The organism is Marinobacter sp. (genome assembly GCF_041687235.1).
In the GTDB taxonomy this organism is placed as follows: Bacteria; Pseudomonadota; Gammaproteobacteria; order Pseudomonadales; family Oleiphilaceae; genus Marinobacter.
In genome coordinates this window covers 56,578-112,090 of record NZ_JAWLCH010000008.1, presented here as the reverse complement: position 1 = coordinate 112,090, position 55,513 = coordinate 56,578, and the positions used below count along the sequence as shown (strand labels likewise).

Sequence of the window (55,513 nt, the reverse complement as noted above, 5' to 3'; positions counted from 1 at the left end):
GCCGGAAGCCGCCAGGGTGAACCCGGCGACCGAGGCCTTGACGCCGTACCCGAGACCCGTGCTGTCAATGGTTGTCGAGCCATTTTCAGCGGACTGGTAGCGACCGTTCACCCAGCCTGTCAGAGCGACATCGTTCAGGTTGGCGTTGTAGGTCACCTCGGACTCGAAACGGGGCGCGGCGTTTTCGTCATTGGCGCCGGTCACCGTGTCGGCAGGATCCAGCACACCGGCCGCCACCTTGAGGCCACTCATATCCGGCGAGCGGTAGGTAATCTGGGCAGACGGTGTCGGGTACGGGTAGCCCGCGCGGATATTGCCGAAGGAAACGCCACCGGCTACGCCGGGGGATCCGAACCCCATCAGGATCTCGTCGAGGAAGATGTTGGAGCGTGCGTACAGGCCGAAATCCTTACCGATCAGCACCTGGCCGAAGTCGCCGTCCACCGTGGCATAGAACTGCCGCACGTCAATGGCTGTGTCTGTGGGTGAATCCAGGCTGTCATTGATGGTGGTCCAGAACGAGGAACGTCCACCGAGCGTCAGATCACCCATCTCCTTGCTGAAATTGAAGCCGATGGTATTCGGAAGGAAGCCCATCTTGATTCGGGAATCGCGGACATCGTTCTGCTTGTCATCACGGTTTACATAGAACGCATTGAAATAGCCATCGACGGAAAAGCTGGTGCCGTCCTGGTTATACAGCTCAACAGCGGCATTGGCTCCTGTGCTGGCACCCATGGCTGCGGCCATGGCGATGGCTAACCCTGACTTTCTGACGTTATTGTTTTTCATAGTTCCCCCGGTTGTTTTTGGAAATCTGGGATCGGAGGTCCGGGTCATCCGGACTCTCCAGGCGTGGTCTGTCGCCCGAATTCCATGGTCGGTGATGCGAGGGAGGGGGAAAATGCTTCCAGGGAGCAGGTTTTCTGCTCATTTGGGAGGCACTTGAAATGAAACTTTGGGAGTAAGACCCGGCGGATCAGTCTCCGGGGAACTGGGCGAGTTCCTGCAGGCAGTCGTTGAGAAAGTCTTCGGGATCGGCCATCACCGCCTCATCGGCAACGACGCCAAACTGTACCTGGCCGGCGTAGCTGACAATGCTGATACCCAGACCGATATCCCCGGCCTGGGGTACCCAGAACATCTGCTCGGTGATACGGCAACCGGCAATGTAGCGAGGCTCCGGGGTGCCCGGCACGTTGGACACCACGGCACTGGCCTTGCGATAGAACACATCGGCCAGAGGCTCCCGCCAGGGCTCCGGAACGACCGTGGCACTGGCCGCAAGCCCCCAGGCAATGCCGGGTTGCCAGCTTTTCTTCAGGCGGCGGGTTTCATGCTTGATGCGGTACAGGCGCTCGAGGGGGCTTTCGCCGTCCACCGGCAAAGGTACAAACACGGTGCCGAAATAGTTACCCAGGGCGCCGGAGGCCGGTTTCAGCTCGTCGGGCAAACGGCTGCGAATATCAACGGGCACGGCGGCATGCAACACCGCCTCATCCAGGTCCGCCCCGTCAATTCCAAGTCGGGTGCGCACCGCAGCCGCAACACAGCTCAGCAACACATCGTTGATCGTCACGTTGGTGACCCGGGCGATGTTCCGGAAGCGCTCCAGGGGCACCGGTTCAGACCAGCGACAGTGCCGTCGCCCCAGCAGCGGCCGCCGGAGATCCGTGTCTGAATCCTGCGGCTCCACCAGGAATTCCGAAAACTCATGGACCAGCTTGAGACTTTTCTGGGCAACCCGCTCCAGCAAGCGTCCGGCATCCTGCCACTGGTTGCCATCGGATTCGTCTACGCCTGCAACGCCCTGCGCTTCTTCTGCGGACTCTTCAGAGGCCAACAGTTGCCCGAGCCAGCCTTTTGCTGCAGCGGTCCAGCGTGACAGCTCCGCGGTTTCAGGTGCACCGTATATGGCCGGATGCTGCTGGGGCGACGGTGGGCAGAGGCGTTCAAAAATGCCCAGCAGAGACAGACCATCGGCGTAACAATGGTGAATGCGCAGCAACAGGACCGCCCCGCCCTCGGCATTGGGCGCCAACCAGAACTTCCAACGCGGGCGATACATGGGCAGAGGCTGGTTCAGCCGCACCGACACCCACTCCTGCAGGCTTTCCGGAGTGAAGCGATCCACCACCACATCCAGGTGGTGGCGGACATCAAACATCGGGTCCTGCTCCCACCACCAGGCGGGCGAGCGCTTGACCGGCATGTACCGGAAACGCTCCCAGGCCATCCAGTAAACCCGGAGGAATTCCCGGAAACGGGGCGCGGTCAGGCCATCAACCCGCAGCATCACGGTGATGGTCATGGGGTTTTCCGGGCGCTCCAGGGCCAGCCAGGCCGAATCCGCAGGTAGCAGGAGATGCGATTGTTCGTGACTCAAACCCGAACGTCCCTGGAAAAGTGATGAAGGTAAGTAAAAACCGAACTCCGCATTGTGCCAGACAAGCCTCGCAGGCTCCATATGCGGCACCAGTGCACGCCGTTACAAAAAATTACACGTGAGTAACTGTTCAGTCCTATACTGGTTATAAGCCTTGATGCAATGGTTATTAAACACTCAGCCAGGTCATCGATTGGCCCCGGGAGATCGTAAATCGGGTACTCAGCGCCAATAACTCAATGGCCTGAACGGGGTACAAAAGGCTTACCAGCGCAATCGAATTCCAACAACAGGTCATTGCCGTGCTGGGCGGGAGAGCAGTTATGAAAGCGAGCCATGTTCGCAAGCTGATAAAACCGATTGAAAGCGCTTACTCGGAGATGTTCTCCGGGCAGGTCTATCGCGTTGGCAAGGGCGCAGTCTCCGTTCGCAACCACAGCGGCAAGGCGGAGCAGACCGTCGTTGGCGTGCATGGTTTTCTGGAAAACCACTGCTACTTTACCCAGGCCTATGAAGCGCCCACTACCGAACTGATCCTGCTCACCTGCAGCAATTACCATATCCCGGTGAACGGCGTGACTCCGGAAACCCCGAATTGGGAAGTGCCTATCAAACACCTGGAAGGCACCATCGAATACGACGCCTGCATACTGAACCAGGCGCTTTCCAACCTGCCCACCACGGAGAACATCCGGGTACATGGCCACTCCCGCGGCGGGGCGGTGATCCTGGAGGCCATCAAACAATGGCCAGAACTGTATGACGATGTAGAAGTGGTACTGGAAGCGCCGGTGCTTCCCGGCGGCAGACTTTCAGCCCTGGTGACCACCATTCTGGAACCTGTAAGCCACGGCATGTGGCCCTGGCTGATCCGCCTGATCAACAGTGCTCCTTCCTCGGCCTACGGCCAGACGTTTTTCGGAAAGATGAACCCGCGGAAAAAGCAACTTCTGAGCAAGCTGTTCTCCGCCACCAAGGACCACCTGACCATCGTCCGTAACATCGAGAACATCATGGACTGGATGGTGCGAACCGACACCAGTGTCTACAACCACGTGCGGCACGGCACCTTCCTGATTCCGGCTGTGGACCGTATTCTCGACCGGTCATCGATGTTGGCCAGCGCCCGCCAGAGCCCGACCACCATGCGAATCGTGGAAACCGAGGCCCCGAGCCACTTCATTACCCTCGACAGCAAGGAGTGGGTGCCGGGCTTTGAAACGCTGCCCGCTGCTGCCCAGGGCTAGCAGCCCCCCCCCGGAGCGCATTACTGCAAGACCGTCACAGCTCCGCTAAACTACGCTCTTTTCGTCAGGTTTAGTGGAGCCATCCCCCATGTACCGTGAGCGCCTTGTCGCTACCGAAGCCCGCTCCGAAAGCGCTCGCAGGCTGCAGCAATTGCTGCTGGACTACCATGATTTCCGACAGCTGAAAGCCGAACACCCTCTGCTGGAGGGTACATTCCACGTTGCCGGCTGGCAGGCGGAACGGCTGAAGGCAACCCACTTCGACCTCTACCAGCATCCCGGTTACCACCACGGCCTTGAGTTTTTGTTGACGGATCTTTACGCCCCGGCCGGCATGACCCGCCGGGACGACAATATTGATCGGGTCTTCCCCAAGATGGTGAAGTGGCTGCCGGACAACCTGCTGGACACCTTCGCCGGCCTGGTGGAGCTGAATCTGATCACCCAGGAGCTGGACCTGGAGCTCACTGAGCTTTTCCATCAACAGGGCGTACCCGTCCAATCGTTGACGGTGGCGGACTACTGCACCGCCTACCGCGAAAGCAGACGGCTGAAACAGCGGGAGAGGCAGATCATCCTGGTGGCAGATGTTGGCCAACAACTTGATCGCTATGTCCGCAACCGGACCCTTGGATGGCTGCTATCAATGAGCCGGGGACCGGCGGAAATGGCCGACCTGACAGACCTGCACAGTTTCCTTCACCGGGGCTATTCCGCGTTCCGGAAGATGGATGATGTAGAGTTGCTGATCGACCGGCTGGTTACGCGGGAGCAGCAAGTGATGCGCAATATCCTGAAAGGTCACCCGAAACCCTTCAGCCTGCCGGGGGACCTGTAAGTCGGCGTCTGCCGGATGCTCAGGTCTTGATAATCTGATCCAGCTGGGAGTGTATTTCCTGCTCGATTCGGGATTTGAAGGGGCGCAGCAGCATACCCAGCTCCAGATGGATGTGCAGGTCCGTAGGGCTGATGTTCAGGTGCCCCTTGACGCCGCTGCGTTTGAACTTCAGCTGGTCGCCTTCCCACTGGTAATGCACGTCGAACTGGCTGGACAGATCCTGTGCCAGGGCCTCAGCGGCCTGTCTCGCGTGCTCTTTATCCAGGGAATGCGGGCGATGTACATCAATTACAGACATGAATCAGTTTTCTCTCGGATTTGGACAGATTTACAGTTTAGGGCGCTATTTAACTTGCCGCCACCCTTGTAGCAACCCCGTCAGCGGTTAGAATACGGGGTTCAGATTCTGACAGGACATCCCCATGAGCGAGCAGCAAACGCCAGCCAACCCGGCCGGAAACAACAACGGCCAGGACGACGTCACCCACTTTGGCTTTCGCAACGTGCCGAAAAGCCAGAAGGCAAGCCAGGTGGCGGAAGTATTTCACAGTGTGGCGGGCAAATACGACCTCATGAACGACCTCATGTCCATGGGGATTCACCGGCTCTGGAAACGCTTCACCATCGAACTTTCCGGAGTAAGGCCAGGCCACCAGGTACTGGACATTGCCGGCGGCACCGGCGACCTCACCATGAAGTTTTCAGACCTGGTGGGCCCCTCCGGCAAGGTGGTGCTGGCCGACATCAACGCCTCCATGCTCCAGGTGGGCCGTAGCCGGCTGACAGATCGAGGCTACGCCGGCAACATCGAGTACGTTCAGGCGGATGCCGAGCACCTGCCGTTCCCGGATAACAATTTCAACGCCGTTTCCATCGCGTTCGGCCTGCGAAACGTGACCGACAAGGATCAGGCCCTCCGGGACATGACGCGGGTTCTCAAGCCAGGCGGCAAGCTGATGATCCTGGAATTTTCCAAGCCAACAAATCCTCTGTTGAGCAAGGCTTACGACACCTACTCTTTCTCGGCGCTGCCACTGATGGGCCAGCTTATCGCCGGCGACAGCGAAAGCTACAAGTATCTGGCCGAATCCATCCGGATGCATCCGGACCAGGACACTCTCAAGGGCATGATGGAACAAGCAGGCCTGGTGAACTGCAAGTACTACAACATGACCGGCGGCATTGTCGCCCTGCATGTGGGAATCAAGCCCTGATGTTTCCCGGCCCCACCCTGCTTTCCGCTGTCTCCGCGATACTCGAAAGCGCCCTGAACCGGGCGCTGGAACTGGATCCGGCGGGGCATCATGCCTTGATGGAAGCACTGGCGGGTCCGGTACAGTTCAGTATGACGGCCCCCGTTCCCCTGACCTACACCCTGGACCGTGCCGGAAACCGCGTCCGGGTTGGCAGTCAGCCGGTCGATCAGCCTGCCCTGGAGATCACCGGCAGGCCCATCGCCTTTGCGGCCCTGGCCACCGGCGATGACCGGGTCTTTGCCGATGGCCGCCTTGAGGTGACTGGCGATACGGCTTTGGCCCACCAGCTGCAGCGCGCACTGAACCAGCTTGAGCCGGATTGGGAAGCCGCCATGGCCCAGCATATTGGTGATGTGCCCGCACACTTTCTGGGCCAACGCATTCGCCGCGCCATCCGGTGGAGCCGACAGGCGTTTCAGTCCCTGAACGCCAACATCGAAGAGTATGTGCACGAAGAAAGCCGCGCCCTGCCCGGGCGACGGGAGCTCGAAGCCACCTTCGAGGACATCGACGACCTGAACCTGCGTACCGAAAGACTGGAAGCCCGGCTGAACCTGATCGAGAACCGCGGCAAGACTGACGAACCGGAGAGCCTGTGACCCGCCTGCAACGCCTGTTCCGAATTGCCTGGGTATTCTGCCGCTACCGTCTGGACACGTTCCTGCCGATAGCCGAACTGCCTGCGCCCCTGAAGGTGTTCTTCCTGCTAGCTCCGTGGCATCTTTTCCCGCAGCCCAAACTTGATCGCGGCGACCGCCTGCGACTGGCCCTGGAAGAGCTGGGCCCGGTATTTGTAAAGTTCGGCCAGATACTTTCAACCCGGCGGGATCTGCTGCCGGACGACATGGCCGAATCCCTGAAAAATCTTCAGGACCGGGTACCACCATTTCCCAGCGATGAAGCCCGAGGCATTATCGAAACCTCGCTCGGCGCACCGGTATCGGACCTGTTTGCCGAGTTCAGTCCGGACCCGCTGGCCTCCGCCTCGGTTGCCCAGGTGCACGCAGCCACCCTGCTCAACGGCCAGAAGGTGGTGGTCAAGGTTCTGCGCCCGGGCATTGAAAAGGTTATCCGTCAGGATCTGGCTCTGATGTACCTGATGGCGGGTCTGCTGGAAAAGTACTGGTCCGAGGGCAAACGCCTGCACCCGGTTGAAGTGGTTGCGGACTACGACTCCACCATCCATGACGAACTGGACCTTCAGCGCGAAGCCGCCAATGCCAGCCAACTGCGCCGGAATTTCGAGAATTCCGCACTGATCTATATTCCGTTTATCGACTGGGACTACACCCGCAAATCGGTGCTGGTCATGGAGCGTATCCACGGCATTCCGATTGCGGATACCGCTGCCCTGAAATCCGCTGGCGTCGACATGAAGGTACTGGCCGAGAAGGGCGTGGAAATCTTCTTTACCCAGGTGTTCCGGGATAGCTTCTTCCACGCCGACATGCACCCCGGCAATATTTTTGTGGATACGTCCAACCCCGCCGATCCCCGCTATATCGCCATCGACTTCGGCATCGTCGGTACTCTGGCACCTGACGACCAGAGCTATCTCGCCCGCAACCTGCTCGCCTTTTTCCGCCGCGACTACCGGCAGGTGGCTCAGTTGCATATCCAGTCAGGCTGGGTTCCACCCGACACACCAGTGAACCAGTTTGAGGCAGCCATCCGTACTGTCTGCGAACCCATTTTCGAGAAACCGTTGAAAGACATCTCGTTCGGCCATTTCCTGTTGCGCCTGTTCCAGACAGCCAGGCGATTCAACATGGAGGTGCAACCCCAGCTTGTGTTGCTGCAGAAAACCCTGCTCAACGTGGAAGGTCTGGGCCGACAGCTTTACCCGGATCTGGATCTCTGGAGCACCGCGCAACCGTACCTTGAGACCTGGATGCGTAAGCGCATTGGTCCTTCAGGGCTGATCAAATCCCTGCAGTCCCATTTGCCCTCATGGCTGGAGCAGTCGCCGGAAATGCCGCAACTGGTACACGATGCACTGCTGCAACTGCGGCAAGCCGGGCCCACCGAGCCCCAGAACCGGGCTACACTGGAGTTGCTTCGGGAACAGCAAATCCGTACCGAGCGAAGATGGCGGCGAACGACACTGGCGGTACTTCTGGTTGCCGGGGGGATTCTGGGCACCCGGCCGGAAAGCCAGCAGTGGATTGAAAGCGTGCCAGCCTGGAGCTGGGCCCTGTTTGCCATTGCCGGCGGACTGATGCTCCGGGGCGGCCGATAACCAAGAAAGATTTCAGGATTCACAAAAATGCAAAAGAGCTCGGATAACGTCGAGAACCCTGACTGGCTGGATGCCATTCGCTGGACAAAGGACGGACTGGTGCCGGCCATCGCCCAGGACGCCGAGACCGGCGACATCCTGATGATGGCGTGGATGAACCGGGAGTCACTCCGGCTGAGTGCCGAAGAAGGTCAGGCCGTGTACTGGTCCCGTTCAAGGGGCAAGCTCTGGCGCAAGGGGGAAACGTCAGGACACCAACAGATCATTCGGGACATTCGACTGGACTGTGACGAGGACGTCATCCTGCTGAAAGTGGAACAAAAAGGCGGCATCGCCTGCCATACTGGCAGACGCAGCTGCTTTTACCGGACCCTGAAAGACGGTCAGTGGGTCAGTGTTGACCCGGTGATCAAGGATCCCGGCACCATCTACGGCGGCAACTGAGGAGCACGGACAGTGAGCGATGTACTGGAAAACCTGGCGCGGGTTCTGGAAGCCCGCAAGGAAGCCGACCCGGAAACCTCTTACGTAGCCAGCCTCCACGCCAAGGGTCTGAACAAGATTCTGGAAAAAGTGGGGGAAGAGTGTACGGAAACGCTCCTGGCAGCCAAGGACGCAGAACACACCGGCGAAACCCGAGATGTGATATACGAAACGGCCGACCTGTGGTTCCACAGCATGGTCATGCTGTCGAGACTCGGGCTTGGTCCCGAGGACATCCTGGATGAACTGGCCAGCAGGTTTGACCTTTCAGGCCTGGAAGAAAAAGCGTCCCGGAACAAGTAACCGGTAATACCTCTAATGGGGTTTCCGCGTACCGGTTCTGGTAACGTACAATGTCATGGAACAGAAACATTAAAACGAGGACCCCGTAATGGGTATCAGCATCTGGCAATTACTTATCGTGCTCGGCATTGTCATTCTGTTGTTCGGAACCAAGAAGCTGCGCAACATTGGCAGTGACCTGGGTGGTGCCATTCGCGGCTTCAAGAAGTCCATGAACGATGAGGACTCCAAGGCCGAGAACCAGGAATCCCTGGAAGGCAAGGAAGGGGATCAGCCAGACCAACAGGCTGCGGCCGAAGACAAGCCCCGGGACAAGTCCCACAGCTGAGACCAGGCTGAATGTTTGATATCGGCTTTCTTGAGCTGCTCATCTGCGGCGTCATTGCGCTATTGGTCCTCGGTCCCGAGCGCCTGCCCACGGCGGCACGCGCTGCCGGTCGGTGGGTCGGCGGCGCGCGCCGCATGGTCAGCCAGTTCACCTCGGAACTGGACCGGCAACTGAAAGCCGATGAGCTCCGCGAAGAACTTCGCAAGGCGGGTGATGTGGGCCTGGAAGACGTACAAAAAACCGTGCGTGGCGCCCTGGACGAGGCCAAGAAATACGAGCACATGATCTTGCCCGAGAACGAAACCAGAAAGCCGAAGCCAGCTCCGGCGACCCGTCGAATGGCCAGTGAGCAGAAAACGGCCGATAGCGCGGAGCAGGATCAACCCTCGGGCAGTGCCCCCTCGCAGACGTCTGAAACCGCCCCGGGCGGGTCCGAACAGTCAGAATCCGAAACCCCGAACCCGAAAAGTCCGCCGGATAACCGTTCATGAATGCAAAACCCGACGGCAACCAGCTGCCTCCGGAACAGCAGGAAATGCCCCTGATCGAGCACCTGCTGGAGCTGCGCAACCGCCTCCTGAAGATGGTGCTGGCGGTACTCGTCTGCTTCGCAGCCATATACCCGTTCGCCAACGAGCTTTACCTGTGGCTCTCAGAGCCCATCCGGTCCCTGCTGCCCGTTGGCCAGACCATGATCGCAACGGATGTCACCTCGCCCTTCTTCGCGCCGCTGAAGCTGGCTCTGGTTCTGGCGGTCTTCGCCGCCATCCCGATCATTCTCTACCAGCTCTGGAGCTTTATCGCGCCTGGCCTCTACGCTCATGAAAAACGGCTGGCCTTTCCGCTGCTGTTCACCTCAGTGATCCTGTTCTACGCCGGCGCGGCTTTCGCCTATTATGTGGTTTTCCCGCTGGTGTTCGGGTTCTTTACCGCGATAGGGCCCGAAGGCATCGTCGAATTACCGGACATCACCAGCTACCTCAATTTCGTTCTCAAGATGTTCTTCGCCTTCGGTGTCGCCTTTGAGATTCCGATCGCCACTGTGCTGCTGATCCTTACCGGTGCCACCACGCCCGCCGACCTGGCCGCCAAGCGCCCCTACGTGGTGGTGGGCTGCTTCATCATCGGCATGCTGCTGACCCCGCCTGACATTATTTCCCAGACCCTCCTGGCCGTTCCAATGTGGATTTTGTTCGAAATCGGCATCCTGTTCGGGCGACTGGCGAAACGGGAAGTCGCAGATCCGGACCGCGATGAGCCTGCCGGCGAATGAATCTGGCGTTACTGTTTGACGAGGATTTCGTAGCGCCTGACCGGGCCGTCCTGCGTGGCCGACGTCTGGCCCACCTGCAGTCCGTTATCAAAATCGTTGCTGGCGATACGGTGCCGGTGGGCCGGGCCGGTGGACAAATGGGAGTCGGCGAGGTCGTCCGGCTTACCGATACCGAAGCGGAACTTAAGCTCACACTGGACCGACCTCCCCCCTCGCCACTGCCGCTCACTCTGGTGCTGGCCATGCCCCGGCCGAAGATGTTCCGCCGTATCCTGCAAACCTGCGCCGCACTGGGAGTGAAAGACCTCTGGCTGATCAACAGCTACAAGGTGGAGAAGAGCTTCTGGCAGACGCCGTGGCTTTCAGATGAGCAGCTTCGGGAGAACCTCACTCTGGGACTGGAGCAGGCAAAAGACACCCTGATGCCCAGAGTGCAGATTCGCAAGCTGTTCAAGCCTTTCGTGGAAGACGAGTTGCCTGGGCTATTGGCCGACAAGCAGGCTCTGGTAGCCCATCCCGGAACCAGCACCCCGTGCCCGGTTCACCTGAACCAGCCAACAGTGCTCTGTATTGGCCCGGAGGGTGGCTTTACGGCTTACGAAGTGGACAAGCTTGAAGAAGCCGGTTGCCAGAGTGTGCACCTCGGCCCCCGGATTCTGCGGGTGGAGACCGCGGTACCGGTACTGATCAGCCGGCTGTTCGACGCTTGCCTCTGATAGCGAAGCTCATGAGTTCAGGCCCATGGCCTCGGCAGCAATGCGATTTTTCACTGGCCCCAGCTGATTGAACCAACGCAGGCCGGTGTTCCGGAGCCAGCGCACCGGCAGCTCATCACGGCCAAACAGCTGCTTGAAGCCTTCCATCGCCGCCATCATGGCGAGATTCTCGCCTTTGCGACGGCGCTGGTAGCGCTGCAGAACCAGGTTATTGGCCGGTGACAGACCGGCCTTGCGCGCCCGCGACAGCTCGTCCAGCAGAGCACGGACATCGCCGTAGCCAAGATTGGCACCTTGCCCGGCTAGCGGGTGAATCGTGTGCGCCGCATCTCCCACCAGGGCGAAGCCAGGGGCAACATAGTCCTTGGCATGGCGCTGGCGAAGCGGGAACGCAAACCGACTGGAAACCGCTTCAACCGACCCCAGCTCGCGCTCGATGGCACGTTCCAGCTCCGCAGCAAATTCCCGGTCGCCCAGAGCCATCAGGCGCCTGGCTTCCCCGGTATCCTGGGACCAGACAATGGAACAGAAATGCTCACTGCCAGATTCGGGCAACAAGGGCAGGAATGCCAGTGGACCGGTTGTTGAAAACCTTTGCCATGCCGTAAAGCGGTGGCTCTGGGTGGTTCGCACCGTGCACACGATGGCCTGTTGGTCGTAGTCCCACTCGCGGGTTGGCAGCCCCACCCACTGACGCAGGCGGGAATTGGCTCCGTCACATCCCACCACCAATCCGGCAGACAAGGATCGGCCATCGTCCAGCTCAACCGTGTAACGCTCAGACAATCGTGTGCAACCGATGATCCTCGCGCCCTCGATCAGCTCAACCGGGCTTTCATCCAGGGCCCTGAACAGCGCACGCACGACGCTACGGTTTTCGACAATCGTTCCAAGGGCGCGCGCCTGAAGCTCGGCGGCCTCGAACTGTATACGCCCCGTGCCGTCACCATCCCAGACTGTCATGGCCTGATAAGGACAATGTCGACCCGCGGTCACCTCGGACCAGACCCCAAGCTGCTCCAACAACTGCTGACTGGCTACGGAAATGGCACTGACCCGGGGCTCGAAATCTGCAACGGTGGTGGCTGGATTCGGTGCCTGCACCAGGGTTTCGTGATCGGAGCCCTCCACCAGTGCCACCTGCCAGCCCTGACGTGAGAGCCCGAGAGCCAGGGCGGAGCCGATCATGCCACCGCCGGCCACAAGAATATCGAAGGTTTTCGCTTCACTCATGACCTGGCGCCTCCCGGTTCAGGTTTCCGGGCCGGTCAATCACCGCCCGACGACCACCCAGACCCATGGCCTTGCGCGCAAACCAGCGTTTCGCGCCCGGCAGGAGATCAAGGCCCACCAGTCCGGCATCCCGGGCGGCAGTTACCGGCAGCATGGATTGCCCGAACAGGCGCACGAGAGAATCGGAGAAACGCACCGTCTGTTGCCAATCCTCGCGGTGAAGGTGCTGGTACCGCTTCAGGACCTCGAGATCTCCGATGGATCGGCACTGCTCTTCCGCCAGCCGGAACTGTTCCACCAGTGTCATCAGCCCTCGCAGCGCCAGATTGAACCCCTGCCCGGCCACCGGATGCAGGGCATGAGCGGCATTGCCCACCAGAGCAACGCCGGGCCGCACCGGCTCGTCTACCGTGGTCAGGGTCAGCGGGTAGTGGTGGCAGGTACCGATGCGGGTAAAGCGCCCCAGGCGCCAACCGAACCTCTCCTGCAGCCGTCGGCATTTTTCGTTGTCTGACAGCTCCAGAACCTCCGCCAGCGCCTCGTCGGTCAGCGTCCACACCAGTGCGGACTGATTCCCGGCGCGAGAAGATGAACCATGGGGTAACAGCGCCATCGGGCCTGCTTCGGTGAATCGCTCAAAGGCGGTAAAGCCATGGCTCTCGCTGGTAGAAACATTAGCTATCAGTGCGTTCTGGCCATAGCTGTGGCGATCGGGCCTGAAACCAAGCTTCTCACGCAATTCTGAGCGACCGCCATCCGCAACCACCAGACAGCGAGCCGTCAGTTCCGGGACATCCTCGCCGTCCTCCGACAGCCGGACCCGGACGCCGCCCGGGATAGGCGTCATATCTGTCACTTCTGCCGGCGCCCGCCACTGGACGTTGGTCTCCAGAAGCTCACGCATCAGGCACAGACCCATCCAGCGATTGTCCGCTACGTAACCAAGCGCCTCCTGACCATGCTCAGCGGCATGCAGCCGGGTAGCGCCAAAATGCCCCCGATCAGAAACATGGATATGTTCGATGGGCGTGGCATGCTCGGCGAGCCGGTGCCAGAGCCCGAGCTCCTCAAAGATCAGCCGGGAGCCCCAAGCCAGCGCGGTGGAGCGGGCGTCGTAGCTGGGTTGGTAGCTGTCCGGCAGGGCATCGGGTGAGAGCGGAAACGCCTCGACCACGGTCACTCTGAGCGACGGCACCATCCGTGCCAGCGCCAGGGCCAGGGTTGCTCCGGCAAGGCCACCACCGGCAATGATCAGATCAGTATCTGTCTTGGTCACAGGGTGTCAGTCCGCCATCAGGGCTTCGATTTCGGCAACGGTTTTCGGGACCGCTTCGGTCAGCACCCGGCAGCCGTCTTTGGTCACCACCACATCGTCTTCGATGCGGATTCCAATGCCACGCCATTTCTCGTCCACGTCGGTATTATCCGGCGCGATGTACAGCCCCGGTTCTACCGTCAGGGCCATTCCGGGTTCCAGCTGGCGCCAGGCATCACCCACCTTGTAATCGCCCACATCGTGCACATCCAGCCCCAGCCAGTGGCCGGTGCGGTGCATGAAAAAGGGTTTGTAGGCTTCGTTGGCAATGGCGTCTTCCAGGGTGCCGGACAACAGCCCCAGATCTATCAACCCCTGGGTTAGCACTTCCAGGGCCGCTTCGTGAGGCCGGTTCCAGTGATTTTCCGGCGACACAGCCTCAATGGCCTGGTACTGCGCCGCCAGCACCACCTCATACAGGGCCCGCTGCTCGCTGCTGAACTTGCCGCTGACCGGGAAGGTGCGGGTAATGTCAGAGGCGTAGCACTGGTATTCACAGCCGGCATCGATCAGTACCAGATCGCCGTCTTTCAGGGGCGCACTGTTCTCAATGTAATGGAGGATACAGCCATTGGCGCCCCCGCCCACAATCGACGGGTAGGCCGTTGAGCGGGCGCCATGCTCCATAAAGGTGTGGATCAGTTCAGCCTCCAGATTGTATTCGAAGCCGCCTTTCCGGGCGCGTTTCATGGCCCGGCAGTGGGCCTCGGCACTGATCTCACCAGCCTTGGCCATGATCTTGATTTCATTGGCGCTCTTGTAAAGCCGAAGGTCGTGAAGCAGATGTTCCAGAGCGACAAACTCACCGGGCGGGTGGGCGCCACTGCGAACCTTACTGCGAATCAGCTTTACCCAGTCCATCACCCGGGCGTCGAAGTGATCGTCCTTGCCCAGTGGGTAATAGACGCGGCTGCGGCCCTCGATCATGCCCGGCAGGATGTCGTCAATGTCGGCGATTGGAAAGGCGTCGTCCAGACCGTAGCGCTCAATAGCCCCTTCCGGGCCCACCAGAAACCCGTCCCAGAGCTCTTTTTCCGGATTCCGCTCCTTGCAGAACAGAACCGACTCGCCATGCTCTCGCCCCGGGATCAGGGCCAGCACGGCCTCCGGTTCACCAAAACCGGACAGGTAATGAAAATCGCTGTCCTGGCGAAACGGGTGCAGCACATCCCGATTGCGAACACGCTCCGGTGCTGCCGGGATAATAGCGATGCTGTCAGGCGCCATACGTTCCATCAGCTTGCGCCGGCGCTCGGCAAACTCCCTAACGGGAATCATGGAGTTCATAGTCTCTCCTGGCGTCAGGACCCTGATCAGTGCAGGGTCGGCGAATCAGACTTCGGTGGTTCGGGGGCATTGAATTCGGTAAACACAGCAAGCGCCCCCAGCCGGATGTATTCGGTAATTTCCAGCAACTGCTGCTCGCTCTCGTCGTCGGCTTCCTCGTCTTCGGACAGCTGACTGATGGCCACCATATCCTCGATCAGCTCCCGGATCTCGTCGGGCGCCTGGCCAAGCGACTCACCGGCCGACAATGCCATACCCTCGAGAAATCCCCGCACCCAGGAAACCAGTGCCTCCAGCCGCTGCTCGATGGCGTAGTCGTCATCGGGCAATAAAGGATGGAAACTCATGTCGGCTGATTTCAAGAGCTCAAGGGTCTGTTCATAGGCCTTGTTCATAAACGGAGCCAGATCATCAGACTCCTCGGCAGCGTCTTCAGCCAGACCCATGTGCTCACACACCATTGCCATCCACTCCGGCTCTTCAATACGGGAGCCGGCAGCCAGGCGACCACAAAGTACACCATGTAACTCGGATGGATGACTGAACGCCTTGTGGGCTGTAAAAACGTTGGCCCAACGCTCGAATTCAGCGGCGCGGGCCGCACCGGAAGTGTCGGTTTCTGACATGAAACAGGCGGATCCTGTGTTGATGAGTTAGGGCTCTATCCTAGCATTCAGGCGATTCCAAGGCACTGCCTGTTGATTTTTATCCAGCCAACGAACAATAATGTTATAACGTATCATTTATTGCCGCGAGACAAAGCCATGACCTCACAAAAGATCATCAAAGCCATCCTGGCTACCGCTACCCTTGTTGCAGCCGCCCCCCTGTCCGCCAGCAACAATCCCGGCGCCCACCAGCACGGTCATGCCGAATTGCAACTGGCGGTCGACGGAAACCAGATTGACCTGATTTTCACGTCACCGGCCTACAACCTTCTGGGATTCGAACACCGGGCCCGCACGGAAGAACAGAAAGCACGAGTCAGCCAAACCAACAACTGGCTCGGTGAAACACCCCTGGTGGACACCACTGAAGGCAGTTGCACAGTCATGAATGCGGTGGTGCATCACCAGGCAGGCGGGGAGGATCACAACCACAGTCATGACCATAAGCACGACCACGAAGAGCAATCCTCACACTCTGATTTCGAAGTCACCCAGACCCTGAGCTGCTCCGACCTGGACACTGCCGAGACATTGTCTACACCACTGACGGAACAGTTTCCCGAGATTGAACACCTGGACGTCGAATGGGTCTGGTCCGGGGGGCAAGGTTCAGGTCGTCTGGATCACGGCGAGAACAGTTTCAGGTTACGGGCCCAATGAGGGGGCCCGCGGACCTGTTCCCCGGTTACTCTTCGTAGGGTTCCACCTCAGTTGCGACCATCGAATAGGAAGAGGTGCCAATATCATTTTCGGTGCGGTCGATCACCAGCTTACCCTCGATCCAGACCGGTTCGTAAAGAGCCTCAAGGGTAAATCCTTCTTTGTATTTGACATGAATAATCTGATTCGGCGGCGGCGGCGGCACGTGGATGCAGGCACCGTAGTAAGGCACCAGGAAAAATTCCAGAATGCGCATATCCTCGGTCGTTTTAAGGGGTACCACGAAACCGGGGATACGCCCTTCCACGTCGCCCATCTCCGGCACAACCCGCCCGGTCATGATCTCATCCGGCAACAGCGGCGGACCATCGCCCTCATGCTCAATCTCTGGCATATTCTCCAGCAGCGCCAGATCCTCGGCCGGCATCAGCTCAAGCCAGTCGATTTCCCGCGTTTCTGCCCGACCCGTCGCTGGCAGCGAAAGCACCAGGGCAAGCATCATGATAGAAGGCAGCGCTAAACTCGAACGTGCCGGGACAAACATCATTGGACCACACACTCCTGAAATTGAATTCCGGAAAACGCCATCATACACCGGGCAGACGGCAACCAACATGAACAGCAAGACAGACTCAGCCAGCAACAGTTCCCCTGGCAAGGACACGGCGATTGAAGTCAGCAACCTTGGCTTCTCATGGCAGCGACAGCAGGAAACACTGACCTTCCCGGATTTTTGTCTGAAACGGGGCGAGCACCTGTTCCTGCATGGCCCCAGCGGCAGTGGCAAAAGCACCCTGCTGAGTCTTCTGGCCGGCATGCTGCGACCGGTCAATGGCGCCGTACGAGTACTCGGAACGGATATCCATCGGCTTGGCGCCGGTGCTCGCGACCAGTTCAGGGCCGACCATATGGGTGTGATCTTCCAGCAGTTCAATCTGGTGCCCTATCTAAACACCCTGGCCAACGTCACCCTGCCCTGCGGACTCTCCGACCTTCGCCGGCAACGGAGCGAACCCACAGTGACAGACGAAGCAGAGGGGCTGCTTACCGCCCTGTCAATTCCCGAGGACCACTGGCAACGGAAGGTCACCAGACTGAGCATTGGCCAACAACAGCGCATTGCGGCTGCCCGGGCGTTGATCGGTGCGCCCGGTGTGATCCTGGCGGACGAACCCACCTCGGCACTGGATGCGGACAACCGGGACCGGTTCCTCGACCTCCTGCTCACTCTTGCTCACCGACACAACACCTCGGTGCTGTTCGTCAGCCACGACCAGTCCCTGGCCCACCACTTTGGTAACCGGCTGGAACTGCGGGGTAACCGGACATGAAAGCACGCCTTGCCCTGTCACTGACGCTCGCCAGCCTCTGGCATCGCAAAAAAGTACTGGCCCTGGTATGCCTTACGCTCACCCTGAGTGTTTCGCTGCTTCTGGGCATCCAGTACCTGCGCACCGAGGTCAAGCAGTCCTTCACCAGCACCATCAGTGGCACAGACCTGATTGTCGGCGCACGCAGTGGTCAGTTGAACCTGCTCCTGTACACGGTGTTCCATATTGGCGATGCCACAAATAACATTCGCTGGTCCACCTATCAAAGCCTGAAAGACGATAAACGTCTGGATTGGCTGATCCCGATTTCCCTCGGCGACAGCTATCGGGGTTACCGTGTTGTGGCGACCGACGAAAACTTCCTGGCCCACTTCCGTTACGGCCGCGACCTTCCCCTCGAACTGGCAGAGGGCCAGTGGTTTGACGAGGTCTTTGATGTGGTACTTGGCGCAGGTGTCGCCCGTTCGCTGGCGCATGAGGTGGGCGAACAGATCGTATTGTCCCACGGCGGTGGGCGAACCAGCTTCTCCAACCATGAAGACACACCGTTTACCGTCACCGGCGTGCTGAAGCCCACCGGCACGCCGGTGGACCAGGCCGTCTATATTGGCCTGGATGGCATGGAAGCAATGCACGTGGGCTGGGAGTCCGGGGTTGCCATACCGGGCCGCACGCTCACCCGGGAACAGGCGGAGGGGCGTGATTTTACGCCTGATGCTATTACTGCGGCGTTCGTCGGCATTGAACGACAGGTTCTGACCTTCCGGATACAGCGGGAAATCAACCAATTCTCCGGAGAACCGCTCTCGGCCATACTTCCGGGCATTGCCCTGAGCGAGCTGTGGCGTCTTATGGGGCAGTTTGAACGAGCGCTGCTTGGCATTACCGGCTTTGTCGTGATTACCAGCCTGATCGGGCTCATCGCCGTACTTCTCACGCTGCAGGCTCAAAGGGCCCATGAAATTGCCGTACTACGGGCGACGGGGGCCTCTCCGGCATTGATCGCCTCCCTGTATGTCCTCGAATGTGTCGCTCTGGCCCTGGTCGCCTGCCTGATGGCGCTGGGTATTGGAATGGCGGGCATCGCCCTGGCAAGCCCCTGGCTGCTCGCCAACTATGGCCTGCAGATCACACTACGCCCCCTGACTTCCGCGGAATGGACATTGCTGGCGTCGGTTCCGATTGCCGCGTTCGCTGTGGCACTGATACCGGCCTTCAACACCTGGCGCCACAGCCGGCGGCTGGGGTTCGGCGAGGCTGCGGATCAGTGACGGGCATCGCAATGACAAGCCTGTAAATTGACCGACTTACCGTCCACACTTATAGTTAGTTGCAATTACTTCAAACCACTGCTGGGCACGTCATGGAACAGTCCGAAGTACAGGCATTAGCGGACAAGCTGGACAGGCTGATTGAACGCTGTCAGAAACTTGAGCGGGACAACGCCACGTTGCGGGAACTGCAGGATGACTGGAACCGGGAACGGGCCCAGCTGGTGCAGAAAAACGATCACGCGAAACACAAGATCGAAGCCATGATCAGCCGCCTTCGGGCCCTGGAGCATCACTGATGGCACAGCAATCCACCACGGTTGAGGTAAAGATCCTCGACAAGGAATACCTGGTCGCCTGTCCCGAGGAAGAGCAGGAAGCGCTGATTCGTGCCGCCAGGCACCTGGACAGCAAAATGCGGGAAATCCGTGCCGGTGGCAAGGTTTTTGGCACCGAGCGCATTGCCGTTATGGCAGCCCTGAATATCACCCACGAACTGCTCGAGCGCGACACCATGTCCGATGCCACCAGCACCCTGCTGCGGGCCATGGACAACAAACTGGACGGCGCCCTCGGTGATGGCTCGGGCCGATAATTCCGCAGAGAATCTCAGACAGGTGTTGCAATCGGCCCCGACACTGCCCGTATAATGAAGATAACTTCCTGGGCTGTTCGGGATAGTCGGATACGTCCTCGAGCCGATGCGCATTACCCAGGTGGCTACTTCAGGGCATTGTGAGCACGTCCCCGACAGGGGAAAGCCTAATATGTCACAGCGGCCACCGACCTTGAACTTTGGGTTCAAGGGCAACATCCGATAACGGCAGCCCGGGAAGCTTTATTTTGAGCCAGTTTATCGAGCCTCAACCGTTCCAGTCCCATCCTGATTCTCTTTCACGCAGTGAGCTTCGCAAACGCCTGCGGCAACATCGGCGCGAACTGAATTTTGAGCAGCAACAACAGGCCGCCGAGTACCTCGCTCTCAATCTGCTGAAGAATCCAGACCTGCACCGTGCCAGGCACATTGCCATCTACCTGCCCAACGACGGCGAAATTGATCCCCACGTCTACCTGGACATCGCCCGTCGCAAGGGTATCCGCTTCTACTTGCCAGTGCTCCATCCGATTCATCAAGGCCGGCTGGTGTTCAGCCCCTACTACGACGGCGTCGAACTCACCGCCAACCAATTTGGCATTCCCGAACCTGCGTTCAGCAAAGGCCTGCGGCGCCCGGCCTGGGCACTGGATGCGGTACTGTTTCCGTTAGTGGGTTTTGACGAACAGGGCGGAAGACTGGGAATGGGAGGCGGGTTCTACGACAGGACCTTTGCTTTCAGCCGGATACGGCCAAGGCTGGCCCCGAAACTGATTGGCCTGGCCCACGATTTCCAGAAGGTTAAGAAGCTGCCAACAGAGCCCTGGGATGTGCCCCTGCACAGCGTGGTAACCGATAAGCGACGTTACCGGTTCAGCGGCTGATTCATGACCTGAACGGAGCCAACCAGATTGGCCGCTCGTGCGTCTTTGTCTTCGGAGGCGTGAATGGATGTGAAACCAGTAATCACAAGGCCGATGGCAAAAATCAGCACAATGGCTTTGATGATGTCAGGCTTGCCGCCCATGGCTTCAGTTCCTCAAAATGCAGTTTTGAAAGTGTCGGGAAATCAGTGAGCTATTCTTGACTTCAAGAATCAGAGGAAAGACTAACACCTATCTGCACTTTTACAATTTTTGACAGATTAAAATTCCGTAAGCTTTCTCGCAGCTTACGAAACGGTTGGGGACACCCTTTCTGAAACTGTGCGGAGCCAGGGGTGGAGCGCGCCAGTGCTTCACGGGCAGGCCATGGACGGCCTGCCCAGGACCCTCAGCGCAACGCAGGAGCAATAAGCGCTGAGGGGCGGAGCCCAAGCAACACATGGATGTGCCGCCATGAGCGTGTTTCAGAAAGGGTGTCCCCAACCGGTTCCCGCACTGAATTCACGAGCTAGGAGGACCGGGAGTTACCCTGCCCAAGAAACAGCTGATAAGCCTCATTGTCCGTCATGTTTTCATAGCGGAAGCCAACCTTATCCAGCATTTTCTCGAAATCCTGAACCTCGTCATCTTCCACCTGAGCCCCCAGCAAAACACGGCTGTAGGCCGCGCCATGATTCCGGTAATGGAACATGGAGATGTTCCATCGGGTACCCAGGGACATCAAGAACTTCAGCAGCGCACCGGGGCGCTCCGGGAACTCGAACTGGAAGACTTTCTCATTGGTGATGGTCGGCGCGTGCCCCCCCACCATGTGGCGAATGTGCTGTTTGGCCAGGTCGCTGTCGGTCAGATCGACCACTGAATAGCCGCTCTCGCGAAGCTCCTGCACCAGATCCTCGCGGCCGTGGCCACCCGCCGCAATCTGGATGCCCACGAAAATCGTGGCGTTGGTGGCATCGGCGTAGCGGTAGTTGAATTCAGTGATACTGCGCTTGTGCAGAGCGTTGATAAAGGTTTTGAACGCGCCCGGTTTCTCCGGAATGGTCACGGCCAGGATTGCTTCACGTTTTTCGCCCACCTCCGTGCGCTCGGATATGTAGCGCAGGCGGTCGAAATTCATGTTGGCACCGCTGAGGGTGGCAATCAGGTTTTCACCCTCAACCTTCTCACGCTCGATGTATTTCTTGATGCCCGCCACGCCCAGGGCACCGGCCGGCTCGGCGATGGAGCGGGTGTCCTCGAACACATCCTTGATGGCAGCGCAGATTTCGTCGGTGGACACGGTGATCACTTCGTCCACGTAGTCCTTGCAGATCTCCCAGGGGTACTTGCCGATCTGCTTGACCGCCACGCCATCGGCGAAGATACCCACTTCGTCCAGTACCACACGCTTGCCCGCCTTCATGGCAGCCTGCAGGCAGTTGGAGTCCTCGGGCTCAACGCCGATGACCTTGATTTCCGGGCGCAGGTACTTGATGTAAGCGGCCATGCCGGCAATCAGCCCGCCCCCGCCAACACAGATAAAAATCGCGTGGATCGGTTTGCTGAACTGCCACATGATTTCCATGGCCACCGTGCCCTGGCCGGCGATCACATCGGGATCATCGTAGGGTGGAATGTAGGTGTAGCCGTGTTTCTGGATCAGCTCCTGGGCATGGGCTGCGGCTTCGTCGAAAGCGTCGCCTTTCAGGACCACTTTGGCACCATGATCCCGCACCGAACGCACCTTGATCTCGGGCGTGGTCTGGGGCATCACGATCACCGCCTTGATTCCCAGGTTCTTGGCTGCCAGTGCAACACCCTGGGCATGATTGCCGGCCGAGGCACAGATCACACCTTTGGCCTTCTGTTCCTCGGATAACTGCGCAATCCGGTTATAGGCACCGCGAATCTTGAAGGAGAACACCGGCTGAAGGTCTTCACGCTTGAGCAGAATATTGTTGCCAAAGCGCTTGGACAGACTACGGGCTTCAGTGAGGGGTGTTTCGATGGCCACGTCATAGACGCGCGCATCGAGAATCTTCTTGATGTAGCGTTGCGGCATAGCAGTTCCGGCTTTTTGGTTGGTTTCGGTTGATGTTCGGCTGGGAAAACCCACAGTGTAGAAAGTTTGCACGGTAGCCGTCTATAAGCAGACCGCCCGGAAGCGCTATAATGAGCGATTATCCAGCCAGAATCTCGAAGGGAGCTTCCCATGACTCAGGACGAACTGAAAAAAGCCGTCGCCAAGGCCGCCATTGACCACATCGCGCCCCGACTTGAACGCGAGAGCGTGATCGGTGTTGGCACCGGGAGCACCGCCAACTTCTTTATCGACATGCTCGCTGAACTTAAAAACGACTTTGACGGGGCGGTGGCAAGCTCCGAAGCCACAGCGGAGCGCCTGAAAAGCCACGGCATCCCTGTCTACGACCTTAACAGCGTAGGTGAACTGGAGTTCTACGTGGATGGCGCCGACGAAACCAACGAGCACCTCGAGCTGATCAAGGGCGGCGGTGCCGCACTGACCCGGGAAAAGATCGTGGCGGCGGTAGCCAAAACGTTCATCTGCATCGCCGACGATTCCAAGATGGTCGGCATTCTGGGGGCGTTCCCGCTGCCGGTGGAAGTCATACCCATGGCCCGCAGCCATGTTGGCCGGGAAATCGTGAAGCTCGGCGGCGACCCGGTTTACCGGGAAGGCGTTGTAACCGATAACGGCAACATCATTATCGATGTCCACAACATGGACATTTCGCGTCCGATCTACGTGGAAGAGCAACTCAACAACATCGTCGGAGTGGTCACGAACGGGCTGTTCGCTCGCCGCCGCGCGGATCTTCTGCTGCTGGGAACCAAAGACGGCGTGAAGAGCATCTCGAGCGAAGGCGCCTAACCGACTCCCTGTCGCTCCTCGACTGTCGAAGCTGGCCTTTCGGGCCAGCTTTTTTATTGCCTGGCAGACCGTAAACCAAGCGCTTGCTTGGTAGCGACATTTGGGCGACACTGCTCTGCATTGATTCCGATCAGAGGGAGCTTCACACCGTGTCCGATTACTTCAACGAAACCCACCAGCAGGTCCGCGCGACCGCCCGCAAATTCATCGAAACCCAGGTGCTGCCGCATATCGACGACTGGGAAGAAGCGGGTGAATTTCCCCGGGATCTCTACAAGAAGGCCGGGGATGCAGGTTTGTTGGGCATTGGTTTTCCCGAAGCATTGGGCGGCATTGGGGAAGGCGACATTTTCCTCAAAGTGGCTGTCTCCGAAGAGCTGATGCGCTCCACCTCCGGCGGTCTGGTGGCTGGTCTCGGTTCCCTGGATATCGGACTGCCGCCGGTCGCCAAATGGGCAAAGAAGGAAATCCGGGAACAGATCGTGCCACCGGTTCTGCGGGGCGAAAAGATTGCCGCCCTCGCCGTTACCGAACCCGGCGGTGGTTCCGATGTGGCCAACCTGAAAACCCGGGCAGTCCGGGACGGCGACCATTACATCGTCAACGGCAGCAAGACCTTCATCACCAGCGGCATGCGCGCCGACCACTACACAGTTGCCGTGCGCACCGGTGGCGAAGGCCACGGCGGCATCAGCCTGCTACTCATCGACCGGGACATGCCCGGTTTCTCCACGGGTAAAAAACTGCGAAAAATGGGCTGGTGGGCCAGCGATACCGCCGAGCTGTTCTTCGAGGATTGCCGTGTCCCGGCGGACCGCCTGATCGGCGCGGAAAACGCCGGCTTCATCGCTATCATGAGCAACTTCCTGGCCGAGCGCCTGAGCCTTTCCATCATGGCCTACATGACCGCCCAACTCGCCTACGAGGCGGCTCTTGACTACACCCAGCAGCGGAAGGCCTTTGGCCGCAACATTGCCGGTTTCCAGGTAACCCGCCACAAACTGGTGGACATGGCCACCCAGATCGACGTGGCCCGGGAATATACTTACCGCTGCGCGGCCCTGATGCAGGCCGGCAAGAACCCGATCAAGCAGGTGGCCATGGCCAAAAACTTCTCGGTGGATGTCTGCGAAAAAGTTACCCGGGAAGCGGTTCAGTTGTTCGGCGGCATGGGGTATATGCGGGAAACTGTGGTCGAGCGCCTCTACCGGGATGCCAAGATCCTCTCGATTGGCGGCGGCACCACCGAGATCATGAAGGAGCTCATTGCCAAGCAGATCAGGCTCTAGCCCGCTGGCTTCGATCGTGCTCTCTGGTTCTGACCCAGCCTGCCAGATTGGGGGGCGCCAAGGATGGCGCGACCGAGCCCTACATGGACGTATTCACGGGCGTTTTTCGGAAGGCCCTTCCAGATAGCTGCTTGCACCAGAATGAAAGACCTACCAAGACCGGCCACATAGTCAAAAACCAACGACCAAGGTTTAGTTTCGAACTGCAGGATACTCCCGTATAATTGCGCCCACTTTTTAACCGCAGTTAAACGTACCTTTAACGTACCAGGAAGGATCGCACATGCAATTCGACAACATCCCCGCAGGCAAAAACCCGCCTGAAGACATCTACGTTGCCATCGAAATCCCGGCCAACAGCTCCCCGGTGAAGTACGAACTGGACAAAGACATGGGCGCCCTGCTGGTAGACCGTTTCATGGCGACCCCGATGTTCTACCCGGCCAACTACGGCTTCATCCCCCACACCCTGGCTGACGACGGCGACCCCCTGGATGTTCTGGTTGTTACCCCCTATCCGATCCAGGCCGGCTCCGTGATTCGCTGCCGCCCGGTGGGTGTCCTGAACATGGAAGACGAAGCCGGTGGCGATGCCAAGCTGGTTGCGGTTCCCCATGACAAGCTGACCACCACCTACCACGACGTCAAGGAAATCGACGACCTGCCCGAGCTGCTGCGCGACCAGATCAGGCATTTCTTCGAGAACTACAAGACCCTTGAGCCGGGCAAGTGGGTGAAGGTACAGGGCTGGGATAACGCCGACGCCGCCAGAAAAGCCATCATGGATTCCGTAAACGCCTATAAAGGCTGATCCAGAGTTTCCATGGCATAAAAAAACCGGGCATCGCGCCCGGTTTTTTTGTGTTCGGCAATCACGTTGCCGGCCCTCAGCCCCTCGACAGCAGATCCCGCATATCACTGATCGCCGCATTGGCCCGGGAAAGGTAGGCGGCCATGGTCAACGAGTGGTTTGCCAGCACGCCAAAGCCGCTGCCATTGAGAATCACCGGGCTCCACATATCACCCTGGGTCCCTTCAAGCTCAATAATAATCTGTTTCACACTCGCCATGGCGTTCTTGTCCAGAAGCACCTTGCGGAAATCCACCTCGATAGCCCGGAAGATGTGCAACAGCGCCCAGGCACTGCCACGGGCCTCGTAGAAAACATCGTCAATTTTCGTCCAGGGTGTTTTCACATCTTCCCCACTGACGTCTTCATCCAACGGATTATCAGGGTCCAGATTGGCCACGGCATCAGACACCGAGGCTTTGCCCACGCTCTCCCCCAGGGTTCGGGACAGGCTGCCCAGGCGGGTTTCCAGATCCGCCAACCAGTTGTTGAGGTTGTCGGCACGGGCAAAAAACTGGGCACTGGCCTGTTCCGGGCTGGATAGCCGGTCCAGATATCGCTTCAACGCCGTAATACCGCGCCGGTATTCGGCCTCGGTGGACGGAATCGCCCAGCTTTCGCTGTCAAAGTGAAACTGGGGCTCAGCGATGATGAGGTCCGGATCTTCCGCTGACTGACTCTGGGAACGGCTGATGTCCTTCCGCATGGCACGAGACAGGTCACGAAGCTGAACCAGCACGCCGTACTCCCAGTTGGGCATGTTATCCAGCCACAATCCCGGGGGGAAAATATCGTTGGAGATGTAACCACCCGGCTTGTCCAACAGGGTTTCCGCGACACGAATCATGGTTGCGGTGGTTGCAAATCCGGTGATTGGCTCCCGCTCCATGGCGTTGGCAACCGAGCGGGTGTGCTCGCGTACCGAGAAAGCATCGGGTTCACTGCTCCAGTACATGCCAAGCACCAGTGCCACCAGCAAATACACCACGATCAGCGCCAGCACCAGTTTACCGATCACACCACTGCCGCCGGCATAATCCTGAACATCGTCTTTCTTGTCCCTGAAGTACTGTCTGATTTTGCCTGGCATATGACTTTTAATCCCCTGTCTGTTGATTGTCAGCGGCAAACGGCCGGCCCAGATGGTAACCCATGGCTCCGTCGATACCCAGCTTACAGAGTACCGAGTATTCCGCGGCAGTTTCCACTCCTGTGGCGAACACCTTCACGCCCCGACTGTGGGCGATGGCCACAACCGATTCAAGATAGAACCGGTTATCTTCGTGGGAGTCGATGTCGTGAATAAAGCTGTTATCGATACGCAATGCCTGAAACCTCAGATTTCTCAGGTAGCTGAACGGCACGCCCCCAACACCAAAGCGATCAACCAGCACCGGAACTCCCAGGCGCCCCATCGCCCTCACCAACAGGCCCACAGCCGTACGGTGATGATGGATGGCCTGCTCGGAGATTCCGACCCACAGATTACGGGCCAGTGGACCGGCCTGCTGCAGTTGTGCCAGCAAATCGGCACGGAACCCCTCGCTGGCTACAGAAGCATTGCCGAGCGATACGGCCAACGGCTGATCAGGCCAATCCTTCAGGCGCTCCAGCACCCGCTGGACCAGCAGGCGATCAATATCTGAAATCAGCCCGAACCGCTCGGCCATGGGCACGAAAGTGCCCGCTTTCAGGACACCCTCAGCCGAATTAATACGGGAGAACACTTGATGATAGACAGGCATGAGCCTGCCCTCGTTGACCATCGGCTGCAGCCAGAGCGATAGCGTTTGCTTGCGGATGGCCTGACTGATGATCACCCGCCAGGTTTCCAGGTTATGGTGGCCATCCTTCTCGGGATCGGCAAGATGACAGCCTGTTTCGTTCCTGCTCTGGGCAGCGCGCAGGGCCTCATCCGCAGCAGCCATGAGATCGCGGGCACCTCGGCCATCAAGGGTCTTGGCGAGACCTGCATGCACAGCGGTATCCATGGGCGAGGCAAGATCGGCATACACTCCGTCCAGATCATTCACCAGTTGCCGACACCAGACACCGGCGTCGGCAGGCATGACACCAGGCAGAAAAACAGCAAACTCGGCACCGGTTCGGCGCCCGGCAAAAGCGCCAGCATGCTGCATCACAAAATCAGTAATCACGCTCGCCACCCGCAAAAGCAGACGATCTGCCTCGCTTCGTCCATACGCCTGGTTGTATCCGGAAAAATCGGCCAACTGAATCAGTATCAGGACCCCCGGCGCGGCTTTCTCTTCAGATTCCACTTCCACTTTCAGCCGCTGATCAAAGGCACTGCGGCTGGCCAGCCCGGTCACCGCATCCTCGTTATTGACCCTGCGAAGATGCTGGATAAGCCGGGCCTGCCCCTCGAACAACTGCCCCAGGTCATCCGCCATCTGGTTCATGGCGTCGGTCACCTGGTTGATCTCCCGGGTCGACTTGATGGACACCCGTTTCCTGAAGTCCCTCTGACCCAGGGCCTTTGCCTGATCTTCCAGGGCGTGGAGCGGGCGCAGGGTACGCCGAAGCAGCATAAAGACCGCAAACAGTCCAATACCGCCAATGATAGCGGTACTTGCGGTCAGTCCGATGGTGATTCGCCACAGGTCCTCGTAGGCGCGACCGGGATGGCTGATCACCTGCACGGTCCCCAGACGACTCCAGCCACGGACCACCTCCGCTTCGGCAACCGGCAGGGGAAGGTCGGCAAAGGTGCGGAACCAGGCGGGCACAGCCACTTCGTTGAGCGTCATGGCCCGTCCGGCAATCTGTTCATCCTGATGGTTCAGATAGCTGACCGACAGGTATCGCCCGCTGTCGAACACTGCATCAACCAGTGAGGCGGACGCCACCGGGTCTCGACCGTCGATGGCATTGGACAGGGATAACCCGATGGCCGTGGCCCCATCACGGGCGTGACCAGCCAGCTGGTCCGAGACATAATCCCGGAAGTACCCGTAGCTGGTAATGAATACCGCCACCAGCAGGGTTACCAGCAAACTGCCAGTAAGCACCAGAAGCATCGTTCGCAGGGTAACCACGCCCTGCTGCTTCCGGTTTATGGGGATTTGCTTCCTTGCCATGGGGAGCTTCTCCGGTTTGGCCGTGAGCCAGCCGGCCAGGTGATTGTGACCTGCACCGCAGAGTTGACAAACATTTACAGTGCGCAACCTACGCCGACAACATTAAACACTATAGACTCTGCAAAAGGACTAAGGTTGAAAAATCGTCCGCACCGGGGAAGGACGACCAATAACGAAAAAGAGACAGGCCCGAGCAACATGAACGACGAAAGCCAGAAAGAAAAACTCAGGCAGCATTTCGCACGCCGTGTAACCACCCAGGCCCGGGTTGTTCTGGACACCTGGCAAAAAATTCACGAAGACCGGGACAAGGCAGCCGCCCATCGCAGCGAGTTCGCGGCCGCTGCTGACAAACTGGTGCGCTACGCCCAGCGTTTCGAGATGGACAGCCACGCCAGGGCCGGCCAGGCCACGCTTGAACTGATCAACCAGTGGGAATCCGGGGCGGCGCTGGACGAGAGCCTGGAGAGAAAGCTGCAGGATGCCATCGAAACCCTGTCCCAGAGTACGTTGCGCAGGACTGACCTTAACAGTTCGGAAGCACCCCACCAGTTTCGGCGCACCCCGGTCTACATCGCCCTGGCCAACCAGGAAATGGCAGGGCGACTTATCCGACAGCTGGAGTTTTTTGGCTTCCGAGCCTCGGCTTTCGCCACCGCGGAAGAGTTGACAGAAGCCTGCGCGCTCCACAAGCCGGAAACCATTCTGGTCGACGTCAACTTTGGCGGCACGCCCAATGCCGGCATTACCACCATAGAACGCCTTCAGGAACGCCACGACACGCCTATTCCCATCATTTTCATGAGCGACGAGGACGGTTCCATAGAGACCCGCTTGCAGGCCTCCCGCTGCGGCGGAGAAGAGTTCTTCTATCCCGCTGTTGACCCGGGCCAGCTCATTGAAAAGATTGAAACCTATACCCACGGCAATACCGTGGAGCCTTACAAGGTGCTGGTACTGGATGACTCCCGGGCCCAGGCCAAATACATGGAAACGGTGCTGAAGAAAGCGGGCATGACCGCCCATATCATCACCGACCCGATGCAAATCATTCATGCCCTGGAGGAATTTTCGCCGGAGATCATCATTCTCGACATGTATATGCCCGGCTGCACCGGCATGGAAATTGCCCGGGTGATCCGCCAGCAGGATCGCTTCCACAGCGTACCCATCATTTATCTGTCTGCGGAAGAAGACGTTACCAAACAGCTCCACGCCATGAGCCTTGGCGGCGACGACTTCCTGACCAAGCCGATCGACCCGAAACACCTGATTGCGACCATCCACAACCGTGGGCGGCGGGCACGGTCACTGCTTGCACTCATGATCCGCGACAGTTTGACCGGTCTATTCAATCACACCCACACCCTGCACCTGCTGGATCAGGAAATTGTCCGGGCACGCCAGAAAGACCAGTCTCTGTGCTTTGCCATGATCGACATCGACTATTTCAAGAAGGTGAATGACACTTTTGGCCATCCGATCGGCGACCGGGTATTGCGGAGCCTGTCCATGTTCCTCAAGCAACGCCTGCGCAAGACCGATCACATTGGCCGCTATGGCGGCGAGGAATTCGCCATTATTCTTCCGAACACCCGCCTGAGCGATGCCCGGAACGTTCTGAACGAAATCCGGGAGCGGTTTTCGGAGCTACAGCAACCGGCGGGCGACCGGGAATTCAACGTCACGTTCAGTTGCGGTATCGCGGCCTGGAACGATGAAACGTCACAGGCTTTGTGTGAGCGGGCAGACCGTGCGCTCTACACATCCAAGGAACAGGGCCGCAACTGCGTGACCCTGGCCGATTCCTGATCCCGGGCCGTCCCGGCCCTTTCCTCCCCCGCAAAACTCACCGGACAATTCTTCGCCGGGCATGGCTCAGGCCCTGCCCGGCTGCTACCTTTTATGAAACCAACGTCGTATAGAAGTTCGGGCCGCCGTTCACGACAATGATTGTCATCAGCGGAAAGATCCCGTTTCGATTCATTTGCCGTCTTTTTACGACCAATGGACAACAGGGAAGATTGTCAAAAAGTGTTGATCTGAACAAAACAAGCACGCACCATTGGGGGAACATGCCGTTAAGTTCGGCGATCCTGTAAAAAACCAAGGCAGACAGAACCATGTCGACAATTCTCGTGCTCCATGGCCCCAACCTCAACATGCTCGGCACCCGGGAGCCTGAGGTCTATGGTTACGAGACACTGGCGGATATCGACGACCGGCTGCGGTCACAGGCGGCAGAACAGGGTCACCACCTGCTGCACCTGCAATCAAACGCCGAATATGAACTGATTGAACGGGTTCACGAGGCCCGGGCAGAAGGCGTGGATTTCATCATCATCAATCCGGCGGCTTTCACCCACACCAGCGTTGCCCTGCGGGATGCCATGCTGGCTTCGGGAATACCCTTTATTGAAGTGCATCTTTCCAACGTGCATGCACGGGAACCGTTCCGGCATCACTCCTATTTCTCGGATATCGCCGAAGGCGTTATCTGTGGGCTGGGCAGCCAGGGGTACGACCTCGCACTCCAGGCGGCCCTCAAACGCATTCACCGATAGACCTGACAAAACGGGACTGGACAGACTATGGATATTCGCAAAATCAAGAAACTGATTGAGCTGCTCGAGGAATCTGATGTCGAGGAGCTGGAGATTCATGAAGCCGACGATTCGGTACGCATTTCCCGCCGCCGCGAGCCGGCAGCCGGCACCCAGTACGTGAGCCACTACCCGGCGCCTGCCCAGCATCCAGCTCCAGCTCCGGCCCCGACAGCGTCCACCCCGGCCGCCGAAGAGCCTTCTGCGCCAGCAGGGCCGTCCGGCCATACCGTCAAATCGCCCATGGTGGGAACCTTCTACCGCTCGCCATCCCCCACCGCCAAGGCGTTTGTGGAAGTTGGCCAGACCGTCAACGTGGGTGATGTCATCTGCATCGTGGAAGCCATGAAGATGATGAACCAGATTGAGGCCGACAAGAGCGGCACAATCCAGGATATCCTGGTCGAGAATGGCCAGCCGGTAGAGTTTGACCAGCCCCTGGTCGTCATTTCCTGAACGCGGTGATAGCTACTCATGGCCATGTTAGAGAAAGTTCTGATCGCAAACCGGGGTGAAATTGCCCTCCGGATTCTGCGCGCGTGCAAGGAGCTGGGCATCAAGACCGTGGCAGTGCATTCCCAGGTTGATCGAGACCTGATGCACGTTCGTCTTGCCGACGAGTCTGTCTGTATCGGCCCCAACAGCGCGACCGACAGCTACCTGAACATCCCGACCATCATCAGCGCCGCCGAGGTAACCGATTCCGTGGGTATCCACCCCGGCTATGGCTTCCTCGCCGAGAACGCCGATTTTGCCGAGCAGGTCGAAAAGAGCGGTTTCCGGTTCATCGGGCCCAAGGCCGAAACCATTCGCCTGATGGGCAACAAGGTGTCGGCGATCAACGCCATGATCAAGGCCGGCGTCCCGACGGTACCGGGCTCAGACGGGCCGCTGGATGATGATGAAGAGCGGACCCTTCGGATTGCCCGGGAAATCGGTTATCCGGTGATGATCAAGGCCGCTTCCGGCGGCGGTGGCCGTGGCATGCAGGTCGTCCATTCCGAGGCGGCTCTGTTGAAAGGGGTTCAGATTACCCAGAGTGAAGCCAAGAACGCCTTTGGGGACCCCACCGTATATCTTGAGAAATTTCTGGAAACCCCACGGCACGTGGAAGTCCAGGTGCTTGCCGACATGCACGGCAACTGCATTCATCTGGGCGACCGTGACTGCTCCATGCAGCGCCGGAACCAGAAGGTGATAGAGGAAGCTCCTGCCCCGAACATCAATCCGGAGTCCCGGGAGCGCACCCTCAAGGCGTGTACGGATGCCTGCAAGGAAATCGGTTATGTGGGCGCCGGCACCTTCGAATTCCTGTATCAGGACGGAGAGTTCTATTTCATCGAAATGAACACCCGGGTCCAGGTCGAACACCCGGTATCCGAGATGGTGACCGGTGTCGATATTGTTCGCGAGCAGCTGCGCATTGCCAGTGGATTGCCGCTGCAATACACGCAGGATGATATCCGGATTTCGGGCCACGCCATGGAGTGCCGGATTAACGCCGAAGACCCCAAGACCTTCGTGCCCAGCCCTGGCAAGGTCAAGCACTTCCATGCACCGGGCGGCAACGGCGTAAGGGTGGATTCGCATCTTTACAGCGGTTACACGGTCCCGCCGTACTACGATTCCCTGGTGGCAAAACTGATCACCTGGGGCGATGACAGGGACATTGCCCGGCGTCGTATGAAGAACGCGCTGGATGAACTGGTGGTCGAGGGGATCAAGACGAACCAGCCCCTGCATCGGAAACTGGTACGCGATGGTGGCTTTAAACAGGTAGACTTCACCATCCACTACCTTGAGAAACTGATGCGGGATTAATCATGCCCTGGATTCAACTCCAGATCCCGGCTGATCCGGACAATGCGGATCAGCTGGAGGATCTGCTCATGGAAATGGGCTCCGACGCCGTTTCCATGGAAGATGCCGCAGACCAGCCCCTGTACGAGCCCGACCCGGGTACCACCCCTCTCTGGAGCCAGACCACCGTCACCGGATTATTCGAATCCGGCCGGGACATCGAACAGCTCTGCGCCGATATCCGGGATGCCTGGCATCAGCAAACCCAGCAGGCGCTTCCCGACATCGAAGTGACGCTGGTTGAAGACAAGGACTGGGAGCGGGCCTGGATGGACGATTTCCAGCCCCTGAAATTTGGTGAGCGGCTCTGGATCGTTCCCAGCTGGCATGAGGCTCCGGACCCTGGCGCCGCCAATCTGATGCTGGATCCCGGCCTCGCCTTCGGCACCGGGACTCACCCCACCACGGCCCTGTGCCTGGAATGGCTTGATGGGCAGGACGTTCGGGACAAACAGGTCATCGATTATGGCTGTGGCTCGGGCATTCTTGGCCTGGCCGCCCTGTTACTCGGTGCAGACCATGTGATTGGCGTCGATACCGATCCACAGGCGCTGGAAGCCAGCCGGGAAAACGCGCGCCGAAATGGCGTCGATGACAGCAAGCTGGACCTGTATCTGCCAGACGACGAACCCGACACCTGCGCCGACGTCATGCTCGCCAATATTCTGGCTCAGCCCCTGATCGGCCTCGCACCCCACCTTGCCTCGAGGACCAGGCCCGGCGGTGACCTGGTGCTGTCCGGCATTCTGTCCAGTCAGGCCCGGGAGGTGATGGCGGCTTACGAACCCTGGTTCGTGATGGACGAGCCCGAGCAGAGGGAAGAGTGGATACGCCTCACAGGACGGCGTCACGACAGATGACGAATTCGGTCTTTACGACTAAACTCCGACACTCGTAGCCTAGTCGCTTTCAGGAAGAAGCATGACCCAGAGCAGCCTGCAGACACAGTGCCCGAATTGCCAGACCCGTTTCCGGGTAACCGATGAACAGCTTGGCATTGCCAAGGGCAAGGTACGTTGCGGGAACTGCATGAACGTGTTCAATGCCATCGAACACCAGATCATCCCGGGCGGTGGCGAGAAATCACAAACAACTCCCGCATCTGAGAAACCCGCGGACGAAGCAACACCTTCGGCCACTTCCGACCAGGGCCTCAGCGAAGAGGATTTCGTCTTTGCCGACAACCCTGAAGAAGATGCCGCAGAAGGCCGTTATGCCGGCACCAGGCTGACCTTCTCCGACGACGAACTCAGTGACAGCTTCCGCAGCTTCGACGAACGAGACGAAGCGGACTATAAAGACGCGGATACCGACAACCCCAACGAGGATGTCGATGAAAGCTGGGCAGAAGCCATTTTGCAGGATGACGAGCCAGCCCAGAGGAAACCTTCTGACACCCAGCACCCCGAACCGGCCCCTGAACAAGAACCAGAGGAACCGGCTCCAGAACCTGAAGCCAGGCCGGAACCCGACCATGAGCTCAGCCTCGAAGAAGAACCGGTGTTCGAGCAGACCGAAACACCCTCTTCCACTGGCACCCGGCCGGCCAAAGATTCCGATCCTTTCGATGACTTTGTGAACGAATCCGGCTTCGATTTCGATGAGCCGGATAGACCGGCAGACACCTTCCATGCCGACCCACCCTTCCGGGACCTGCGCCGAGACCCCGTTGCCGTCGATTCCGGCAGAGGCGGTATCCGGACCATGGTATGGAGCCTTATTGTGCTCGCCCTGATAGGCGTTCTCGTTGCCCAGGTCACCTGGTTCCAGTTCGACCGCCTGTCAGCCATCCCGGAGTTGCGCCCGTTTTACGAGAAAGGCTGCGAATTGGCCGGCTGCGATCTCAAGCCACTAATCAATGTCGAAGCCATACAGAGCCGGAAGCTCGTGGTGCGGACCGATCCGGACAATCGCTCCCAGCTGGTCGTCGATGCCGTGATCATTAACCGCGCGGATTTCGAGCAACCGTTCCCGGCCATTGCGCTGACCTTCTCCAACCTGAACGGCGATGTGGTGGCCCAGAGTCTGTTTACCCCGGATGAATACCTTGCCGGAGAAGGCAAGGAGCTGGATTCCATGCCGACGGACACGCCCGTACGAATTGCCATTAACATCCGGGATCCTGGCCGCGACGCGGTCAACTACAATATCCTGTTCCGCCCCCACGCACCGTAATCTGGTAAGCGAGTGTTTACTCGACAGCCATTGTCGATGGTCATCGCACAGAACAAAAGTCAACCAGAAAGGGTGAAAAATAGTCAGTTTTTTCACGGCCCTGCCCCTTCAATCATGGCCCACCCGGCGGTATCATTACCGCCCTTCGGATGCTGGATCGGTTACTTATTGAACAACCGCTCAGACCCGACCTTTGCTTAACCCGCTGTGACACGGACTCAGATCATGCTGCCAACCGCAAAAATCGGGCCGTACACGTTGCCGAATCCATTGATTGTTGCGCCCATGGCAGGCGTAACGGACAGGCCATTCCGGCTTTTGTGCCGGAGGCTGGGTGCCGGTCTGGCGGTATCGGAGATGGTCATAGCGGACAGCAAGCTCTGGCATACGCGCAAATCCCGGACACGCCTGAATCACGAAGGTGAGCCGGAGCCCCGCTCGGTGCAGATTGCCGGCGGCGATCCGCAGATGCTGGCCGACGCCGCGCGCCAGAACGCAGAGTTTGGCGCCCAGATCATCGACATCAATATGGGTTGCCCGGCCAAAAAGGTCTGTAACAAGGCGGCCGGCTCTGCCCTGATGAAAGATGAAGCCCTGGTTCGCGACATTCTTGAGGCGGTGGTTCAGGCGGTTGATGTCCCCGTTACCCTCAAAATGCGCACCGGCTGGGATCGGGACAATCGCAATGCACTGGTCATCGCCCGGATGGCGGAGGACGCCGGGATTCAGGCTGTTGCCATCCATGGCCGGACCCGTGCGGATAAATACGAGGGCAACGCCGAGTACGACACCATCGCCGATGTGAAGTCCCGCATCCGCATTCCGGTGTTTGCCAATGGGGATATTACATCGCCGGAGAAAGCCCGGGACGTGCTTCGCCACACCGGGGCCGATGGGTTGCTGATAGGCCGTGCCGCCCAGGGCAGCCCCTGGATTTTTCGGGAAATCCGGCATTTCCTGGAAACCGGCAGCCACATGGCCGCACCGGAGCTGGATGAGGTTGAGGATATCCTGACCGAGCATCTCCTGGCTCTGCACGCCTTCTATGGCGAAACCATGGGTGTGCGCATTGCCAGAAAACATGTGGGCTGGTACCTGCAGTCCCACGATCCGGGTAAACAGTTCCGCAAACGCTTCAACGCCATCGACGATGCACTGGAGCAGAGAGACACGATTCAACAGTATTTTGCAGGCTTACGAAATGGAGAGGTATTCGCAGCATGAGCGCTGAGACTTTGGCAAACGACAACCTGAGCACCCCGGCCAACGATGATATCCATCAGTTGCAGACGGTGAACAGCAGCGGCAACACCGTCACCCTGCGCGACAGCGTTGAGGTTGCCCTGAAAAACTACTTCGCCCAACTGGACGGCGCTCCGGTGACCGAGGTCTACCAGTTGGTACTTTCGGAAGTAGAAGCCCCGCTGCTGGAGCAGGTGATGAAATACACCCGCAACAACCAGACCAAGGCCTCCACCATGCTTGGCCTGAACCGAGGGACCCTGCGCAAGAAGCTGAAGCAGTACGGTCTGCTATAATCCAGACACCCTGATTTGAAGAGGGCCTCCCGGACACCATTCGCGAGGCCCTTATTCGTTCATCTCCAGCGAAGAAAGTAACCCATGGCAAACCAGGCTAACACCTCCGTCCGTCGCGCCCTGATCAGCGTGAGTGATAAAACCGGCATCGTCGATTTCGGGCGAGCCCTGACTGAACGCGGCGTTGAGCTGCTCTCCACCGGTGGCACCTACCGGCTCCTGAAAGAAAACAGCATCCCGGTAACGGAAGTCTCTGACTACACCGGTTTTCCCGAGATGATGGATGGCCGGGTAAAAACCCTGCACCCGAAGATCCATGGTGGGATTCTTGGTCGCCGGGGCACCGACGATGCGGTAATGTCCGAGCATGGCATCAGCCCCATCGATATGGTCGTGGTCAATCTCTACCCCTTCGAAGAAACCGTGGCGAACCCGGACTGCGACCTGCCGACCGCCATTGAAAATATTGATATCGGCGGGCCGACCATGGTTCGTGCCGCCGCCAAGAACCACAACGACGTCGCCATCGTGGTGAACGCCTCCGATTACAGCCGGGTTCTGAAAGAGCTGGATGCCAACGATAGCCAACTGACCTACAGCACCCGGTTTGATCTGGCGGTCAAGGCGTTTGAGCACACCGCCGGCTACGACGGCGCCATTGCCAACTACCTGGGCGGCCGCACGCCGGACAACGACAACGCTGATTTCCCCCGCACCTTCAACGCGCAGTACGTGAAGGTCCAGGACATGCGTTATGGCGAAAACCCGCATCAGCGCGCCGCGTTCTACGCCGAGCGCAACCCGAAGGAAGCCTGCGTGGCCACGGCCAAACAGCTCCAGGGCAAAGAGCTGAGCTACAATAACGTCGCCGACACCGATGCCGCCCTGGAATGCGTGAAGCCCTTCGCTGATCCCGCCTGCGTGATCGTCAAACACGCCAACCCCTGTGGCGTCGCCATCGGCGCGGATATCCGTCAGGCCTACGATCTGGCCTTCGCCACCGATCCCACGTCGGCCTTCGGCGGCATCATTGCCTTCAACCGGGAGCTGGACGCGGAGACCGCCAAGGCCATCATCGACCGTCAATTCGTGGAAGTGATCATTGCTCCCACTATCGCACCAGAGGCCGTGGAACTGGTCGCAGCCAAGAAGAACGTGCGCCTGCTGGCCTGCGGTGAGTTTGACGGTGATCGTGCCCGCTCCATGGACTACAAGCGGGTCACGGGTGGCCTGCTGGTGCAGGACCGTGACCTGGGCATGGTGGCCATGGAAGACGTTAAGGTGGTAACCGAACGCCAGCCTTCAGAGCAGGAACTCAATGACTTGCTGTTTGCCTGGGAAGTGGCGAAGTACGTTAAATCCAATGCGATTGTCTACGCCAAGGCCGGTCGCACCATCGGTGTGGGCGCCGGCCAGATGAGCCGGGTCTACAGCGCCAAGATTGCCGGCATCAAGGCCGCCGATGAAGGCCTGGAAGTGAAAGGCTCGGTGATGGCTTCCGATGCTTTCTTCCCGTTCCGGGACGGCATTGACGCCGCCGCAGCGGCTGGCATTACCGCCGTTATTCAGCCCGGCGGGTCCATGCGCGATCAGGAAGTGATCGATGCCGCCAACGAACACGGCATTGCCATGGTCTTCACCGGCATGCGTCATTTCCGGCACTGAGGGATTACGAACATGAATATTCTCGTTATTGGCTCCGGCGGCCGTGAACATGCCCTGGCCTGGAAAGCCGCACAGTCCCCCAAGGCAGACCGTGTATTTGTGGCCCCTGGCAACGCCGGCACGACACAGGAAACGGGCCTGGAAAATGTCGATATCGATGTGATGGATCTGGACGGCCTGGCCAACTTCGCCGCCACCAACAATGTCGGGCTTACCATCGTCGGACCCGAGGCGCCGCTGGTGGCAGGCATCGTGGATAAATTCGAGCAGCGTGGCCTGCGGGTCTTCGGCCCGAGCGCCGGCGCTGCCCAGCTGGAGGGCTCCAAGGCCTTCACCAAGGATTTTCTGGCCCGCCAGAAGATCCCGACAGCCGGCTATGGCAACTTCACCGACGTGGACGAGGCTCTGGCTTACGTTCGCCAGCAGGGCGCTCCGATCGTGGTCAAGGCCGACGGCCTGGCCGCCGGCAAAGGGGTGATCGTGGCCATGACCCTGGAAGAGGCCGAAGACGCGATTCGCGACATGCTGGCGGGGAATGCGTTCGGTGATGCCGGCAGCCGCGTGGTCATCGAAGAATTCCTCGAAGGCGAGGAAGCCAGCTTCATTGTGATGGTGGATGGCGAGCATGTGCTGGCCATGGCCACCTCCCAGGATCATAAACGGGTGGGTGATGGCGACACCGGTCCCAATACCGGCGGCATGGGCGCCTACTCGCCGGCTCCGGTGGTCACTGCCGACGTGCATCAGCGGATCATGGACGAAGTGATATACCCTACTGTGCGCGGCATGGCGGCCGAGGGCCACCCCTACAAGGGCTTCCTCTACGCCGGCCTGATGATTGACAACAGCGGTGCCCCGAAGGTGATCGAATTCAACTGCCGCTTCGGTGACCCGGAAACCCAACCGATCATGCTGCGGATGAAGTCGGACCTGGTGGAACTGTGTGACGCGGCCATTGATGGCAAGCTCGAGCAGTGCCCCTCCGACTGGGACGACCGTGCTTCCGTGGGTATCGTCCTGGCCGCTGGTGGTTACCCCGGCAGCTACAACAAGGGCGATGTGATTTCCGGTCTGCCGGAAACCGAGACCGAGGGCGAGAAGGTGTTTCACGCCGGTACCCGCCTCAACGGTGACCAGGTGGTCACCAACGGCGGCCGTGTGCTCTGCGCCACGGCCCTGGGCAGCACCGTCACCGAAGCCCAGAAACGCGCCTACGAACTGGCCTCACGGATCCAGTGGGATGGTGCTTTCTATCGCAAAGACATCGCTTTCCGGGCCATTGCCCGCGAGCAGTCCTGACGCCTGGCCTGAACCAGTACGCGAAAACGCAGCCCGGTCATTGACCGGGCTTTTTTATGGGGTAATGTAAACGCCTCGCAACGGATGCCGACAAGCCGACCGAAAGGAGCCCCCTGATGCAACGCCCGTTAACCCTGAATCTGCTTCTCGTACTGACTGTCTCGCTGCTTCTGAGCGCCTGCTCACGCCAGGGCATTTACGAGACGGCCATCGGGCTGGAACGCTCCTCTGCGGGCCTGGAGGCGAATACAGTGGCTGTCGGCAATCTGGACATTGCCTACCTGAGAAATCACCAGAGGGTTAATGGCGACACCATTGTGATGATCCATGGCTTCGGGGCCAACAAGGACAACTGGACCCGTCTGGCCGGCCACTTGACCGACGATTTCAATGTCTACGCGATCGACCTGCCCGGGCATGGTGACAGCAGCAAGCCGCTGGATATCGGCTATCGCCTGGAAGATCAGGCTGGCTACGTCGCGCGGATTCTTGATGCGCTTTCCGTTAACGATGCCCACATCATGGGCAACTCCATGGGTGGGGCAATTACCGCCCTGTATGCCGCCAACCATCCCGACAAAGTAAAATCGGCAGTACTGTTCGACCCTGCGGGCATTCTGGATTACGAGAGCGAACTGGTGGATCTGGTGATGGAGGGGGACAACCCCCTGATTCCAAAGAAGCGCGGTGACTTCGAACGACTCATGGAGTTTGCGCTTGAGAAAGAGCCCTTCGTACCCTGGCCGATCATGGGCGTAATGGAAGAGCGGGCCATTGCCAATCGGGAAGTCAACGAGGTCATTTTTGCAGCCATTCGTGATGCCGGGTTTGAGCAGGACTTCCGCGATGCCATCACCCGGATCCGGGCCCCGGTCCTGATCATCTGGGGCAAGGAAGACCGGGTGATCAACTACCGGAACGGTGAGGTATTCGCAGAAGCCATACCGGACGCCAGGCTGGAGCTGATGGAGGGCATTGGCCACGCGCCGATGGTGGAGGCCCCTGCTGAATCCGCAGAATTGTTCCGGAACTTTATCGGCCAGCCGGCTCGATGAGGCCGACGCCGCCAAAAGTTCCCCCATTCCACCTTCAGCGACTACAAGGGCACAGCAAAACAAGGTAGCCTAGCAACCACTGTGTTTTTGACGCCTGAATTGATACCCCATGCCTGAAGCGATCTGGATCACCTTTGCCTTCGGTCTTGGCCTGCTGGTCAAGCTTGTCGGCCTTCCCCCTCTTGTCGGCTACCTGGCTGCCGGCTTTGTGCTCAGTGGCATAGCCGAGGCAACCGGAGTTGTGATCGAGGAGACCGACGTTCTCCAGCACATTGCGCACCTGGGCGTGCTCCTGTTGCTGTTTACGGTAGGGTTGAAGCTGAAGCTGCGTTCTATCGTCAGCCCGGAGGTAATCGGCGGAAGTCTGCTGCATTTCGGGATTACCTGTGCCGTGTTTACACCGGGACTGTACCTGCTGATGGATATCGGATGGTCAACGGCGTTCATGCTGGCCATTGCCCTGTCCTTCTCAAGCACCGTGCTGGCAGCCAAGGTGCTCGAATCCAAGCGGGAACTGCGGGCGTTCCACGGTCGGGTCGCCATCGGCATCCTGATCATGCAGGATCTGATCGCGTTGGTCGTCATGAGCCTGGCGGCCGGGAAAACACCGTCCGAGTGGGCACTGATTGTTTTCGGGCTGCCCCTCCTTCGCCCTATCCTTTTCAAACTGCTGGACGCCAGTGGGCACGACGAGCTGCTGGTGCTGCTCGGGCTGCTGCTAGCGCTCGTTGTCGGCGGTCTTGGCTTTGAGGCTGTTGGCCTCAGCTCGGAGTTGGGCGCACTGGTTTTTGGTGCCATGCTGGCAAACCATCCCCGCTCCCAGGAACTCGCCAAATCCCTCTGGAGCGTGAAGGAAGTATTCCTTGTGGGATTTTTCCTGCAAATCGGAATCGGAGGTCTGCCGGACCAGGAAGCGATCATGTTTGCTGTAATCGCAGCACTGGTACTGCCCCTGAAAGGCATCCTGTTCTTCTTCCTGCTTATTCTATTCCGGCTGCGTTCGCGAAGCAGCTTCCTCTCGGCCCTGTCATTGACCAACTACAGCGAGTTCGGGTTGATTGTTGCCAGCGTGGCCTTGCCTGAATGGCTCGTGCCTCTGGCAATTACTGTGTCTCTGTCATTCGTTATATCCGCGCCATTGAACCGGTTTGCACACCCACTCTTCGAGCGCATAGGCCATCGACTGGGAAGATTTGAAAGTCACAAACGCCATCCCGACGAGCAACCGATCTCGCTGGGTAACACGCGCATTCTGGTCATGGGCATGGGCCGCACCGGAACCGCCGCTTACGACTGGCTGAAAGACTCCGACCAGCATCTGATGGGGCTGGACTCAGATCCCGCAAAAGTTGAGAAACACCAGAAAGAGGGTCGGAATGCGGTTTTCGCTGATGCCGAGGACACGACTTTCTGGGAGGGGCTGCACATGCCTTCCGTGGAGGCAGTCATTCTGGCGATGAGCGATATCGAGGGCAAATTGATTGCCGCACGAATGCTCAGAAAGCTGGGGTTCAAGGGCTATATTGTGGCGCACACGTTGTATGCCGATGAAGCAAAGCAAATCTGCGAAGCCGGTGCCGATGATACCTACCTGACCATGAGCGAAACCGGTGTTGCCCTGGCCAGCCACCTACTGGACAAAAAGCCGGCCAGGCCATCCCTGATTAGCGGGAAATCCGACTAGTCTGGCCTGCAGCCGCAGCGAACAGGCTAGTCCTCTTCCAGTGCACACGTCCGGAACCCCGTATACACATCATTGCGAAGGGGCAAATAGGCCTGCCGATAGGTACCCCGGATCAGGCAGGATGATGTTGCACAACCGCCACCCTTGGTGACCTTGTGATCACCGAACTGAAGGGTCGACATGAACGGGTACATATCCACCTTGAAACCGTCGTAAGGCAGGAACTGATCGCAGGTCCACTCCCAGACCGTGCCGGTCATCTGGCGGCAGCCAAAGGGGCTGTCACCATCGGGAAAATCAAATACCGGATTCTGGGCCATGGCGCGCCCGTTCAGATCAGCCAGACGCTCATCCGGTGTCGAGTTGCCCCAGGGAAAGTGCCGGAATGGCTCGCCCGGTCGATTGCCAAGGGCTGCCACTTCCCATTCATACTCCGTCGGCAGACGACGCCCTGCCCAGCGGCACCAGGCCTCCGCCTCCCAGAAAGTCACATGGGTGACTGGTGCATCCGGGTTCAGGGGCTGCCAGCGATCAAACAGACGCTCCTGCCACTGGTCATCGTGCCAGCGCCAGTACAACGGATGACGGGGCGCCCGAAACATGGGCTCGTCACTGCCATGAACCAGGGCCACATCGGTTTCGGTCTGCAGCCACTTCTGCCCACCAAAAGACCAGAGCTCGGGTCGTCGGTAGCCACCGTCTTCGACGAACTCCATGAACTGGCGATTGCTGACCAGGCATTTCGAAATGGCGAACGACTCCAGCTTCACGGTAAACCGTGGCTTTTCATTATCAAAGCCAAAGTCTTCACGGGCATAACGTTCTGACTCACCCGGCATTCCGATCAGCCACTCCCCTGCCGGAACTACCGCGTCTCCCCCATGTGGATCGCCCGGTGCCGGCCGGTAAAGATCGGTGCCCGTCGGTGCCGGGTAGCCGACAGTCTGGCGGCACCAGATCATCGACTCGATGTGCATGTTCTGGTGGTAGATCGCGTAGCGGTACAGGTAACGGGCCTGGTCGGTCAAAGGCTCTTTTTCGATCCGTTCAGCAACGCGATCATAGATAAGCTTGAAGTACTCGAGGGTTTTCTGTCGCCCGGGAAACAGCTCCCGGTTCCAGCGATCCCGGTGCTCGATATGGAACGAGTCCCAGAGATCGTCCATGGAAGGATCATGGCTGGGCGTGCCATCCAGCAGGTTGAACACGAACACCTCGTAGAAAAAGGCAGCGTGGCCCATCTCCCACAAGGGTGGATTAACGCCCGGATGATAGGGAACGTCCAGCGCCGACTCCGGAAGAGAACAGACAAGAGTTTCGGTACGCTTCCGCGTCCATTCAAGCTGATCCAGCAGTTCCTCCTTTGCCTGATCGATGTGCTCAATCGCTGTCATCTCGTCAACCACTCATCGTCATACCGGTACATCAGCATACCAGAGAGTTCAGAACCGGGTTAAACGGACTCATGCCCAGACCATCAGAATGACAGGGACGGCCACCAGCGTTACCAGCACAGACAGTGGCAAACCGAGTCTCCAGTAATCACCGAACCGGTAGCCACCGGGCTCCATAACCAGTGCATTGGACTGGTGACCCACGGGCGTCAGGAAGGCACAGGACGCACCTACCGCCACTGCCATCAGCATGGCGTCGGAGGCTATGTCCAACTGACCTGAAAGGCTCAGGGCAATGGGCGCCACAAGTATGGCTGCCGCTGCGTTGTTTACCACATTCGACAGTAACATCGTGCCCATCAGAACCATCGTAATGACCATCCAGGAATCACCGCCGGAGCCGAGCATCAGCATCCAGGAAGCCATCAGCTCTGCACCACCGGTGGTTTCGAGAGCCTGCCCCACCGGAATCATGGCCGCCAGCAGAACGATGATGGGCCAATCGATGGCCCTGTAGGCTTCCTGGTTGCTGAGAACACCGCCAAGAACCATGGCGACTGCGCAGGAAACCAGAGCGACCGGCGGCGACAGCCAGCCCAGAACGATCAGAGTGATGGCAGCCACGAACAGACCACCCGCCAACAGCCCGTTTCGTTCCCGCCCGAACCGGAGCCCTCGCTCCGCCAGCGGAAGACAACCCAGGCTCTGTAGCGTGGCACCCAGCCCGTCCTCCTGCCCCTGGACCAGGAGGATGTCACCGGTCTGGAAGCGAATGTCGCCAAGGCGGCGTTTCAGCCGTTGCCCCTGGCGGGCAACGGCAACAATATTGAGACCGTTCTGTTCGCGGAGATTGAGCCGATTGGCGGTTTTTCCGATTAGACCTGAATCCGGCGTAATCACGGCTTCAATCAACCGCACGTCACCTTCGGACAGCGATTTCTCTGACCGGGCATCCGCCTCTTCCACATCGTTATCGCTTTCCGGTTCGTCCTTTGGCGCAGCGTCAACGTTCGCCAACTCCAGACCCGTGCTGTCCAGGAATTCTTGCAACGCGTCGGTATCCGCCTCCACCAGCAGGAGATCCCCGCCCCGGAGAACCGAAAATGTCGATGGTGCCAACGACCGCTTGTCGTTCCTGATCAGGGCAAGCACCACCACATCCTGTTCCGCGTCGGCGCTTGTCAGCAGGCCATGAAGGGTTGCGCCAACGTGCGAGGAGTCGTCCGGAACCCGAAGCTCGGTGACATAATCCCCGACACTGAACAACTTGCCGCCATCATCGGGCTTGCCTCGCCTCGGGGTCAGACGCCATCCGAGCAGCGAGATAAAGGCGATGCCTACCAGAGTAATTGCAAGGCCCACCGGTGCAAAATCGAACATGCCGAAGGAACCGGCTTCCCGGTAACTGGCGATGATGATGTTCGGGGGCGTACCGATGAGCGTTATGGTTCCTCCCAACAGGGAACCAAACGCCAGGGGCATCAGAAGCAGGGAGGGCGAACGCGCCGCTTCCCGGGACATCCAGACAGCAACCGGCATTAAAAGAGCAAGCGCTCCGACGTTGTTGATAAAGCCCGAGCACACGGCCACAACGGCGGTCAACATCAATACCTGCAGGGTCGGCCGGTGTCCGACCCTGCCCAGCAAGCGGGCCAACCGGTCAACCACACCGCCGTTGACCAGCCCCTGACTGATCACCAGAACCGCAGCCACAGTCACGACCGCCGGGTGGCCAAAGCCATCAAATAGTTGATCCGCCGGCACGATCCCGGCGATGGCGACGGCGAGAAGCGCCAGCAGGGCGACCAGATCGAACCGGATTCGATTCCAGACGAACAGCACCAGGGCCATTCCCAGTATGGAAAAAACAATAGCCTGACTGGCGCTCACAGTACCTCCATTCCTTTGGCACTTGCCCCTTGGTTTACGAGCAGTGTCGGCAAACTTTACAGGACACTCAGGATGACAGACCCCGTCGGCCCTAACCTTTTGAAAGGTCGACGAGTGTATAAACTGGCACACAACCTGAATGTGCGCCAGCAGGAGTTTTTTTACCTGTTTCCCCCAAGCCGTTTGCGGTCACAGGGCAGTGATCGGATCGAGCAGTTCCGGTATTACCAGCATTTACTGAACGTCCAGCAGTTCGTTTTCCGGGCACATTCTCCGGGAGAGTCGCCATGAAGGAAAAACGACCGCTCGTTTGGTTGTCAGCGGTGTACCCGAGTTTCGCTGCCAGCGAGCCTTTGCTCAGGGACTGGCAGATTGTGCATGCTGCAATCTCCGGCCGGCCCTACAACGAATCGAAGACCGGCGGAAGTCCCGAGGGGCGAGTTGGCGTTTTCGATCTTGGCGCCCTGCCCGATGATCAATTGGTGCACGTACCCGACTGGCTCAATGCAATGCCTGTACAGCACTGGGTCGCCACGCTTGAGCCCCACCAGATTCACGACCCGGACATTTGTGATCTGGTCAATCGCTACTGCAGGGATTATCACACACTCCCCCTCGACATGGACCGGTTGAACGCCATTCTGGGCCACCTCTGGGGCATGTCTGAACTGCAATCCCGAACATCCCCCAAAAACCCGGGGTGTTACCATAACTTTGCCCTGGAAGGCGAATCGCGGGCTATTCAGCAGGTCCGGACCCTGTTGCAGAAATTCGCCCGCACCGATGAGCCGGTCATCGTCTATGGCGAGAATGGCACCGGTAAAGAGGCAGCCGCCAGATACATTCACCACCAATCTACCCGAAAAAACAAACCCCTGGTCGTCGTGAACTGTGCAGCCCTGCCCCGCTCCCTCACACAGAATGAGCTCTTTGGCCATGAGAAAGGCGCTTTCACACATGCACTGAATACCCATAAAGGCAGAATTGAAGCGGCCAACGGAGGAACCCTTTTGCTGATCGGTGTTGACGAACTGTGCCTGGAACAGCAATCCGCCATTCTGCGTTTCCTCCAGGAGGGCGTGATTGAGCGCCTGGGTGCCAATCACGCCATCAGCGTTGACGTCAGACTCATCGCCACGAGCACCCTCCCCCTGGAAGACCTGGTACAGACCGGCGCCTTCCGGAGTGATGTGTTCTACCGGCTTGGAAGCCTGCGGGTGCTTTTGCCTCCACTCAGGGACCGGAAGGAAGACATTCCCATACTGGCCAACCGGATACTCTCGACCACGCCGTCGATCAACAGAGCCCGCCAACTCAGCGACAACACGGTTATCTGTCTTGCCGAGCACCCCTGGCCAGGCAACCTGAGGGAGTTGCAGAACCGGTTACGCCAGGCCCTGCTTTTGGGCGAGGGACGTCTGATCGAAGCAGAGGATATGGGGTTTGCAGTGGCGCCCTCTGATCGTCCGGAGCGGAACACCGAGCTGTCTCTCGACGCTTTCCGTTCCCGGGCGGATCGCCAGGCCATCTCAGTCAGCCTTGCCCTTGCCCACAACAACGTCTCCGCCGCCGCAAGGCTGCTGAGAATTTCCCGGGTTTCGCTCTACAGGCTCATGGAAAAACACCGGCTTCCACATGGCACCTCAGCCCGGTCGCCGAAGAACAACTGAAGGAGATTCCCCATGAATAAAACGCCATTCTGGATCATCCCTTTGATTTCCCTGGCTCATCCGGTTGCTGGCAACGCCGCCCAGGCCGACAGGGACTCCACGCCGGTACCAACCACCACGGAAATCCGGACAGCACCAGAAGACGGCCACGATCCGGCAACCGACGTCGCCTCGATCACTGCGGACCGCGGTATTGTGACCCGACCCGGCCGGTTTACGATCGAACCGTCGTTTTCCCATGCCCACAGCAACTCAACCGCAGTGGCGATAGAAGGCTACACCGTGATACCAGCGTTGCTGATCGGACTGATCAACATTTCCGAGATCCAGCGCGATATTTTCGTCGGTGCCATGTCACTCAAGTACGGCTTTACCAGCAAGTTTGAAGCGGCGGTCCGCGTGCCCTACCTGAGCATCAATGAGGATCTGAGAGAGCGTGATGTTTTCCAGGGCACACCGGTGGATACACTGCGTGAATCCTCTGGAGAGGGTCTCGGTGATGTTGAGCTTTCAGCTCGCTATCAGTTAACCGATGGCCTGGGAGGCTGGCCTTACGTGATCGGGGCATTGCGGGTAAGAGCGCCAACCGGCGAGGGCCCCTACGACGTTGACCAGAGGGTCATTGAGGATAATCAGGGCAACCCGATCGGCATCGAGCTGGAAAGTCGGCCCACCGGGTCGGGTTTCTGGGCTTTCGAACCCGGACTCTCGTTCATCTACCCGACCGACCCGGCCGTACTGTTCGGTAACCTGAGTTATGTCTGGACCCTCAAAGAAGAGCAAGGCTTCGAAAACGGAGGCACGGTGGATCCCGGCGACATCGTGCGTTTTGGCTTCGGGATGGGATTCGCCTTTAACGAACGCACGTCGTTCAGCCTGGGCTATGATCACTCCGTCATCCGGAAAACCACATTCGAGAGGAACATTGATCTTTTTGAATCCAACTTCGACCGTATTCAGATCGGGTCACTGTCGTTCGGTTTGTCCCAGCGCCTGTCACAGGCCACATCCCTGAGTCTGACGGTGAGCATTGGCGTGACTGAAAACGCGCCCAACAGCGAGATTACCCTCAAACTTCCGATCAGTCTCTAGGAAGGTAACAGGGATCTTCAGCGGCCAAGCAACTGGATCAATTGATCACTGAATCGGGCCGGGAACTGATGCCCGGCACCCAGATTATTCAGCTCGATATTCAGCTGATGCATATTCTGTATCACGGTGCTATCAAGGCTATTCTGAACCACCGTCATCCAGCCGTTGGGACCTGCCATATTGCTCGCGACCCGCGCGCCGCCGTGCCGATTAGCACTGATAACCTCGAGCACGGTTTCCATCTGGTGGTCCAGCAAACGGTCATTGACGGGCTGGTTAAGGTTGGGAATGGTCAATCGATTGATCACCAGGGTATCGCCGTTAATGCCAACGACCTGTTCCAGGCCAATACTGATCTCCAGGTTATCCATCAGGAAGCCGCCACGGTACTCCGAAAGCTCCCGGTCACTGATGGGGTCAACCCCGGGATTCAGTTCAGCCCTGGCAGCCAGCGACAGGGTCGCGCAGGTGACAATCAGCATTGCGACAGCAGGCATCCTGCCCTTCATGACCATCACCATTCCCTCGTCGAGGGCCAGTAAGGCAGAGTGTGCCCGAGGGATGGTCCCCCCAGGCCCTTCTGCAAAGGCGCCCGGGCCACCTGAGGCCAACGCCCGTCGTCAAGAAAGTGATCGCGCCCCCGATCAAGATGGCTGCGGATAACAAAGGCAGTGCCATCCCAGTACTCGCTGAATTCTGAGTAAGAATAGATCTTCAGCCCCCGGGCGGGATCGCCTATCAACACCTCGTTCTCACTGATGCCCTTGATCAACACGAAATGACGGAAGCCCTCAATGCTCAGCAGCACAATCATCGGCAGGCGAACCTGCTCCCTGAGACGGTCCAATGGCATACGGAATCCGTCGGCCTGGTATCCTCTGGCCTCAAGGTAGCGCTTCATATCCAGCATGGAGAAGCCATGCCGGCGCACCTTCTCTTCGTCTGCCAACGCCAGCATTTCAATGAAAACATCGTGCTCGGTGACCTCATCTTTGTAATGAAAGGACAATAACGAGGCTACCGCTGCGGAGCCGCAACTGAAGTCGTACTGCTGACGCAGGACACTGTCGAAGCGACGGCTTTCGAAACTGTTCACCGAGAGACGAAAATCTCCGCCAATACCCGGCACCATGACCGAACCGGCGAATGCGGTGGACCATAACAGCCCGGCACTCGCGCAAACAGCGACAAGAACCTTCCCGTTCATGGCCCACCTCCCTCAGTGATTGATCAGTATATTGATCTGGGTACTGTCCTGAATGACCACCTGGTTGCCCGTGTTCTGGATAACCGTGGCAACTCCGCTCATGTTGCCGAATGCGTTGTCGGAAATGCTGTTATCGCCTGTGACAACGGTTCCGGACAGCAGGTTATCGGAGACATTCGCATTCTGCTGGTTATTGTTGATCTGCCATTGCATCGGGAGTCCCTGGCGACCACTTGAATCAGCCAGCTGATCTTCCGACAGAGACTTGGCATCCATCCACTCCTCGGCCGAAACAAATCCCGCTGCGGTGAACAATAACGCCAGCAAGGCAGCCCTCAGTTTCCATCTGATGACATAACCCATGGCCGTTCTCCCGGAATAACCGGGCCGCACCGGTTAAGGCGCGGCCCGGATTCCTTTACTCGGTGCCACCAGTGGACAGGTTGGACATTACACTGACATTCGCCTGTGTAACGCTGCCATTGCCTGCATTCTGGGCAAAGGCGCCAACACCGGTGAAGTTCGCAGAGCCACCAGAGATCTCGTTCTGATTGCGAACCTCGGTGTAGGAGCTTTCACCATTGGCGCTGCCATAGGTAATTGCAGTACCTGATACGCTGCCGTCCAGATCAGCGTTGTTCAGGAACACATCCAGATCCAGGGCCAATGAGTTATCGGAGCTGTCGTTGCCACTGTCGGAGATAGTGGTGTTCCCGCTGTCGGCAACGTTGGTTGAGTTGTCGGAGCTGTCGTTGCCACTATCGGAAACGGTGGTATTCCCGCTGTCCGCTACATTGGTGGAATTGTCGGAATTGTCGTTTCCGCTATCCGCCACGTTGGTGGAGTTATCGGAACTGTCATTCCCGCTGTCTGCCACGTTGGTGGAATTGTCGGAGTTGTCATTTCCGCTATCCGCAACAGCGGTATTGCCGCTGTCTGCCACATTGGTGGAATTATCGGAGTTGTCGTTTCCGCTATCCGCAACAGCGGTATTCCCGCTGTCTGCCACGTTGGTGGAATTGTCGGAGTTGTCGTTTCCGCTATCCGCGACGTTGGTGGAATTATCGGAACTGTCGTTCGCGCTGTCGGCTACATTTGTGGAGTTGTCCGAACTGTCATTTGCGCTGTCGGCTACATTCGTGGAGTTGTCCGAACTGTCGTTCGCGCTGTCAGCCACATTTGTGGAGTTGTCGGAATTGTCGTTCCCACTGTCCGCAACATTGGTTGAGTTATCGGAGCTATCCGTGGAATTGTCGTTACCACTGTCGGCAATCTTGAACGAATCAGCCACATCGGTGCTGCTGTCGGAATTGTCGTTCCCACTGTCCGCAACATTGGTTGAGTTATCGGAGCTATCCGTGGAGTTGTCGTTTCCACTGTCCGCGATCTTGAACGAATCAGCCACGTCGGTGCTGTTGTCCGAGCTGTCAGAAGAGTTGTCATTACCGGAATCTGTATTGCCGGACTGGTCATTGTTGGCAGTGGAGGTGTTGTCCGCGTTGGTATTCGGATCTCCGTCGCCTCCCTGGTCCGCATAGGCAAAACCGGAAACGCCCAGACTCATTGCGATGGCAGCTGCTAGCAGTGTTTTCTTGGTATTCATGATGTCATTTCCTTTGAAGTTATTGGCTTTTAAGGGATCCGACCCAACCCGCTAGCCTTCGGGTAAGCCAAGGTCCAGACCCGCCAGAACAATGGAGCGATTCCCGTGCCAGAATTAGGAATCCGACATCAACCTATTGTTTTAATTGACCTTCTTAAATTTGCCAAGGAAAAAGCCAAGTTACACAGCGGGAAAACTGTTTCAGCAATGAAACAGGGAGGGAAAAAGAAAAATACGAAACAGAGCTTTTATGCCGCAATTTCAGACAGATACATCAAATACACAGTGTCAGAAAAAACGAAACCCCGCACGAGGCGGGGTTTCATGGCTTGAAGCGAGCACAAACGCCCGCTTCCGCAACATCTGAACGCTCGATTAGCCGAACTGGTTCATGGTGTTGTCTTTACCACCGGCTTTCAGAGCCGCTTCACCAGCGAAGAATTCCTTGTGGTCGTCACCAATGTTGGAACCAGCCATATCCTGGTGCTTAACAGTGGCGATACCCTGACGGATTTCCTTGCGCTGTACACCGGCAACGTAGGCCAGCATACCTTCGTCACCGAAGTAGCCTTTGGCCAGGTTGTCGGTAGACAGGGCCGCAGTGTGGTACGTCGGCAGGGTGATCAGGTGATGGAAGATACCTGCTTCGCGTGAACCGTCGCGCTGGAAGTTACGGCACCACTCGTCAGCCAGCTGACCCAGCTCGGTGTTGTCGTACTCTTCGCTCATCAGCTTGGCGCGGTCGTAAGCAGATACGTCCTTGCCCTCTTCCTGCCATGCGTCGAATACCTGCTGACGGAAGTTCAGGGTCCAGTTGAAGGACGGGCTGTTGTTGTATACCAGCTTGGCGTCGGGCACCACTTCCTTGATGCGGTTAACCATGGCCGCGATCTGACCAACGTGCGGCTTCTCGGTTTCGATCCACAGCAGGTCGGCACCGTTCTGCAGGCTGGTGATGCAGTCCAGAACAACACGGTCTTCGCCAGTGCCCGGCTTGAACTGGAACAGACCAGAAGCCAGACGCTTGGGACGTACCAGCTGACCGTTCTGCTTGATCACAACGTCGCCGTTGTTGATGTCTTCAGCCTTCTCGATCACTTCGCCATCAATGAAGCTGTTGTACTGGTCGCCCAGATCGCCCGGCTCGTTGGTCACGGCGATCTTCTGGGTCAGGCCAGCGCCCAGGGAGTCGGTACGGGCAACGATAACACCGTCGTCCACACCCAGCTCCAGGAACGCCAGACGAACGGCGTTGATCTTGGACAGGAAGTCGGCGTGAGGAACGGTAACCTTGCCGTCCTGGTGACCACACTGCTTCTCGTCAGACACCTGGTTCTCGATCTGGATGCAGCAGGCACCGGCTTCGATCATCTGCTTGGCCAGCAGGTAGGTCGCTTCGGCGTTACCGAAACCAGCGTCGATGTCAGCAATGATCGGCACAACGTGGGTTTCGTGGTTGTCGATCTGCTTGATCAGTTCTTCAGCCTTGGCGTTGTCGCCGGCTTTCTCGGCTTCTTCCAGGGCACGGAAAAGGTGGTTCAGTTCCCAGGCATCCGCCTGACGCAGGAAGGTGTACAGCTCTTCGATCAGGCCGGATACAGCAGTCTTCTCGTGCATGGACTGGTCAGGCAGAGGGCCGAACTCGGAACGCAGGGCAGCAACCATCCAGCCAGACAGGTACAGGTAACGACGCTTGGTGGTACCGAAGTGCTTCTTGATGGACAGCATTTTCTGCTGACCAATGAAACCGTGCCAGCAGCCCAGGGACTGGGTGTACTGGGAAGTGTCCTTGTCGTAGTTCGCCATGTCTTCGCGCATGATCTTGGCGGTGTACTTGGCGATATCCAGACCAGTTTTGAACTTGTTCTGGGCGCGCATGCGAGCGGCGTGCTTCGGGTTGATGGCGTTCCAGGTCGGGTGCTGCTTCAACAGGGAAGCAATCTGGTCAACGTCTTGTGCGTAGGGCATGGTCTCAATCCTTTCTACGTTGGTTTTCTAAGTCGATGCGGAGAAGCGTACAGCAACTTCCGAAGCCAACAACCTGCTCACTTTTTGAGCGAAGCGCTGACGTTGACGGTTACTTTAGTGGTTTCAAATTTATAATTGAAATTTATATGATCTATTTTCAGCATTTTTTTGATGAATACCAAAGGAGGCCGGCATTTGAGTTGGATCAACGCGGGAATCGTAGCTATTGTTACTGTGAGCAAGGATCGCTTCCCACCAGAATCCATAAGGCGTGAATAGTGTTCTACCTGCGAGCTTTCAGTCATTCCCTTCTGCACGCCCTGAAGAATCTGCTTCCGATCGTCGCTGTCGTGGTCTTCTTTCAGCTCGTCATTCTCCAGCAAATGCCGGAGAACACCTTGGCGATGGCCGTCGGGTTGCTGATCGTGGCTGTGGGCGTTGCCCTTTTTCTGCAGGGTCTCGAACTCAGCATTTTTCCGGTCGGCAAGAGTCTCTCCAATCAGTTTGCCCGTCGAGGATCTGTGCCCGTACTGCTTTCGTTCGGCTTCGCCATGGGCTTTTCGGCGGTGGTCGCGGAGCCCGCGCTGATTGCGGTTGCCCAGCAAGCCGAGGAAATCAGCGAGGGCAAAATCAAGGCCCTGACGCTCAGAATCCTGGTGGCCGTCTCTGTCGGGCTGGTGGTCGCCCTCGGCGTGTTCAGAACCATCTTCGGTTACCCGCTGCACTGGTTCATGATCATCGGCTATATCCTGGTGGTGATCATCACCTGGTTCGCCCCGCCGGAGATCGTCGGCCTCGCTTACGATTCTGGCGGCGTAACCACCAACATTGTCACGGTGCCCCTGATTGCGGCGCTCGGCATAGGTCTGGCGGCTTCCATTCGGGGCCGGAATCCTTTGCTGGATGGCTTCGGACTGGTTGCTCTCGCCGTGATGGTCCCCATGATCACCGTTCAGCTGTACGGGATTTTCGTGTATTCCGGTGGAGCGGCAGATCCTGTATTGGTAACGACCCTGCCCCCGAGTGAAACAGCCAATCAATCCTCGTTTGTATTGGGCATGTTTCTTGATCTGGCCGAAATGATCCGGGACGTGCTCCCCATTATTATCACCATACTCTTCTTCCAATACCTGATTCTGCGACGCGGATTGACCAACCCCCGCCAAATCCTTTTCGGGTTTGCATTGGTTGTCCTGGGACTTTATGCCTTTGTAGTCGGCCTGAAACTCGGCCTGTTCCCGATTGGCACCAGTATGGCCCGGCAGTTGATGAGCATGGAGGGATTCGTATTTGTCTACCTGTTTGCCTTCATGATCGGCTTTGCCACCACCATGGCGGAACCTGCGCTGATCGCGATCGGGCATCAGGCGGAACAGGCGGCCGCCGGCACCATCAACGGCAACGCCATCAGGATCATAGTGGCAGTGGGAGTCGCTGTGGGGATAACCCTTGGCGTTCACCGGATTATCAGTGGCGATTCAATTCACCATTACATCATTGGCGGCTATATTCTGGTGATTATGCTGACCGCGCTGGCCCCCAGGTACATCATACCCCTGGCGTACGACCTTGGCGGCGTAACCACTTCAGAAGTTACCGTGCCGTTGGTAACGGCCCTGGGTATTGGCCTGGCCAGCAGCATTGACGGCCGTAACGTGCTGATCGACGGTTTCGGCCTGATTGCCTTCGCCTCCATCTTTCCGATTGTGACGGTGATGAGCTACGCCATCATTGTTGAAATGCTTGCAAAGCAGAGGAAAACAGACTCATGAAATTTTCGGTACTGGTTGCAATCGTTCCCGAGGATCAGGAGCAGGACTGCGTTGATGCCGCAAGAGATCTTGGCGCCGGAGGCATTACCGTGCTTTCCGGTCGCGGCATCAGTAATACCGCAAAAAAAACGTTCTTCGGGCTGACCTACGACGGTAGCCAGAGCGTTTTGCTGATGGTTCTGGAAAAGGGGCTGTCACTCGAGATTCTGAAAGCCATCCAGACGATTCTCATGCCAGACCATAACGATTCAAAAGGACTTGTATTCACGCTTCCCCTGGAACACCTCGGAGGGATCGATATGTCACAGGTCGCGAAATTCGAACAACATCTGAAAGATTCACTGTAACCGGAGAACAGCCATGAAACTGGTCAAAGATGTGATGGTGCGTGACGTAATTACCATCTCTCCGTTTGCCAGCATCCGTGAGGCGCTATCACAGATGAAGCAGCACTCTTTAAAGTCGTTGGTGGTGGAAAAGACAAGCGAGCACGATGCCTGGGGTTTGATCACCTATACCAATGTGTTGAAAACCGTCATCGCCGAAGATGGCGACATCGACCTTCTGAACGTTTATGACGCCTGCGCCAAGCCCGTAATCAGCGTTGGCGAAA

General features: G+C 58.4%; 58 protein-coding genes and 1 other RNA gene (2 of these 59 running past the window's edge). 40 read left to right on the top strand and 19 right to left on the bottom strand.

Annotated features, from left to right (window positions below; translation table 11 throughout):
* A protein-coding gene (locus ACESMK_RS12890) for a porin (RefSeq protein WP_372999271.1) crosses the window boundary here: on the bottom strand, positions 1-792 show its 5' portion. It extends 309 nt beyond the left edge of the window; only the first 792 of its 1,101 coding nucleotides appear in the window; the start codon lies at positions 790-792; the stop codon falls past the left edge of the window.
* 187 nt (positions 793-979) lie between these two features.
* Positions 980-2,386 carry a WS/DGAT domain-containing protein gene (locus ACESMK_RS12885; RefSeq protein ID WP_372999268.1) on the bottom strand — a complete coding sequence of 469 codons (1,407 nt, stop codon included), beginning with the start codon at positions 2,384-2,386 and terminating at the stop codon, positions 980-982.
* A 323-nt stretch (positions 2,387-2,709) separates the two neighbouring features.
* Here ACESMK_RS12885 and ACESMK_RS12880 point away from each other — a divergent pair, with 323 nt between their 5' ends.
* On the top strand, positions 2,710-3,633 hold the full coding sequence (locus tag ACESMK_RS12880; protein ID WP_372999265.1) for an alpha/beta hydrolase: 924 nt from the start codon (positions 2,710-2,712) through the stop codon (positions 3,631-3,633).
* Positions 3,634-3,721: 88 nt separating this feature from the next.
* Positions 3,722-4,471: an FFLEELY motif protein gene (locus tag ACESMK_RS12875; protein WP_372999262.1), complete on the top strand. Its 750-nt coding sequence runs from the start codon at positions 3,722-3,724 to the stop codon at positions 4,469-4,471.
* Positions 4,472-4,490: 19 nt separating this feature from the next.
* Here the strand turns inward: ACESMK_RS12875 and ACESMK_RS12870 are convergent, their stop codons facing one another.
* Positions 4,491-4,769 (bottom strand): polyhydroxyalkanoic acid system family protein, encoded by a 279-nt coding sequence (locus ACESMK_RS12870; RefSeq protein ID WP_372999259.1) that lies wholly within the window; start codon positions 4,767-4,769, stop codon positions 4,491-4,493.
* A 124-nt stretch (positions 4,770-4,893) separates the two neighbouring features.
* Between ACESMK_RS12870 and ubiE the strand changes: the two genes are divergently transcribed.
* The 9 genes from ubiE (at position 4,894) to ACESMK_RS12825 (ending at position 11,069) form a co-directional block, all read left to right on the top strand.
* Positions 4,894-5,685 (top strand): bifunctional demethylmenaquinone methyltransferase/2-methoxy-6-polyprenyl-1,4-benzoquinol methylase UbiE, encoded by a 792-nt coding sequence (gene ubiE / locus ACESMK_RS12865; RefSeq protein WP_372999256.1) that lies wholly within the window; start codon positions 4,894-4,896, stop codon positions 5,683-5,685.
* Positions 5,685-6,326: an SCP2 domain-containing protein gene (locus ACESMK_RS12860; protein ID WP_372999253.1), complete on the top strand. Its 642-nt coding sequence runs from the start codon at positions 5,685-5,687 to the stop codon at positions 6,324-6,326. The genes ubiE and ACESMK_RS12860 overlap by 1 nt, the downstream gene beginning before the upstream one ends.
* A complete protein-coding gene (ubiB, locus tag ACESMK_RS12855; protein ID WP_372999250.1) occupies positions 6,323-7,966 on the top strand; it encodes a ubiquinone biosynthesis regulatory protein kinase UbiB in 1,644 nt (547 codons plus the stop codon). Before ACESMK_RS12860 ends, ubiB begins: the two co-directional genes overlap by 4 nt.
* A 27-nt stretch (positions 7,967-7,993) precedes the next feature.
* The gene (hisI, locus tag ACESMK_RS12850) at positions 7,994-8,410 is read left to right on the top strand and encodes a phosphoribosyl-AMP cyclohydrolase (RefSeq protein ID WP_372999247.1); all 417 of its coding nucleotides are present in this window, start codon (positions 7,994-7,996) and stop codon (positions 8,408-8,410) included.
* A 12-nt stretch (positions 8,411-8,422) separates the two neighbouring features.
* A complete protein-coding gene (locus ACESMK_RS12845) occupies positions 8,423-8,752 on the top strand; it encodes a phosphoribosyl-ATP diphosphatase (RefSeq protein ID WP_372999244.1) in 330 nt (109 codons plus the stop codon).
* A gap of 88 nt (positions 8,753-8,840) precedes the next feature.
* Positions 8,841-9,080: a Sec-independent protein translocase subunit TatA gene (tatA, locus tag ACESMK_RS12840; RefSeq protein WP_372999241.1), complete on the top strand. Its 240-nt coding sequence runs from the start codon at positions 8,841-8,843 to the stop codon at positions 9,078-9,080.
* 11 nt (positions 9,081-9,091) lie between these two features.
* A complete protein-coding gene (gene tatB / locus ACESMK_RS12835) occupies positions 9,092-9,571 on the top strand; it encodes a Sec-independent protein translocase protein TatB (RefSeq protein ID WP_372999238.1) in 480 nt (159 codons plus the stop codon).
* The gene (tatC, locus tag ACESMK_RS12830; RefSeq protein WP_372999235.1) at positions 9,568-10,353 is read left to right on the top strand and encodes a twin-arginine translocase subunit TatC; all 786 of its coding nucleotides are present in this window, start codon (positions 9,568-9,570) and stop codon (positions 10,351-10,353) included. Before tatB ends, tatC begins: the two co-directional genes overlap by 4 nt.
* Positions 10,350-11,069 carry a 16S rRNA (uracil(1498)-N(3))-methyltransferase gene (locus tag ACESMK_RS12825; RefSeq protein ID WP_372999232.1) on the top strand — a complete coding sequence of 240 codons (720 nt, stop codon included), beginning with the start codon at positions 10,350-10,352 and terminating at the stop codon, positions 11,067-11,069. The genes tatC and ACESMK_RS12825 overlap by 4 nt, the downstream gene beginning before the upstream one ends.
* A 9-nt stretch (positions 11,070-11,078) precedes the next feature.
* Here ACESMK_RS12825 and ACESMK_RS12820 read toward each other — a convergent pair whose 3' ends face one another.
* The 4 genes from ACESMK_RS12820 to ACESMK_RS12805 are packed head-to-tail and all read right to left on the bottom strand — an operon-like array spanning position 11,079 to position 15,530.
* Positions 11,079-12,302 carry a UbiH/UbiF/VisC/COQ6 family ubiquinone biosynthesis hydroxylase gene (locus tag ACESMK_RS12820; RefSeq protein WP_372999229.1) on the bottom strand — a complete coding sequence of 408 codons (1,224 nt, stop codon included), beginning with the start codon at positions 12,300-12,302 and terminating at the stop codon, positions 11,079-11,081.
* Complete coding sequence (gene ubiH / locus ACESMK_RS12815) at positions 12,295-13,578, bottom strand: 2-octaprenyl-6-methoxyphenyl hydroxylase (RefSeq protein ID WP_372999226.1); 1,284 nt, start codon at positions 13,576-13,578, stop codon at positions 12,295-12,297. Before ubiH ends, ACESMK_RS12820 begins: the two co-directional genes overlap by 8 nt.
* 6 nt (positions 13,579-13,584) lie before the next feature.
* Positions 13,585-14,904, bottom strand: a complete 1,320-nt coding sequence (gene pepP, locus ACESMK_RS12810; RefSeq protein ID WP_372999223.1) for a Xaa-Pro aminopeptidase — start codon at positions 14,902-14,904, stop codon at positions 13,585-13,587.
* Between the two features lie 26 nt (positions 14,905-14,930).
* Positions 14,931-15,530: a UPF0149 family protein gene (locus tag ACESMK_RS12805; protein ID WP_372999220.1), complete on the bottom strand. Its 600-nt coding sequence runs from the start codon at positions 15,528-15,530 to the stop codon at positions 14,931-14,933.
* A 138-nt stretch (positions 15,531-15,668) separates the two neighbouring features.
* Between ACESMK_RS12805 and ACESMK_RS12800 the strand changes: the two genes are divergently transcribed.
* Positions 15,669-16,232 carry a ZrgA family zinc uptake protein gene (locus ACESMK_RS12800; protein ID WP_372999217.1) on the top strand — a complete coding sequence of 188 codons (564 nt, stop codon included), beginning with the start codon at positions 15,669-15,671 and terminating at the stop codon, positions 16,230-16,232.
* 25 nt (positions 16,233-16,257) lie between these two features.
* Here ACESMK_RS12800 and ACESMK_RS12795 read toward each other — a convergent pair whose 3' ends face one another.
* Complete coding sequence (locus ACESMK_RS12795; protein WP_372999214.1) at positions 16,258-16,779, bottom strand: DUF3299 domain-containing protein; 522 nt, start codon at positions 16,777-16,779, stop codon at positions 16,258-16,260.
* Positions 16,780-16,846: 67 nt separating this feature from the next.
* On the opposite strand from ACESMK_RS12795, the gene ACESMK_RS12790 reads away from it, so the two are divergent.
* From ACESMK_RS12790 to ACESMK_RS12765, 6 genes are all read left to right on the top strand, one after another.
* Positions 16,847-17,563 (top strand): ABC transporter ATP-binding protein, encoded by a 717-nt coding sequence (locus tag ACESMK_RS12790; protein ID WP_372999211.1) that lies wholly within the window; start codon positions 16,847-16,849, stop codon positions 17,561-17,563.
* On the top strand, positions 17,560-18,834 hold the full coding sequence (locus tag ACESMK_RS12785; protein ID WP_372999208.1) for an ABC transporter permease: 1,275 nt from the start codon (positions 17,560-17,562) through the stop codon (positions 18,832-18,834). The genes ACESMK_RS12790 and ACESMK_RS12785 overlap by 4 nt, the downstream gene beginning before the upstream one ends.
* A 92-nt stretch (positions 18,835-18,926) precedes the next feature.
* Complete coding sequence (locus ACESMK_RS12780; RefSeq protein WP_008170964.1) at positions 18,927-19,133, top strand: TIGR02449 family protein; 207 nt, start codon at positions 18,927-18,929, stop codon at positions 19,131-19,133.
* Positions 19,133-19,429, top strand: a complete 297-nt coding sequence (locus ACESMK_RS12775; RefSeq protein WP_372999205.1) for a cell division protein ZapA — start codon at positions 19,133-19,135, stop codon at positions 19,427-19,429. Before ACESMK_RS12780 ends, ACESMK_RS12775 begins: the two co-directional genes overlap by 1 nt.
* Positions 19,430-19,491: 62 nt before the next feature.
* Positions 19,492-19,673, top strand: a non-coding RNA gene (gene ssrS, locus ACESMK_RS12770) — 6S RNA.
* A gap of 4 nt (positions 19,674-19,677) precedes the next feature.
* Positions 19,678-20,313, top strand: a complete 636-nt coding sequence (locus ACESMK_RS12765; RefSeq protein ID WP_372999202.1) for a 5-formyltetrahydrofolate cyclo-ligase — start codon at positions 19,678-19,680, stop codon at positions 20,311-20,313.
* Here the strand turns inward: ACESMK_RS12765 and ACESMK_RS12760 are convergent.
* Both ACESMK_RS12760 and ilvA read right to left on the bottom strand, forming a co-directional pair.
* Positions 20,295-20,456 (bottom strand): hypothetical protein, encoded by a 162-nt coding sequence (locus ACESMK_RS12760; RefSeq protein ID WP_008170953.1) that lies wholly within the window; start codon positions 20,454-20,456, stop codon positions 20,295-20,297. The two genes, ACESMK_RS12765 and ACESMK_RS12760, sit on opposite strands and share 19 nt — an antisense overlap.
* 365 nt (positions 20,457-20,821) lie before the next feature.
* Positions 20,822-22,411: a threonine ammonia-lyase, biosynthetic gene (ilvA, locus tag ACESMK_RS12755; RefSeq protein ID WP_372999428.1), complete on the bottom strand. Its 1,590-nt coding sequence runs from the start codon at positions 22,409-22,411 to the stop codon at positions 20,822-20,824.
* Between the two features lie 96 nt (positions 22,412-22,507).
* On the opposite strand from ilvA, the gene rpiA reads away from it, so the two are divergent.
* The 3 genes from rpiA to ppa all read left to right on the top strand — a co-directional run bounded on the left by rpiA (position 22,508) and on the right by ppa (position 25,288).
* Positions 22,508-23,188, top strand: coding sequence for a ribose-5-phosphate isomerase RpiA (rpiA, locus tag ACESMK_RS12750; RefSeq protein WP_372999199.1), 681 nt, complete (start codon positions 22,508-22,510; stop codon positions 23,186-23,188).
* Positions 23,189-23,337: 149 nt separating this feature from the next.
* The gene (locus ACESMK_RS12745; protein WP_372999196.1) at positions 23,338-24,477 is read left to right on the top strand and encodes an acyl-CoA dehydrogenase family protein; all 1,140 of its coding nucleotides are present in this window, start codon (positions 23,338-23,340) and stop codon (positions 24,475-24,477) included.
* A 283-nt stretch (positions 24,478-24,760) separates the two neighbouring features.
* Positions 24,761-25,288, top strand: coding sequence for an inorganic diphosphatase (ppa, locus tag ACESMK_RS12740; RefSeq protein ID WP_372999193.1), 528 nt, complete (start codon positions 24,761-24,763; stop codon positions 25,286-25,288).
* Between the two features lie 76 nt (positions 25,289-25,364).
* Here the strand turns inward: ppa and ACESMK_RS12735 are convergent, their stop codons facing one another.
* Positions 25,365-26,417, bottom strand: a complete 1,053-nt coding sequence (locus tag ACESMK_RS12735) for a DUF2333 family protein (RefSeq protein WP_372999190.1) — start codon at positions 26,415-26,417, stop codon at positions 25,365-25,367.
* A 7-nt stretch (positions 26,418-26,424) separates the two neighbouring features.
* Complete coding sequence (locus tag ACESMK_RS12730) at positions 26,425-28,425, bottom strand: EAL domain-containing protein (protein ID WP_372999187.1); 2,001 nt, start codon at positions 28,423-28,425, stop codon at positions 26,425-26,427.
* A gap of 198 nt (positions 28,426-28,623) precedes the next feature.
* Here ACESMK_RS12730 and ACESMK_RS12725 point away from each other — a divergent pair, with 198 nt between their 5' ends.
* The 12 genes from ACESMK_RS12725 to ACESMK_RS12670 all read left to right on the top strand — a co-directional run bounded on the left by ACESMK_RS12725 (position 28,624) and on the right by ACESMK_RS12670 (position 42,304).
* Positions 28,624-30,237 carry a diguanylate cyclase gene (locus ACESMK_RS12725; RefSeq protein ID WP_372999184.1) on the top strand — a complete coding sequence of 538 codons (1,614 nt, stop codon included), beginning with the start codon at positions 28,624-28,626 and terminating at the stop codon, positions 30,235-30,237.
* A gap of 311 nt (positions 30,238-30,548) precedes the next feature.
* Positions 30,549-30,989: a type II 3-dehydroquinate dehydratase gene (gene aroQ, locus ACESMK_RS12720; protein ID WP_372999181.1), complete on the top strand. Its 441-nt coding sequence runs from the start codon at positions 30,549-30,551 to the stop codon at positions 30,987-30,989.
* A gap of 27 nt (positions 30,990-31,016) precedes the next feature.
* Positions 31,017-31,484, top strand: a complete 468-nt coding sequence (accB, locus tag ACESMK_RS12715; RefSeq protein ID WP_372999178.1) for an acetyl-CoA carboxylase biotin carboxyl carrier protein — start codon at positions 31,017-31,019, stop codon at positions 31,482-31,484.
* A gap of 18 nt (positions 31,485-31,502) precedes the next feature.
* Positions 31,503-32,849: an acetyl-CoA carboxylase biotin carboxylase subunit gene (accC, locus tag ACESMK_RS12710; protein WP_372999175.1), complete on the top strand. Its 1,347-nt coding sequence runs from the start codon at positions 31,503-31,505 to the stop codon at positions 32,847-32,849.
* A 2-nt stretch (positions 32,850-32,851) separates the two neighbouring features.
* Positions 32,852-33,748 (top strand): 50S ribosomal protein L11 methyltransferase, encoded by an 897-nt coding sequence (gene prmA, locus ACESMK_RS12705; protein WP_372999172.1) that lies wholly within the window; start codon positions 32,852-32,854, stop codon positions 33,746-33,748.
* Positions 33,749-33,809: 61 nt separating this feature from the next.
* Complete coding sequence (locus ACESMK_RS12700; RefSeq protein WP_372999169.1) at positions 33,810-35,063, top strand: DUF3426 domain-containing protein; 1,254 nt, start codon at positions 33,810-33,812, stop codon at positions 35,061-35,063.
* Positions 35,064-35,288: 225 nt separating this feature from the next.
* Positions 35,289-36,287, top strand: a complete 999-nt coding sequence (dusB, locus tag ACESMK_RS12695) for a tRNA dihydrouridine synthase DusB (protein WP_372999166.1) — start codon at positions 35,289-35,291, stop codon at positions 36,285-36,287.
* Entirely contained in the window at positions 36,284-36,601 is a 318-nt protein-coding gene (fis, locus tag ACESMK_RS12690; RefSeq protein ID WP_008170934.1) for a DNA-binding transcriptional regulator Fis, read from the top strand. Before dusB ends, fis begins: the two co-directional genes overlap by 4 nt.
* A gap of 84 nt (positions 36,602-36,685) precedes the next feature.
* Positions 36,686-38,266, top strand: a complete 1,581-nt coding sequence (gene purH / locus ACESMK_RS12685) for a bifunctional phosphoribosylaminoimidazolecarboxamide formyltransferase/IMP cyclohydrolase (RefSeq protein ID WP_372999163.1) — start codon at positions 36,686-36,688, stop codon at positions 38,264-38,266.
* 12 nt (positions 38,267-38,278) lie between these two features.
* Positions 38,279-39,565: a phosphoribosylamine--glycine ligase gene (gene purD, locus ACESMK_RS12680; protein ID WP_372999160.1), complete on the top strand. Its 1,287-nt coding sequence runs from the start codon at positions 38,279-38,281 to the stop codon at positions 39,563-39,565.
* Positions 39,566-39,681: 116 nt separating this feature from the next.
* On the top strand, positions 39,682-40,620 hold the full coding sequence (locus ACESMK_RS12675) for an alpha/beta fold hydrolase (protein ID WP_372999158.1): 939 nt from the start codon (positions 39,682-39,684) through the stop codon (positions 40,618-40,620).
* A gap of 109 nt (positions 40,621-40,729) precedes the next feature.
* The gene (locus tag ACESMK_RS12670; protein ID WP_372999155.1) at positions 40,730-42,304 is read left to right on the top strand and encodes a cation:proton antiporter; all 1,575 of its coding nucleotides are present in this window, start codon (positions 40,730-40,732) and stop codon (positions 42,302-42,304) included.
* Between the two features lie 26 nt (positions 42,305-42,330).
* Here ACESMK_RS12670 and senA read toward each other — a convergent pair whose 3' ends face one another.
* Positions 42,331-43,698 (bottom strand): selenoneine synthase SenA, encoded by a 1,368-nt coding sequence (senA, locus tag ACESMK_RS12665; RefSeq protein ID WP_372999152.1) that lies wholly within the window; start codon positions 43,696-43,698, stop codon positions 42,331-42,333.
* A gap of 69 nt (positions 43,699-43,767) precedes the next feature.
* Complete coding sequence (locus ACESMK_RS12660; RefSeq protein WP_372999149.1) at positions 43,768-45,588, bottom strand: SLC13 family permease; 1,821 nt, start codon at positions 45,586-45,588, stop codon at positions 43,768-43,770.
* 72 nt (positions 45,589-45,660) lie between these two features.
* Here ACESMK_RS12660 and ACESMK_RS12655 point away from each other — a divergent pair, with 72 nt between their 5' ends.
* From ACESMK_RS12655 to ACESMK_RS12645, 3 genes are read left to right on the top strand one after another with little or no spacing between them, the layout of a single operon-like run.
* Positions 45,661-45,879: a hypothetical protein gene (locus ACESMK_RS12655; RefSeq protein WP_372999146.1), complete on the top strand. Its 219-nt coding sequence runs from the start codon at positions 45,661-45,663 to the stop codon at positions 45,877-45,879.
* The gene (locus ACESMK_RS12650; RefSeq protein WP_372999143.1) at positions 45,876-47,258 is read left to right on the top strand and encodes a sigma-54 dependent transcriptional regulator; all 1,383 of its coding nucleotides are present in this window, start codon (positions 45,876-45,878) and stop codon (positions 47,256-47,258) included. Before ACESMK_RS12655 ends, ACESMK_RS12650 begins: the two co-directional genes overlap by 4 nt.
* 12 nt (positions 47,259-47,270) lie before the next feature.
* On the top strand, positions 47,271-48,350 hold the full coding sequence (locus ACESMK_RS12645; RefSeq protein ID WP_372999140.1) for a transporter: 1,080 nt from the start codon (positions 47,271-47,273) through the stop codon (positions 48,348-48,350).
* A gap of 17 nt (positions 48,351-48,367) precedes the next feature.
* Here ACESMK_RS12645 and ACESMK_RS12640 read toward each other — a convergent pair whose 3' ends face one another.
* Genes ACESMK_RS12640 through ACESMK_RS12625 form a run of 4 tightly spaced genes read right to left on the bottom strand, consistent with a single transcriptional unit; the run spans position 48,368 to position 51,160 of the window.
* Positions 48,368-48,859 (bottom strand): hypothetical protein, encoded by a 492-nt coding sequence (locus tag ACESMK_RS12640; RefSeq protein WP_372999137.1) that lies wholly within the window; start codon positions 48,857-48,859, stop codon positions 48,368-48,370.
* A 5-nt stretch (positions 48,860-48,864) separates the two neighbouring features.
* Positions 48,865-49,557 carry a C39 family peptidase gene (locus ACESMK_RS12635; protein ID WP_372999134.1) on the bottom strand — a complete coding sequence of 231 codons (693 nt, stop codon included), beginning with the start codon at positions 49,555-49,557 and terminating at the stop codon, positions 48,865-48,867.
* 12 nt (positions 49,558-49,569) lie between these two features.
* Positions 49,570-49,920 carry a hypothetical protein gene (locus ACESMK_RS12630; protein ID WP_372999131.1) on the bottom strand — a complete coding sequence of 117 codons (351 nt, stop codon included), beginning with the start codon at positions 49,918-49,920 and terminating at the stop codon, positions 49,570-49,572.
* Positions 49,921-49,975: 55 nt separating this feature from the next.
* Positions 49,976-51,160: a hypothetical protein gene (locus tag ACESMK_RS12625; RefSeq protein WP_372999128.1), complete on the bottom strand. Its 1,185-nt coding sequence runs from the start codon at positions 51,158-51,160 to the stop codon at positions 49,976-49,978.
* A 105-nt stretch (positions 51,161-51,265) separates the two neighbouring features.
* Between ACESMK_RS12625 and ACESMK_RS12620 the strand changes: the two genes are divergently transcribed.
* Entirely contained in the window at positions 51,266-51,493 is a 228-nt protein-coding gene (locus ACESMK_RS12620; protein ID WP_372999125.1) for a hypothetical protein, read from the top strand.
* Positions 51,494-51,535: 42 nt separating this feature from the next.
* On the opposite strand, the gene ACESMK_RS12615 is transcribed toward ACESMK_RS12620, so the two are convergent.
* Positions 51,536-53,128: an isocitrate lyase gene (locus tag ACESMK_RS12615; protein ID WP_372999122.1), complete on the bottom strand. Its 1,593-nt coding sequence runs from the start codon at positions 53,126-53,128 to the stop codon at positions 51,536-51,538.
* Positions 53,129-53,406: 278 nt separating this feature from the next.
* Here ACESMK_RS12615 and ACESMK_RS12610 point away from each other — a divergent pair, with 278 nt between their 5' ends.
* The 3 genes in view from ACESMK_RS12610 to ACESMK_RS12600 are tightly spaced (at most 13 nt apart) and all read left to right on the top strand, a layout consistent with a single transcriptional unit that may run on beyond the window.
* Positions 53,407-54,900, top strand: coding sequence for a DUF1538 domain-containing protein (locus tag ACESMK_RS12610; RefSeq protein ID WP_372999119.1), 1,494 nt, complete (start codon positions 53,407-53,409; stop codon positions 54,898-54,900).
* Positions 54,897-55,247, top strand: coding sequence for a transcriptional regulator (locus tag ACESMK_RS12605; protein WP_372999116.1), 351 nt, complete (start codon positions 54,897-54,899; stop codon positions 55,245-55,247). Before ACESMK_RS12610 ends, ACESMK_RS12605 begins: the two co-directional genes overlap by 4 nt.
* A gap of 13 nt (positions 55,248-55,260) precedes the next feature.
* On the top strand, positions 55,261-55,513 hold the 5' portion of the coding sequence (locus ACESMK_RS12600) for a CBS domain-containing protein (RefSeq protein ID WP_372999114.1). It continues 137 nt past the right edge of the window; 253 of the gene's 390 nt are visible here — the first part of the coding sequence; the start codon lies at positions 55,261-55,263; the stop codon falls past the right edge of the window.

What these genes read in the sequence shown, in the direction of transcription:
- ACESMK_RS12880 (WP_372999265.1), top strand. Translation starts at nt 2,710, where the DNA reads ATGAAAGCGAGCCATGTTCGCAAGCTGATAAAACCGATTGAAAGCGCT.
- ACESMK_RS12875 (WP_372999262.1), top strand. Translation starts at nt 3,722, where the DNA reads ATGTACCGTGAGCGCCTTGTCGCTACCGAAGCCCGCTCCGAAAGCGCT.
- ACESMK_RS12870 (WP_372999259.1), bottom strand. Translation starts at nt 4,769, where the DNA reads ATGTCTGTAATTGATGTACATCGCCCGCATTCCCTGGATAAAGAGCAC.
- ubiE (WP_372999256.1), top strand. Translation starts at nt 4,894, where the DNA reads ATGAGCGAGCAGCAAACGCCAGCCAACCCGGCCGGAAACAACAACGGC.
- ACESMK_RS12860 (WP_372999253.1), top strand. Translation starts at nt 5,685, where the DNA reads ATGTTTCCCGGCCCCACCCTGCTTTCCGCTGTCTCCGCGATACTCGAA.
- hisI (WP_372999247.1), top strand. Translation starts at nt 7,994, where the DNA reads ATGCAAAAGAGCTCGGATAACGTCGAGAACCCTGACTGGCTGGATGCC.
- tatA (WP_372999241.1), top strand. Translation starts at nt 8,841, where the DNA reads ATGGGTATCAGCATCTGGCAATTACTTATCGTGCTCGGCATTGTCATT.
- tatB (WP_372999238.1), top strand. Translation starts at nt 9,092, where the DNA reads ATGTTTGATATCGGCTTTCTTGAGCTGCTCATCTGCGGCGTCATTGCG.
- tatC (WP_372999235.1), top strand. Translation starts at nt 9,568, where the DNA reads ATGAATGCAAAACCCGACGGCAACCAGCTGCCTCCGGAACAGCAGGAA.
- ACESMK_RS12825 (WP_372999232.1), top strand. Translation starts at nt 10,350, where the DNA reads ATGAATCTGGCGTTACTGTTTGACGAGGATTTCGTAGCGCCTGACCGG.
- ACESMK_RS12820 (WP_372999229.1), bottom strand. Translation starts at nt 12,302, where the DNA reads ATGAGTGAAGCGAAAACCTTCGATATTCTTGTGGCCGGCGGTGGCATG.
- pepP (WP_372999223.1), bottom strand. Translation starts at nt 14,904, where the DNA reads ATGAACTCCATGATTCCCGTTAGGGAGTTTGCCGAGCGCCGGCGCAAG.
- ACESMK_RS12805 (WP_372999220.1), bottom strand. Translation starts at nt 15,530, where the DNA reads ATGTCAGAAACCGACACTTCCGGTGCGGCCCGCGCCGCTGAATTCGAG.
- ACESMK_RS12800 (WP_372999217.1), top strand. Translation starts at nt 15,669, where the DNA reads ATGACCTCACAAAAGATCATCAAAGCCATCCTGGCTACCGCTACCCTT.
- ACESMK_RS12795 (WP_372999214.1), bottom strand. Translation starts at nt 16,779, where the DNA reads ATGATGTTTGTCCCGGCACGTTCGAGTTTAGCGCTGCCTTCTATCATG.
- ACESMK_RS12790 (WP_372999211.1), top strand. Translation starts at nt 16,847, where the DNA reads ATGAACAGCAAGACAGACTCAGCCAGCAACAGTTCCCCTGGCAAGGAC.
- ACESMK_RS12785 (WP_372999208.1), top strand. Translation starts at nt 17,560, where the DNA reads ATGAAAGCACGCCTTGCCCTGTCACTGACGCTCGCCAGCCTCTGGCAT.
- ACESMK_RS12780 (WP_008170964.1), top strand. Translation starts at nt 18,927, where the DNA reads ATGGAACAGTCCGAAGTACAGGCATTAGCGGACAAGCTGGACAGGCTG.
- ACESMK_RS12775 (WP_372999205.1), top strand. Translation starts at nt 19,133, where the DNA reads ATGGCACAGCAATCCACCACGGTTGAGGTAAAGATCCTCGACAAGGAA.
- ACESMK_RS12760 (WP_008170953.1), bottom strand. Translation starts at nt 20,456, where the DNA reads ATGGGCGGCAAGCCTGACATCATCAAAGCCATTGTGCTGATTTTTGCC.
- rpiA (WP_372999199.1), top strand. Translation starts at nt 22,508, where the DNA reads ATGACTCAGGACGAACTGAAAAAAGCCGTCGCCAAGGCCGCCATTGAC.
- ppa (WP_372999193.1), top strand. Translation starts at nt 24,761, where the DNA reads ATGCAATTCGACAACATCCCCGCAGGCAAAAACCCGCCTGAAGACATC.
- ACESMK_RS12735 (WP_372999190.1), bottom strand. Translation starts at nt 26,417, where the DNA reads ATGCCAGGCAAAATCAGACAGTACTTCAGGGACAAGAAAGACGATGTT.
- ACESMK_RS12730 (WP_372999187.1), bottom strand. Translation starts at nt 28,425, where the DNA reads ATGGCAAGGAAGCAAATCCCCATAAACCGGAAGCAGCAGGGCGTGGTT.
- ACESMK_RS12725 (WP_372999184.1), top strand. Translation starts at nt 28,624, where the DNA reads ATGAACGACGAAAGCCAGAAAGAAAAACTCAGGCAGCATTTCGCACGC.
- aroQ (WP_372999181.1), top strand. Translation starts at nt 30,549, where the DNA reads ATGTCGACAATTCTCGTGCTCCATGGCCCCAACCTCAACATGCTCGGC.
- accB (WP_372999178.1), top strand. Translation starts at nt 31,017, where the DNA reads ATGGATATTCGCAAAATCAAGAAACTGATTGAGCTGCTCGAGGAATCT.
- accC (WP_372999175.1), top strand. Translation starts at nt 31,503, where the DNA reads ATGGCCATGTTAGAGAAAGTTCTGATCGCAAACCGGGGTGAAATTGCC.
- prmA (WP_372999172.1), top strand. Translation starts at nt 32,852, where the DNA reads ATGCCCTGGATTCAACTCCAGATCCCGGCTGATCCGGACAATGCGGAT.
- ACESMK_RS12700 (WP_372999169.1), top strand. Translation starts at nt 33,810, where the DNA reads ATGACCCAGAGCAGCCTGCAGACACAGTGCCCGAATTGCCAGACCCGT.
- dusB (WP_372999166.1), top strand. Translation starts at nt 35,289, where the DNA reads ATGCTGCCAACCGCAAAAATCGGGCCGTACACGTTGCCGAATCCATTG.
- fis (WP_008170934.1), top strand. Translation starts at nt 36,284, where the DNA reads ATGAGCGCTGAGACTTTGGCAAACGACAACCTGAGCACCCCGGCCAAC.
- purH (WP_372999163.1), top strand. Translation starts at nt 36,686, where the DNA reads ATGGCAAACCAGGCTAACACCTCCGTCCGTCGCGCCCTGATCAGCGTG.
- purD (WP_372999160.1), top strand. Translation starts at nt 38,279, where the DNA reads ATGAATATTCTCGTTATTGGCTCCGGCGGCCGTGAACATGCCCTGGCC.
- ACESMK_RS12675 (WP_372999158.1), top strand. Translation starts at nt 39,682, where the DNA reads ATGCAACGCCCGTTAACCCTGAATCTGCTTCTCGTACTGACTGTCTCG.
- ACESMK_RS12670 (WP_372999155.1), top strand. Translation starts at nt 40,730, where the DNA reads ATGCCTGAAGCGATCTGGATCACCTTTGCCTTCGGTCTTGGCCTGCTG.
- senA (WP_372999152.1), bottom strand. Translation starts at nt 43,698, where the DNA reads ATGACAGCGATTGAGCACATCGATCAGGCAAAGGAGGAACTGCTGGAT.
- ACESMK_RS12655 (WP_372999146.1), top strand. Translation starts at nt 45,661, where the DNA reads ATGACAGACCCCGTCGGCCCTAACCTTTTGAAAGGTCGACGAGTGTAT.
- ACESMK_RS12650 (WP_372999143.1), top strand. Translation starts at nt 45,876, where the DNA reads ATGAAGGAAAAACGACCGCTCGTTTGGTTGTCAGCGGTGTACCCGAGT.
- ACESMK_RS12645 (WP_372999140.1), top strand. Translation starts at nt 47,271, where the DNA reads ATGAATAAAACGCCATTCTGGATCATCCCTTTGATTTCCCTGGCTCAT.
- ACESMK_RS12640 (WP_372999137.1), bottom strand. Translation starts at nt 48,859, where the DNA reads ATGAAGGGCAGGATGCCTGCTGTCGCAATGCTGATTGTCACCTGCGCG.
- ACESMK_RS12635 (WP_372999134.1), bottom strand. Translation starts at nt 49,557, where the DNA reads ATGAACGGGAAGGTTCTTGTCGCTGTTTGCGCGAGTGCCGGGCTGTTA.
- ACESMK_RS12630 (WP_372999131.1), bottom strand. Translation starts at nt 49,920, where the DNA reads ATGGGTTATGTCATCAGATGGAAACTGAGGGCTGCCTTGCTGGCGTTA.
- ACESMK_RS12625 (WP_372999128.1), bottom strand. Translation starts at nt 51,160, where the DNA reads ATGAATACCAAGAAAACACTGCTAGCAGCTGCCATCGCAATGAGTCTG.
- ACESMK_RS12615 (WP_372999122.1), bottom strand. Translation starts at nt 53,128, where the DNA reads ATGCCCTACGCACAAGACGTTGACCAGATTGCTTCCCTGTTGAAGCAG.
- ACESMK_RS12605 (WP_372999116.1), top strand. Translation starts at nt 54,897, where the DNA reads ATGAAATTTTCGGTACTGGTTGCAATCGTTCCCGAGGATCAGGAGCAG.